General features: G+C 62.3%; 55 protein-coding genes and 5 pseudogenes (1 of these 60 cut by a window edge). 38 read left to right on the forward strand and 22 right to left on the reverse strand.

What is annotated here, in order from left to right:
• The first annotated feature begins 88 nt into the window (after window positions 1-88).
• The 6 genes from JX613_RS10570 to JX613_RS10595 all read left to right on the forward strand — a co-directional run bounded on the left by JX613_RS10570 (window position 89) and on the right by JX613_RS10595 (window position 5,711).
• Window positions 89-1,969 carry a hypothetical protein gene (locus tag JX613_RS10570; protein WP_207101429.1) on the forward strand — a complete coding sequence of 627 codons (1,881 nt, stop codon included), beginning with the start codon at window positions 89-91 and terminating at the stop codon, window positions 1,967-1,969.
• A gap of 110 nt (window positions 1,970-2,079) precedes the next feature.
• Complete coding sequence (gene tnpA / locus JX613_RS10575; protein ID WP_207101430.1) at window positions 2,080-2,484, forward strand: IS66-like element accessory protein TnpA; 405 nt, start codon at window positions 2,080-2,082, stop codon at window positions 2,482-2,484.
• Window positions 2,481-2,831, forward strand: a complete 351-nt coding sequence (gene tnpB / locus JX613_RS10580) for an IS66 family insertion sequence element accessory protein TnpB (RefSeq protein ID WP_207101431.1) — start codon at window positions 2,481-2,483, stop codon at window positions 2,829-2,831. The genes tnpA and tnpB (JX613_RS10580) overlap by 4 nt, the downstream gene beginning before the upstream one ends.
• Before the next feature lie 60 nt (window positions 2,832-2,891).
• A complete protein-coding gene (tnpC, locus tag JX613_RS10585; protein WP_207101432.1) occupies window positions 2,892-4,523 on the forward strand; it encodes an IS66 family transposase in 1,632 nt (543 codons plus the stop codon).
• The gene (locus tag JX613_RS10590) at window positions 4,523-4,822 is read left to right on the forward strand and encodes a hypothetical protein (RefSeq protein ID WP_207101433.1); all 300 of its coding nucleotides are present in this window, start codon (window positions 4,523-4,525) and stop codon (window positions 4,820-4,822) included. The genes tnpC (JX613_RS10585) and JX613_RS10590 overlap by 1 nt, the downstream gene beginning before the upstream one ends.
• A 358-nt stretch (window positions 4,823-5,180) precedes the next feature.
• Complete coding sequence (locus tag JX613_RS10595) at window positions 5,181-5,711, forward strand: thermonuclease family protein (RefSeq protein WP_207101434.1); 531 nt, start codon at window positions 5,181-5,183, stop codon at window positions 5,709-5,711.
• Between the two features lie 85 nt (window positions 5,712-5,796).
• On the opposite strand, the gene JX613_RS10600 is transcribed toward JX613_RS10595, so the two are convergent.
• Window positions 5,797-6,471 (reverse strand): SOS response-associated peptidase, encoded by a 675-nt coding sequence (locus tag JX613_RS10600; protein WP_237168501.1) that lies wholly within the window; start codon window positions 6,469-6,471, stop codon window positions 5,797-5,799.
• A 125-nt stretch (window positions 6,472-6,596) separates the two neighbouring features.
• Between JX613_RS10600 and JX613_RS10605 the strand changes: the two genes are divergently transcribed.
• The 4 genes from JX613_RS10605 to JX613_RS10620 all read left to right on the forward strand — a co-directional run bounded on the left by JX613_RS10605 (window position 6,597) and on the right by JX613_RS10620 (window position 12,402).
• Complete coding sequence (locus tag JX613_RS10605) at window positions 6,597-7,358, forward strand: ImuA family protein (protein WP_207101435.1); 762 nt, start codon at window positions 6,597-6,599, stop codon at window positions 7,356-7,358.
• A complete protein-coding gene (locus JX613_RS10610; RefSeq protein ID WP_207101436.1) occupies window positions 7,273-8,796 on the forward strand; it encodes a Y-family DNA polymerase in 1,524 nt (507 codons plus the stop codon). Before JX613_RS10605 ends, JX613_RS10610 begins: the two co-directional genes overlap by 86 nt.
• A complete protein-coding gene (locus JX613_RS10615) occupies window positions 8,793-12,095 on the forward strand; it encodes an error-prone DNA polymerase (protein WP_207101437.1) in 3,303 nt (1,100 codons plus the stop codon). Before JX613_RS10610 ends, JX613_RS10615 begins: the two co-directional genes overlap by 4 nt.
• Before the next feature lie 91 nt (window positions 12,096-12,186).
• A complete protein-coding gene (locus JX613_RS10620) occupies window positions 12,187-12,402 on the forward strand; it encodes a DUF4113 domain-containing protein (RefSeq protein ID WP_207101438.1) in 216 nt (71 codons plus the stop codon).
• Here JX613_RS10620 and JX613_RS10625 read toward each other — a convergent pair.
• A complete protein-coding gene (locus JX613_RS10625; protein ID WP_207101439.1) occupies window positions 12,389-13,030 on the reverse strand; it encodes a hypothetical protein in 642 nt (213 codons plus the stop codon). The genes JX613_RS10620 and JX613_RS10625 overlap by 14 nt on opposite strands.
• A 994-nt stretch (window positions 13,031-14,024) precedes the next feature.
• Between JX613_RS10625 and JX613_RS19895 the strand changes: the two genes are divergently transcribed.
• From JX613_RS19895 to JX613_RS10640, 3 genes are all read left to right on the forward strand, one after another.
• The gene (locus tag JX613_RS19895) at window positions 14,025-14,489 is read left to right on the forward strand and encodes a DUF3768 domain-containing protein (protein ID WP_237168502.1); all 465 of its coding nucleotides are present in this window, start codon (window positions 14,025-14,027) and stop codon (window positions 14,487-14,489) included.
• 260 nt (window positions 14,490-14,749) lie between these two features.
• Entirely contained in the window at window positions 14,750-16,627 is a 1,878-nt protein-coding gene (locus JX613_RS10635; RefSeq protein WP_207101440.1) for a ParB/RepB/Spo0J family partition protein, read from the forward strand.
• Window positions 16,628-16,687: 60 nt separating this feature from the next.
• Window positions 16,688-16,894 carry a hypothetical protein gene (locus tag JX613_RS10640; protein WP_207101441.1) on the forward strand — a complete coding sequence of 69 codons (207 nt, stop codon included), beginning with the start codon at window positions 16,688-16,690 and terminating at the stop codon, window positions 16,892-16,894.
• Window positions 16,895-17,055: 161 nt separating this feature from the next.
• Here the strand turns inward: JX613_RS10640 and JX613_RS10645 are convergent, their stop codons facing one another.
• Genes JX613_RS10645 through JX613_RS10655 form a run of 3 tightly spaced genes read right to left on the reverse strand, consistent with a single transcriptional unit; the run spans window position 17,056 to window position 17,880 of the window.
• Entirely contained in the window at window positions 17,056-17,199 is a 144-nt protein-coding gene (locus JX613_RS10645) for a hypothetical protein (RefSeq protein WP_207101442.1), read from the reverse strand.
• 10 nt (window positions 17,200-17,209) lie between these two features.
• Window positions 17,210-17,635 (reverse strand): type II toxin-antitoxin system VapC family toxin, encoded by a 426-nt coding sequence (locus JX613_RS10650; RefSeq protein WP_207101443.1) that lies wholly within the window; start codon window positions 17,633-17,635, stop codon window positions 17,210-17,212.
• Window positions 17,635-17,880, reverse strand: a complete 246-nt coding sequence (locus JX613_RS10655; protein WP_207101444.1) for a type II toxin-antitoxin system VapB family antitoxin — start codon at window positions 17,878-17,880, stop codon at window positions 17,635-17,637. The genes JX613_RS10650 and JX613_RS10655 overlap by 1 nt, the downstream gene beginning before the upstream one ends.
• A gap of 109 nt (window positions 17,881-17,989) precedes the next feature.
• Here JX613_RS10655 and JX613_RS10660 point away from each other — a divergent pair, with 109 nt between their 5' ends.
• Both JX613_RS10660 and JX613_RS10665 read left to right on the forward strand, forming a co-directional pair.
• Window positions 17,990-18,151, forward strand: coding sequence for a hypothetical protein (locus JX613_RS10660; RefSeq protein ID WP_207101445.1), 162 nt, complete (start codon window positions 17,990-17,992; stop codon window positions 18,149-18,151).
• A 39-nt stretch (window positions 18,152-18,190) separates the two neighbouring features.
• Window positions 18,191-18,385, forward strand: a complete 195-nt coding sequence (locus JX613_RS10665; RefSeq protein WP_207101446.1) for a hypothetical protein — start codon at window positions 18,191-18,193, stop codon at window positions 18,383-18,385.
• Window positions 18,386-18,496: 111 nt separating this feature from the next.
• Here JX613_RS10665 and JX613_RS10670 read toward each other — a convergent pair whose 3' ends face one another.
• The 3 genes from JX613_RS10670 to JX613_RS10680 form a co-directional block, all read right to left on the reverse strand.
• Window positions 18,497-19,063 (reverse strand): recombinase family protein, encoded by a 567-nt coding sequence (locus tag JX613_RS10670; RefSeq protein ID WP_207101447.1) that lies wholly within the window; start codon window positions 19,061-19,063, stop codon window positions 18,497-18,499.
• Between the two features lie 502 nt (window positions 19,064-19,565).
• Window positions 19,566-21,668, reverse strand: coding sequence for a calcium-binding protein (locus tag JX613_RS10675; RefSeq protein WP_207101448.1), 2,103 nt, complete (start codon window positions 21,666-21,668; stop codon window positions 19,566-19,568).
• A 362-nt stretch (window positions 21,669-22,030) separates the two neighbouring features.
• A complete protein-coding gene (locus JX613_RS10680) occupies window positions 22,031-23,245 on the reverse strand; it encodes an exonuclease domain-containing protein (protein WP_336512293.1) in 1,215 nt (404 codons plus the stop codon).
• A gap of 18 nt (window positions 23,246-23,263) precedes the next feature.
• Between JX613_RS10680 and JX613_RS10685 the strand changes: the two are divergent.
• Window positions 23,264-23,665, forward strand: a pseudogene (locus tag JX613_RS10685) (IS5 family transposase); the annotation flags it as partial.
• A gap of 66 nt (window positions 23,666-23,731) precedes the next feature.
• On the opposite strand, the gene JX613_RS10690 reads toward JX613_RS10685, so the two are convergent.
• Both JX613_RS10690 and JX613_RS19900 read right to left on the reverse strand, forming a co-directional pair.
• On the reverse strand, window positions 23,732-25,000 hold the full coding sequence (locus JX613_RS10690; RefSeq protein ID WP_207101449.1) for an IS256 family transposase: 1,269 nt from the start codon (window positions 24,998-25,000) through the stop codon (window positions 23,732-23,734).
• 136 nt (window positions 25,001-25,136) lie between these two features.
• Window positions 25,137-25,335: pseudogene (locus tag JX613_RS19900) on the reverse strand (transposase); the annotation flags it as partial.
• Window positions 25,336-25,690: 355 nt separating this feature from the next.
• Between JX613_RS19900 and JX613_RS10700 the strand changes: the two are divergent.
• Entirely contained in the window at window positions 25,691-26,572 is an 882-nt protein-coding gene (locus tag JX613_RS10700) for a recombinase family protein (protein WP_207101450.1), read from the forward strand.
• A gap of 134 nt (window positions 26,573-26,706) precedes the next feature.
• Complete coding sequence (locus JX613_RS10705) at window positions 26,707-28,287, forward strand: FAD/NAD(P)-binding protein (RefSeq protein WP_207101451.1); 1,581 nt, start codon at window positions 26,707-26,709, stop codon at window positions 28,285-28,287.
• Window positions 28,288-28,365: 78 nt separating this feature from the next.
• Here the strand turns inward: JX613_RS10705 and JX613_RS10710 are convergent, their stop codons facing one another.
• Window positions 28,366-28,761, reverse strand: coding sequence for a BLUF domain-containing protein (locus JX613_RS10710; protein ID WP_207101452.1), 396 nt, complete (start codon window positions 28,759-28,761; stop codon window positions 28,366-28,368).
• A 117-nt stretch (window positions 28,762-28,878) separates the two neighbouring features.
• Here JX613_RS10710 and JX613_RS10715 point away from each other — a divergent pair, with 117 nt between their 5' ends.
• On the forward strand, window positions 28,879-29,289 hold the full coding sequence (locus JX613_RS10715) for a response regulator (RefSeq protein ID WP_207101453.1): 411 nt from the start codon (window positions 28,879-28,881) through the stop codon (window positions 29,287-29,289).
• A gap of 11 nt (window positions 29,290-29,300) precedes the next feature.
• A complete protein-coding gene (locus JX613_RS10720; protein WP_207101454.1) occupies window positions 29,301-30,146 on the forward strand; it encodes a VOC family protein in 846 nt (281 codons plus the stop codon).
• A 541-nt stretch (window positions 30,147-30,687) separates the two neighbouring features.
• Here the strand turns inward: JX613_RS10720 and JX613_RS10725 are convergent.
• The gene (locus JX613_RS10725; protein WP_207101455.1) at window positions 30,688-31,749 is read right to left on the reverse strand and encodes a hypothetical protein; all 1,062 of its coding nucleotides are present in this window, start codon (window positions 31,747-31,749) and stop codon (window positions 30,688-30,690) included.
• 405 nt (window positions 31,750-32,154) lie between these two features.
• On the opposite strand from JX613_RS10725, the gene JX613_RS10730 reads away from it, so the two are divergent.
• Entirely contained in the window at window positions 32,155-32,847 is a 693-nt protein-coding gene (locus tag JX613_RS10730) for a type 1 glutamine amidotransferase domain-containing protein (protein WP_207101456.1), read from the forward strand.
• 121 nt (window positions 32,848-32,968) lie between these two features.
• Here JX613_RS10730 and JX613_RS10735 read toward each other — a convergent pair whose 3' ends face one another.
• Window positions 32,969-33,634 (reverse strand): ArsR/SmtB family transcription factor, encoded by a 666-nt coding sequence (locus tag JX613_RS10735; protein WP_207101457.1) that lies wholly within the window; start codon window positions 33,632-33,634, stop codon window positions 32,969-32,971.
• Window positions 33,635-33,704: 70 nt separating this feature from the next.
• Between JX613_RS10735 and JX613_RS10740 the strand changes: the two genes are divergently transcribed.
• From JX613_RS10740 to JX613_RS10765, 6 genes are all read left to right on the forward strand, one after another.
• Window positions 33,705-34,028, forward strand: a complete 324-nt coding sequence (locus JX613_RS10740) for an NIPSNAP family protein (protein ID WP_207101458.1) — start codon at window positions 33,705-33,707, stop codon at window positions 34,026-34,028.
• Entirely contained in the window at window positions 34,025-34,423 is a 399-nt protein-coding gene (locus tag JX613_RS10745; RefSeq protein ID WP_207101459.1) for an antibiotic biosynthesis monooxygenase family protein, read from the forward strand. The genes JX613_RS10740 and JX613_RS10745 overlap by 4 nt, the downstream gene beginning before the upstream one ends.
• Window positions 34,424-34,854: 431 nt before the next feature.
• Window positions 34,855-35,064, forward strand: a complete 210-nt coding sequence (locus JX613_RS10750; protein ID WP_207101460.1) for a cold-shock protein — start codon at window positions 34,855-34,857, stop codon at window positions 35,062-35,064.
• A 116-nt stretch (window positions 35,065-35,180) separates the two neighbouring features.
• The gene (locus tag JX613_RS10755) at window positions 35,181-35,369 is read left to right on the forward strand and encodes a hypothetical protein (RefSeq protein WP_207101461.1); all 189 of its coding nucleotides are present in this window, start codon (window positions 35,181-35,183) and stop codon (window positions 35,367-35,369) included.
• Between the two features lie 69 nt (window positions 35,370-35,438).
• On the forward strand, window positions 35,439-35,816 hold the full coding sequence (locus JX613_RS10760) for a DUF6481 family protein (RefSeq protein ID WP_237168503.1): 378 nt from the start codon (window positions 35,439-35,441) through the stop codon (window positions 35,814-35,816).
• A gap of 633 nt (window positions 35,817-36,449) precedes the next feature.
• Window positions 36,450-36,614, forward strand: coding sequence for a hypothetical protein (locus tag JX613_RS10765; protein WP_207101462.1), 165 nt, complete (start codon window positions 36,450-36,452; stop codon window positions 36,612-36,614).
• A 307-nt stretch (window positions 36,615-36,921) separates the two neighbouring features.
• Here JX613_RS10765 and JX613_RS10770 read toward each other — a convergent pair whose 3' ends face one another.
• Both JX613_RS10770 and JX613_RS10775 read right to left on the reverse strand, forming a co-directional pair.
• Entirely contained in the window at window positions 36,922-37,308 is a 387-nt protein-coding gene (locus JX613_RS10770) for a response regulator (protein WP_207101463.1), read from the reverse strand.
• A 17-nt stretch (window positions 37,309-37,325) separates the two neighbouring features.
• Window positions 37,326-38,315, reverse strand: a complete 990-nt coding sequence (locus JX613_RS10775) for an HWE histidine kinase domain-containing protein (RefSeq protein WP_207101464.1) — start codon at window positions 38,313-38,315, stop codon at window positions 37,326-37,328.
• 155 nt (window positions 38,316-38,470) lie between these two features.
• Between JX613_RS10775 and JX613_RS10780 the strand changes: the two genes are divergently transcribed.
• Window positions 38,471-39,487 (forward strand): sensor histidine kinase, encoded by a 1,017-nt coding sequence (locus tag JX613_RS10780; RefSeq protein ID WP_207101465.1) that lies wholly within the window; start codon window positions 38,471-38,473, stop codon window positions 39,485-39,487.
• A gap of 1,172 nt (window positions 39,488-40,659) precedes the next feature.
• Here JX613_RS10780 and JX613_RS10785 read toward each other — a convergent pair.
• From JX613_RS10785 to JX613_RS19905, 5 genes and pseudogenes are all read right to left on the reverse strand, one after another.
• A complete protein-coding gene (locus JX613_RS10785; RefSeq protein WP_207101466.1) occupies window positions 40,660-40,926 on the reverse strand; it encodes a hypothetical protein in 267 nt (88 codons plus the stop codon).
• The gene (locus tag JX613_RS10790) at window positions 40,923-41,534 is read right to left on the reverse strand and encodes a ParA family protein (RefSeq protein ID WP_207101467.1); all 612 of its coding nucleotides are present in this window, start codon (window positions 41,532-41,534) and stop codon (window positions 40,923-40,925) included. The genes JX613_RS10785 and JX613_RS10790 overlap by 4 nt, the downstream gene beginning before the upstream one ends.
• Before the next feature lie 103 nt (window positions 41,535-41,637).
• Window positions 41,638-42,405 carry a replication initiation protein gene (locus JX613_RS10795; RefSeq protein WP_207101468.1) on the reverse strand — a complete coding sequence of 256 codons (768 nt, stop codon included), beginning with the start codon at window positions 42,403-42,405 and terminating at the stop codon, window positions 41,638-41,640.
• A gap of 586 nt (window positions 42,406-42,991) precedes the next feature.
• Entirely contained in the window at window positions 42,992-43,963 is a 972-nt protein-coding gene (locus tag JX613_RS10800) for an IS481 family transposase (RefSeq protein ID WP_207101469.1), read from the reverse strand.
• A gap of 93 nt (window positions 43,964-44,056) precedes the next feature.
• Window positions 44,057-44,356: pseudogene (locus JX613_RS19905) on the reverse strand (transposase); the annotation flags it as partial.
• 246 nt (window positions 44,357-44,602) lie between these two features.
• Between JX613_RS19905 and JX613_RS10810 the strand changes: the two are divergent.
• From JX613_RS10810 to JX613_RS10825, 4 genes are all read left to right on the forward strand, one after another.
• A complete protein-coding gene (locus tag JX613_RS10810) occupies window positions 44,603-44,812 on the forward strand; it encodes a hypothetical protein (RefSeq protein WP_207101470.1) in 210 nt (69 codons plus the stop codon).
• A 529-nt stretch (window positions 44,813-45,341) separates the two neighbouring features.
• Entirely contained in the window at window positions 45,342-45,659 is a 318-nt protein-coding gene (locus JX613_RS10815) for a hypothetical protein (protein ID WP_207101471.1), read from the forward strand.
• A 7-nt stretch (window positions 45,660-45,666) separates the two neighbouring features.
• Window positions 45,667-46,071, forward strand: coding sequence for an SET domain-containing protein-lysine N-methyltransferase (locus tag JX613_RS10820; protein WP_207101472.1), 405 nt, complete (start codon window positions 45,667-45,669; stop codon window positions 46,069-46,071).
• Entirely contained in the window at window positions 46,068-48,341 is a 2,274-nt protein-coding gene (locus JX613_RS10825; RefSeq protein WP_207101473.1) for a putative bifunctional diguanylate cyclase/phosphodiesterase, read from the forward strand. The genes JX613_RS10820 and JX613_RS10825 overlap by 4 nt, the downstream gene beginning before the upstream one ends.
• 130 nt (window positions 48,342-48,471) lie before the next feature.
• Here the strand turns inward: JX613_RS10825 and JX613_RS20290 are convergent, their stop codons facing one another.
• Window positions 48,472-48,771 (reverse strand): hypothetical protein, encoded by a 300-nt coding sequence (locus JX613_RS20290; protein ID WP_336512295.1) that lies wholly within the window; start codon window positions 48,769-48,771, stop codon window positions 48,472-48,474.
• On the opposite strand from JX613_RS20290, the gene JX613_RS10830 reads away from it, so the two are divergent.
• Together JX613_RS10830 and tnpB (JX613_RS10835) are read left to right on the forward strand one after the other, a co-directional pair.
• A complete protein-coding gene (locus JX613_RS10830; RefSeq protein WP_336512294.1) occupies window positions 48,667-49,020 on the forward strand; it encodes a transposase in 354 nt (117 codons plus the stop codon). The two genes, JX613_RS20290 and JX613_RS10830, sit on opposite strands and share 105 nt — an antisense overlap.
• Window positions 49,017-49,370 carry an IS66 family insertion sequence element accessory protein TnpB gene (gene tnpB, locus JX613_RS10835; protein WP_207101475.1) on the forward strand — a complete coding sequence of 118 codons (354 nt, stop codon included), beginning with the start codon at window positions 49,017-49,019 and terminating at the stop codon, window positions 49,368-49,370. The genes JX613_RS10830 and tnpB (JX613_RS10835) overlap by 4 nt, the downstream gene beginning before the upstream one ends.
• A 124-nt stretch (window positions 49,371-49,494) precedes the next feature.
• Here tnpB (JX613_RS10835) and JX613_RS10840 read toward each other — a convergent pair.
• Window positions 49,495-50,846, reverse strand: a protein-coding gene (locus tag JX613_RS10840; protein WP_207101476.1) for an IS3 family transposase whose coding sequence is annotated in 2 segments (ribosomal slippage) — window positions 49,495-50,510 and window positions 50,510-50,846 — 1,353 coding nt in all. Because the reading frame shifts where the segments join, the coding sequence is not laid out codon by codon here.
• Window positions 50,847-50,952: 106 nt separating this feature from the next.
• Between JX613_RS10840 and tnpC (JX613_RS10845) the strand changes: the two are divergent.
• The 4 genes and pseudogenes from tnpC (JX613_RS10845) to JX613_RS10860 all read left to right on the forward strand — a co-directional run.
• Window positions 50,953-52,374: pseudogene (tnpC, locus tag JX613_RS10845) on the forward strand (IS66 family transposase); the annotation flags it as partial.
• A 62-nt stretch (window positions 52,375-52,436) separates the two neighbouring features.
• Window positions 52,437-53,261, forward strand: a pseudogene (locus JX613_RS10850) (IS256 family transposase); the annotation flags it as partial.
• A gap of 94 nt (window positions 53,262-53,355) precedes the next feature.
• A complete protein-coding gene (locus JX613_RS10855) occupies window positions 53,356-54,582 on the forward strand; it encodes an IS256 family transposase (RefSeq protein WP_207101477.1) in 1,227 nt (408 codons plus the stop codon).
• A gap of 543 nt (window positions 54,583-55,125) precedes the next feature.
• On the forward strand, window positions 55,126-55,327 hold the 5' end (the start) of the coding sequence (locus JX613_RS10860) for a strawberry notch-like NTP hydrolase domain-containing protein (protein WP_207101478.1). It continues 4,163 nt past the right edge of the window; the window shows 202 of its 4,365 coding nt (coding positions 1-202); it begins with the start codon at window positions 55,126-55,128; its stop codon lies off the right edge, out of view.

Consider the following 55,327-nt stretch of genomic DNA (forward strand, 5'->3'; position numbering starts at 1 on the left):
CATCTTCGCTCCATAAGGGCTACGATGAGCCAAGAACCCTCCGTCACGCAATCGGCCTAATCTGTTCCATGGGCGCTGACGTCAGACAATGACAAAGCAGTTTGGCCACGTTGATCCTGATGGTGCCAAGGTCGAGATTCGCTACTGGGAGTGCCAAAACGGTCGCATATTCGCACGTCTGCAACTCTGGGGTGCGTCATCAGATCTGACTACGGGGGCAGAGGCAGCACGTATCCTCATGAAACTTCCAGATGATATTTTCTGGTATCCGCAGGATCGCCCTGATGTCCTCCATGCCATTGTCTCCAGTTGGCCAAAGCTAGACAAACTGCAGCGTCATGAGATCGAGCAGCGTCTGTTGACAACCAGCTTCCCGTGGTCGGACGATATGACTGATACACAGGGTCATTCTGCCTACCGTCGCCTTGAATATCTGCACGCTCTGTCAGCGGCAGGCATTAAGTTTTCCTTCGATCTTGCAGCCACAACAAAGGAGCTGTGTAAACTGGCTCCGGATTGGCAGCATGACGCAACAGAAGATGCGATGGCATCGAATGCTCCCAAGGTTCAGAGGGTGATTGAGGACACCGACTATGGGCCCCTTCTTAATATACCGGTCAGTTGCATTCTCGATGTAGCAACCGAGATTGCGGGAGGGCGCCCGCTAAGCAGGTGGGAGTCTGCCTCTTTTAAAGGGCTTTCAGAGGAAAAACCTGTCCGCGCACTTTCTGCTTTGCGGTATTCTGCTGGACAAGGTCAGCTTCTTGACTGGGCGTGGCAGAGCTTTCTTGGGTGTCCGCAACGAGAAAATGATTCACGAAGGCTCGCTTGCGCTATTAGTCATGTACTTTGTCACCTTGAGGCCACAAAGCTCGCCCGCATCGCCTACTCCGTTGCTCATTGGATGGAGGTGCTAAAAGTGCGCCTATATGGCGATGTCGCTGAAATTTTCGACCCACTGTGGAATGCTATACTAATCGCACTGTCGAGAAAATTGTCCGATGAAGCCACCCACCGCAACGAGGGGTGGGCAATGATTGCATTGAATTCCCCGACCGGACGACTAGTAGAGCTTCTGCTGGCTGATCCTTCGTTGCCCAATCTTGCCGACGGCAAAGGTCTTCCCAGTGAGTGGAAGCAACGCGCAGAGCGGTTACTCGTACTACCAGGAGCCTTTCGCTGTCACGCTTTGGTGATGCTAGGCCATCATTTCGTTTACTTATACGCTGCTGATCCGCCATGGATCGAAAAGCTGCTTGTCCCCGCAGTCAACAGCCAGACCGAGGAAGCAGACGCAATCCTGGAAGGATTTCTTTGGGGAGCAAGAGTTCCAAGTCCTGATCTGTTCAGGCAGATCAAGCCAGGTCTGTTAGATCTGGCGAGAGGTCATACGCGCGAGGGACAGCGAGCGGAAAACTTAGCGGGCATTCTGTTTTACGGTTGGGCATTCAATGCTGGTGGCGACTCTGCCGCAGCGCTGATTTCTGATGAAGAGTTTCGCGATGCTCTCATCAATGCAGATGATGATTTCAGAAGGGGTATTCTTCATTATCTTCTGCAATGGAAGGAACAGCATCCCGAGCAGTGGAATGATGTAGTATTGGCATTTTTCCAAAAGGTTTGGCCTCGCCAACGAGCGCTAAAAACGGCGCCTTTATCTCAAGCACTTGTTCTCTTTATTCTTAGAAGCGACGACTTGTTTCCTGAGCTTGTTAGGCTCTTGAAATCGCGTTTGGCGCCCCTGCGTAATGGAGGTGGGTGGCTTTTTGCATTTCAGGTTGAAGAGACTGACGGGCTCGTGAAGAAATATCCGCAAGAAGCCCTTGAACTGCTTTGGGTTTTGCTCCCAGATGATGCCTCGCAATGGTGGTTCGAAATCGACAAAATCCTTTCGTTGCTGGAAGTCAGCTCGGATACAAGAGGCGATCCTAGGCTTTCCGAGATACGTCGTCGTCTTGCGCGATACTGAGTAGTCTTGGGACCGCACAAAGGATACCAGAGTCGAAAATCCCGTTTTTTCGTATTCCTCCGGTGAAGGCCGCCTGACGGGTTTAGCGCTTGAGTGATAGCTCCGACCTTATGCGCGACCTTAAATTCGAACCCCCGATTGAAGTTTTGTCCGCGGCGGACGGTGTCCGCCGGCGACATTGGAGCGATGCGGACAAGGTCCGGATCGTCGAGGAGAGTTTGACCGGAAAGCGGCAGGTGAGTGCCACGGCAAGACGGCATGACATTTCGCGGTCTCTGCTCACGGTCTGGCGCCGACAATACCGCACCGGGGAGCTTGGTGGCGACCGTTTGCCCTCCTTTATGCCACTGACGGTTTCTGCCGAGTTGCCAGGCACGATGTCCCCAAGGCCTGTGCCCCCGAACCCGGAAGCCCGGGTAGAGATTGCCCTGAGGAATGGACGCCAGCTTGTTGTGCCGGCCAACGTGGACCCGGAGGCGCTGGCCCGGCTCCTTTCCGTGGTAGATGGCCGATGATCGCGTTTCCGGCGGGAGTGACTGTCTGGATCGCGGGCGGCGTCACCGACATGCGGCGAGGCATGAACACGCTGGCGCTGCAGGTTCAGCAAGGGCTCGGGCGGGATCCGCATGCGGGCGAGATATTCTGCTTCCGAGGGCGCCGTGGCGATCTGGTAAAATTGATATGGCATGACGGCGTCGGAATGTCGCTCTATATGAAGCGGCTAGAGGCAGGGAAGTTTATCTGGCCATCGAGCGGATCGAGCGAAGCGGTTCAGGTATCAGCGGCGCAGCTCGCCTATCTTCTCGAAGGCATTGACTGGCGAAATCCACGTTGGACACAAAGACCCGCAAAGGCAGGATAATACAGCTTTATTTGCAGTTTTTGCGTAGGCCTGCCCCCGTCGGCGTGGTAAGGTCCTGCCATGTCTGGGACCGCCTCCGAGCTCGAACAACTGCGCGCCGCGCTCGCCGCTGCCGAGGGGCGCGCTGCAGCTGCCGAGGCTGATCTCGCACAGGTCCGTGCGGTGGTCTCGACCTCGGAAGCGATGATCGCGGGGCTCAAGCTCGAGATCGCGCTGCTCCGCCGCGACAAGTACGGCCGGAGCGCGGAACGCACTGCCCGGCTCATCGACCAGCTGGAATTGCAGCTCGAGGAACTGGTGGCCAACGCCGCAGAGGACAACGCCCGGGCCGAACAGGCAGTGGGGCAGACACAGGTCGCGGGCTTTGAGCGACGCAAGCCGGTGAAGAAACCCTTCCCCGACCACCTGCCGCGCGAACGGGTGGTGATCGAGGCGCCGGCCGCCTGCAGCTGCTGTGGTTCCGGTCGCATCGTGAAGATGGGCGAGGACATCACCGAGACGCTGGAGGTCATCCCTCGGCAATGGAAGGTGATCCAGACGGTCCGCGAGAAGTTCACATGTCGGGCTTGTGAGAAGATCAGCCAGCCCCCGGCGCCGTTCCACCCCATTCCGCGGGGATGGGCCGGACCCAGCCTTCTGGCAATGATCATCTTCGAAAAGTACGGCCAGCATCAGCCCCTGAACCGTCAGGCAGAGCGGTATGCCCGGGAAGGCGTGGAGCTAAGCCTCTCGACGCTGGCCGACCAGGTCGGCGCCGTGACCGCATTGCTGGAACCTTTGCAGGCACTGATCGAGGCGCATGTCCTGGCCGCCGAACGCCTTCATGGAGATGATACAACGGTACCGCTTCTTGCCCGCGGCGGAACAAAGACCGCGCGGCTCTGGACCTATGTTCGCGATGACCGCCCCTTCTCCGGGACCGCCCCGCCGGCGGTTGTCTTCAAGTTCTCCCGCGATCGGGCGGGCGAACATCCACTTGGGCATTTGAAGGGCTGGCAAGGCATCCTGCAGGCCGACGCCTATGCCGGATACAACCAGCTCTACCAGGGTAATCGCAAGCCGGGCCCTGTTCTGCCCGCGCTATGCTGGTCGCATGCGCGCCGCAAGTTCTTCGAGCTTGCCGATGTCGAGGGCAACATCCGCAAAGGCAAGTCGCCTGAAGACATCTCGCCGATCGCCTTTGAAGCGGTGAAACGGATCGACAGGCTGTTCGAAATCGAGCGCGAGATCAGCGGCCTTGATGCCGCTGCCCGTCTGGAGGCGCGCCAGCGTCTGTCGGCGCCACTGGTGGGCGAACTGGAAGCATGGCTGCGGTCCGAACGGGCGCGGCTCTCGAAACATGCCAAAGTCGCCAAAGCGATCGATTACCTTCTGTCGACTGCGCACTGGCCCGGGTTCACCCGATTCCTTAAGGACGGCCGGGTTTGCCTCAGCAACAATTGCGCGGAGCGTTCGCTGCGTGGCGTGGCTCTCGGCAGGAAATCATGGCTCTTCGCTGGCTCCGAGCGCGGTGGCCACCGCGCCGCCGCCATGTACGCGCTGATCGGCTCGGCGAAGCTGAACGGCATCGATCCGCAGGCCTGGCTGGCCGATGTCATCGCTCGCATCGCCGACCTGCCGGTCTCGCGGCTGCCTGAATTGCTTCCATGGAACTGGAACCAGCCCGAAGGCCGGTCAGCCGAGGCCGCCTGATGGCCCGCGTCACGCATCTCCTTGCTCTCGATGAAGTCGCCAGGAGGATCGGCGAGAACCGCGAGCTCATCGAGATTGTCAGCGCCAATTCCGACAACATCGACTACGGCGAGATGATCTGGGTCGACAACGGTACCGAGGAAGGGATCAAGGCCTTCACAGACCGCGGCATCGAATGCCTGCAGGAGCTTATCGCAGGCATCCGCACCTGGGAGGGAGGGGTCCGCGAGTTCCTGCGTGACGAGCAATGCGAGCCCGACGTCATCGAACGCATCATGGCCGACGAGAGCAGGTGCTGAGGCAAGACGGTCCTCGGCGTAGCCTTACGTTTTTTCTGCCTTGCATCTTCAATAACCGGGATCTCGGCACGTCGTCCTTCCATATTTAGCGCGATTGTCCAGCAAACGGTGGTTCCCTGATCGGCCGAAAGCACGCCGAGCGGAAAACGCGTGCGCCTCTGCGTCCTTAACCCTTCTTTTACCCCTGTCAGGCATCCTTTTGCACGTTATGAACCTCCAGGCGTAGCCTGGAGCCGACGACAGGACAGGCGGATGGCACACCAGGGACGCAAGGCGGAAGCAAGGATCCCGACCCTGCTGCACCTTTCGCTGGGCCAGCCTTCGCGCCCCGAGAGGTCCTTTCTTCAATGGTGACGACATGATCGGCTTTCTCTTGCGGCTTTTCCGGTCGACCTCACGGCGCTCGCGCCCGCGCCGCCCGTTCCCTGCGCCGGCCCGGCCTCGAACCGAACCCGGCCGGCCTCGGCCGGCCGCGCCGCAGCTCCGGGCCGGCCAGGTCCTGGAGGGCCGCTGCCATGTCATCGACGGCGACACGATCGTCATCGCCGGCACTCACATCCGGCTGGCCGGCATCGACGCGCCGGAGCTCGATCAGCCCTATGGCCAGAAGGCGAAGTTCGCGATGATCGCCTTGTGCAAGGGCCAGACCGTCCGGGCGATCCTGACCGAAGGCATGACCTACGAGCGCGTCGTCGCGAAATGTCTTCTGCCGGATGGGACGGACCTGTCGGCCGCCCTGGTCGCGCAGGGACTGGCCCTCGATTGGGCCAGGTTTTCAGGAGGAAGCTATCGGCATCTCGAGCCGGATGGAGTCCGCAAAAAATTGTGGCGCGTCGATGCCAAGCACAAGGGTCGGCTCAAGATGGAGGCGTCCCAAACCCGCGGTTGAAAGCGTTCGACAGCCGCAGGTCCGGCGGGCCGGGGTGTTTCACCCACCGCCATCGCGACGCAAAGACAGTTGGCCTGCAACGGCGCTACGCCACGACCACAAGGTTCTCCTCCGCCAGCGGCCTTTGCAGGACCTGCGCCTTTTCCCAATCCGCCGTCATCCACATCTCGATCTCGTCCTTGCTGGTCAGGATCACCGGCATGGCCTTGGGGTGGATCGGCTTGACCACCGCGTTCGGCTCGCAGGTCAGGAAGGCGAAAAGGTGATGCTCGCCGGGACGCGGCGTCTTCATCGAGCCGCGGACCCCTCGCCACGGCGTCCAGAGGCCCGCGAAAAAGAACAGGGGCCGGCTCTCGTCCAGGGCGAACCAGTGCAGCGGCTTGCGTCTGGTCACCGGATCAGGCTTTTGGCCATATTCCGAGAAGGCGGTTGCCGGCACCAGGCAGCGGTGTTCCACGGTCAGCCAGCGGCGCCAATGCGGACTGGCGGTGTTGCGGATGTTGGTCACGCCGGTATCGGGCGCATCCTTCGTCTTCAGGAACTGCGTCGGCGTGGGCATGCCCCAGGTCAGCCGGGCCAGCTCGCGCCCTTGGGCCGTGTTGCGCACCACCGGCGCGGGCCGGTCGGGATAGACGTCGAGGTCCGGCTCCAGGTTGCCCAGGCTGTCCTGCATCACCCGCGCCATGTCGCGGATCGCCTGCTGGTTGGTGGTCAGGTTGTAGAGGTTGCACATCGCGGACTCCGTAGTTTTCAGCAGCATAACGCAGCCCGGCAGATCAGATATCCCCAGTTCAATACCTTGCTGGGATTGACAGCCTCTGCCTCTTTGGAACAAAACAGGAACATACCTGTTCGTTTTCAACCTCGCGGGAGCTTCTTTCTGTCATGTCTGCCCGGTCCTCCACTCCTGCCATCGCCGCCCTGCGTCAGCAGATCGCGGCCATGGAAGGTGACGGTGGACGGTCGCGTGGTGCCCTGCCCTTTGGCCTGCCCGATCTGGACCGCCGCCTGCCGGGGGGCGGCTTGGCGCTCGGCTGCCTGCACGAGGTGGCGGGCGGCGGCAATGGCGCGGTGGACGGAGCGGCTGCCGCCTGCTTTGCGGCCGGGATTGCTGCGCGTCTGCCGGGACAAGTGCTCTGGTGCGTCACGCAGGCGGATCTCTTCGCCCCCGGCCTCGAGCAGGCGGGCCTGGGCCCGGACCGGGTGATCTATGTGGAGGCCGGCGACGATGTCTCGGTGCTGGCCTGCATGGAGGAAGGGCTGCGCCATGGCGGGTTGGGCGCGGTGGTCGCCGATGTGGCGCGGCTGTCGATGACCGCCTCGCGCCGGCTGCATCTCGCGGCCAAGGGGTCCGGCACCACCGGCATTGCCTTGCGCCGCTGGCGCAGGCAGCAGGATGCGTCCGACTTCGGCCAGCCGACTGCGGCCATGACCCGCTGGCGGGTGTCCGTTTTGCCCTCGGCCGCCCTGCCCGTCCCCGGCGTGGGCCGCCCCCGCTGGCTGATCGAGCTGATCCGGGCACGGGCGGGCGAATCCTTCGATCTGGAACTGGAGGCGTGCGATGGCACGGGTCATCTCGGTCTTCCTGCCGCTGTGGCCGACCGATCGGTTGCGGCGGCAGGCGGACGACACGGCGCCTTCGCGTGACGCGCCACTGATCCTGGCGGGCCGGGTCGGCAGCCGCCGCGTGGTCACCGCCGCCGACAGGATTGCGCAGCAGCAAGGCCTGCACACCGGCATGCCGGTCAGCAAGGCCCAGGCCCTGGTCCCGGGCTTGCAGGTCCTGCCTGCTTCTCCTGACGATGATGCGGCCAGCCTTGAACGGCTGGCACTGTGGGTGCTGCAACGGTTTTCGCCGATTGTTGCCGTCGATCCGCCGGACGGCATCGTCATCGACTCGACCGGCGCCGATCATCTGCATGGCGGCGAGGCAGCCATGCTGGAGGCGCTGATCGGTCGGCTGATGATGTCGGGCCTCACCGCGCGGGCTGCCATCGCCGAGACCTGGGGGGCCGCTCATGCCCTGGCCCGGCATGGGCCTGAGCCGCTGCATGTGGCTGAGGTGGGTACGGCCGAGACCTTGCTCGCTCGTCTTCCTCTCGAGGCCCTGCGGCTGCCACTTGCGACGCTGGCCAGCCTGCGCACCCTGGGCTTTGCCTGTATCGCCGATCTGCTCCATCAACCCCGTGCGCCGCTGACCCGGCGGTTCGGCCCGGACCTCTGCCGCAGATTGGATCAGGCGCTTGGCTATGTTGCTGAGCCCATCGAGCCGCTTCGTCCGACCGAACTCGTCGAGGTGCGCCGCAGCTTTGCCGAACCGATTGCCGCCGCGGAGACCATCGCCCGCTACATCGGCAAGCTGGTGGTCCAGCTCTGCGCTGCGCTTGAGGAGCGCGGCCTGGGCGCCCGCAGGCTGGATCTCCTCTGCTGGCGGGTCGATGCCCATGTGCAGACCGTGCGCGTGGGTTTGGCCAAGCCGCAGCGTGACCCGCAACGGCTGACGCGGCTCCTCTGCGAGAAGATCGAGACCATCGCGCCGGGCTTTGGTATCGAGGTCCTGTCGCTGACCGCCGTGATGGTGGAGTCGCTGGAGGCCCGGCAAGTGGCCAGCTCGCTTCTGGAAACCACCGCACCTGATCTGTCCGGTCTGGTCGACGTGCTGGCGAACCGCGTGGGCGCACGGGGCGTCTACCGCATGGCCCCTGTTGCCAGCGACGTTCCGGAGCGCTCCGTCACCCGCGTCGCGCCCTTGTCCGATCCTGTGGGCGTCGGCTGGCCCGATCACTGGCCGCGGCCCGCGCGCCTGCTGCCCTGGCCCGAGCCGATCGAGACGGTGGCGCTGCTGCCCGACCATCCGCCAGTTTGGGTCACTTGGCGCGGCATCCGCCGCAAGGTGGCCCGCGCCGATGGGCCCGAGCGGGTCTTCGGCGAATGGTGGAAGCGCGACGCCGAATTGATTGCCGTGCGGGACTACTTCTGCATCGAGGATGAGGCCGGCGAGCGCTACTGGGTGTTCCGGGCCGGCGACGGTGAGAACGCAGGGACCGGCTCGCACCACTGGTTCCTGCACGGGGTGTTCGGATGACCGGACCGCGCTATGCCGAATTGCAGGTGACGTCGCAGTTCAGCTTTCTCAGGGGAGCATCTTCGGCCGAGGAACTGTTCGCCACCGCGGCGGCTCAGGGCTTCGAGGCGCTTGCCATCACCGATCGCAATTCCCTGGCCGGCATCGTCCGCGCCTGGGAGGCGGCAAAGACCACGAATGTCCGGCTGATCGTCGGCTGCCGCCTGGATCTGGCTTGCGGCACGTCGCTGCTGGTTTATCCGACCGACAGGGCCGCTTATGCCCGGCTCTGCCGGCTGCTGACCTTGGGCAAAAGCCGCGCCGGCAAGGGCAAGTGCCATCTGGAATGGTCCGACCTTAATGACTATGCCGAGGGCTTAATCGCCGTGCTGATGCCGGACATGGCGGACGACACCTGCGCGCTCCGCCTGCGCCGGCTGCACGATGTCTTTGGCGACCGCGCCCATCTGGCCTTGACCCTGCGCCGCCGTCCCAATGACCAGCTGCGGCTGCATGAGCTTTCCACCATGGCCGCGCGCCTGCGGGTGCCCACTGTCGTCACCAACGACGTGCTCTATCACGAGCCCGGACGGCGCATCCTGCAGGATGTGGTCACCGCCATCCGCCACAACACGACCGTCGAAGCCTTGGGCTTTCGCCGCGAGCGCCATGCCGACCGGTATCTGAAGCCGCCCGCCGAGATGCACCGGCTCTTCTCGCGCTACCCTGAGGCCCTGGCACGGACCGGGGAGATCGTGTCCCGCTGCCGCTTCTTGCTGGACGAGTTGCGCTACCAATATCCCGAGGAGCGAGACGATCCCTCCCTCACCCCGCAGGAGACGCTGGCGCGGCTGACCTGGGAGGGCGCGGCGTGTCGCTATCCCGAGGGGGTGCCCGACGAGGTGAAGGCATCTCTGGTCCATGAGCTGCGCCTGATCGCCAAGCTGGACTATGCGCCCTACTTCCTCACCGTCCACGCCATCGTCCGATTTGCCCGCTCCCGCGGCATCCTCTGCCAGGGCCGCGGCTCGGCCGCGAACTCCGCGGTCTGCTATGTCCTGGGCATCACCGCCATCGATCCGGGCCGAAACGATCTTCTCTTCGAGCGGTTTGTGTCCGAGGAACGCCACGAGCCGCCCGACATCGACGTGGACTTCGAGCACGAGCGCCGCGAGGAGGTGATCCAGTGGGTTTATAAGACCTATGGGCGGGAACGCGCCGCGCTGTGTGCCACGGTGATCCGCTACCGCGCCAAGGGCGCGCTGCGTGACGTGGGCAAGGCCATGGGCCTGCCTGAGGACCTGATCCAGACGATCTCCGGCCAGATCTGGGCCTGGTCCGAGGAGGGCGTCAGCGACGAAGAGATCCGCGAGCTGAACCTGGACCCCACTGACAGGCGTCTGCGGCTGACGCTGGAGCTGGCCCGGCAGCTCATGGGCTTTCCCCGGCATCTTTCGCAGCACCCGGGCGGGTTTGTGCTGACCCAGGATCGTCTGGATGATCTGGTGCCAATCGAGCCCGCCGCCATGGAAGACCGGCAGATCATCGAATGGGACAAGGACGACATCGACGCGCTCCGCTTCATGAAGGTCGATGTGCTGGCGCTCGGCATGCTCACCTGCATGGCCAAGGGACTGGCGCTCATCGAAGCGCACAAGGGCGTCTCCCACGACCTGGCCTCCATCCCGGCCGAGGACCCGCGCACCTATGCGATGATCAGGAAGGCCGACACGCTCGGCACCTTCCAGATCGAGAGCCGGGCGCAGATGGCCATGCTGCCGCGGCTGAAGCCCAGGACCTACTATGACCTCGTGGTGCAGGTGGCCATCGTCCGTCCTGGCCCCATCCAGGGCGACATGGTCCACCCCTACCTGCGCAGGCGCGAGGGCAAGGAGCCGGTCGACTATCCCACCTCTGAGCTGGAAAAGGTTCTGGGCAAGACCCTGGGCGTGCCCCTCTTCCAGGAGCAGGCCATGCGGGTCGCGATCGAGTGCGCGGGCTTCACCCCCGGCGAGGCGGACATGCTGCGCAAGTCCATGGCCACCTTCAAGTTCACCGGCGGCGTCTCGGCCTTCAAGGACAAGCTTGTCACCGGCATGGTCACCCGCGGCTACGAGCCCGCCTTCGCCGAGCGCACCTTCCGCCAGCTCGAGGGCTTCGGCTCCTACGGCTTTCCCGAGAGCCATGCCGCCTCCTTCGCGCTCGTGGCCTATGCGAGCGCGTGGCTGAAGTGCTGGCACCCGGATGCGTTCTGTGCGGCGCTGCTGAACAGCCAGCCCATGGGCTTCTATGCCCCGGCGCAGATCGTCCGGGATGCTCAGGAGCACGACGTCGAGATCCGGCCGGTCTGCGTCAATGCCTCCCGCTGGGATTGCACACTGGAGCCGACCGGCAGGCCCGAAGACGAGGGCAGCCGCTTTGCCGTGCGCCTCGGGCTCCGGATGATCAAGGGTCTGGCCAACGCTCATGCCGCAACCATCATCGCGGACCGGGCGGATCAGCCCTTCGCCTCGGTGGAGGACCTCTGGCGCCGGGTCCGCGTGCCGATCGCCAGCTTGACCCGCATTGCCGAGGCGGACGGGTTCAGGCCTTCGCTCGGCCTTTCCCGCCGCGCGGCTCTCTGGACGCTGAAGGGGCTCGCGCCCGAGGAACTGCCGCTCTTTGCCGCAGCACGGAAAGCGGCAGAGGGGCAGGATGACGACGCAGGAGCGGAAGCAGAGGGGAGAGAACCGGGCGTTGCCCTCCGGGCGATGACCCTGGGCCGCGAGGTGGTGGAGGACTATGGCCATACCGGCCTCAGCCTGCGCCGGCATCCGGTGTCGTTCCTGCGCGAGCGCCTGACACAGCGACGCATGGTCACCTGCGCCGAGGCCATGGCCAGCCGGGATCGCCGCTGGTGCGTGACCGCCGGCCTGGTCCTGGTCCGGCAGCGGCCCGGGTCGGCCAAGGGGGTGATGTTCATCACGCTGGAGGACGAGACGGGCATCGCCAACCTCGTGGTCTGGACCAAGGTCTTCGAGGCGCATCGCCGGATCGTCCTTGGCGCGGGCATGATCGGTGTGCAGGGGCGCATCCAGCGCGAAGGCGAGGTGGTCCACTTCGTGGTGCATCGGATCGAGGATATGTCGAAGGAACTTTCGAGTGTCGGAGCACGGGGCACCGTGTTTCCCCTGCCCCATGGCCGGGGCGACGAGTTCCACCGTGGTAGTCCGGCTCCGGATCCGCGCAGTCCGGCACCCGACGGACCCCGGCCGCGCGACATGTTCGTCCGTGACCTGCATCTCGACACGATCCAGGTGAAGGGGCGGGATTTTCGGTGAAATCCTTGGTCGACGTATCCTGTAGACGGGTAGAAGAAAGCATGCAGCAGGGTGCTGACGCAGGCCGTCACCGCCCATCCAAGCCGCGCGGTTGCCCGAGGTCGCCCGGCCGGCCCCACTGTTTCCACCGGAACGGCCGCGCGACGCCCACCTAACCGACGCGCGCGATGCGATCAACGACCGCTTCGGCACGAAGACGATGGTGCCGGCGCGCGAGGGCTTCTCCGGTGAAGGGCGCTTGCGCGCCGATCACCGCGTGCCCCTCCATACCACCTGGATCAGCGAGTTGTCGGTCAGACCGATCTGAGGCGGGGAGGAGACCCGGCACGTTCGGGCTTGAAGAGTTTTCGGCTGAAGGCTCGCAAAGCCGTTCGCGCGGCCTCATGATCACTTGAACCGGGCGTCCAGCGGGTCAGAACCCCAAGCATTATCTTGGTGATGACGCCAAAGAGATAAGTATGGCTCATGGCCCGCAGCATGATCAAGTCTTCGTCCGGATCGAGATAGCCTTCCTCTCGCGCAAGTTGCATGAGCTTCAGGATGAGATAATGGACCGATCGCTCATACTGCAGAAGGCGAGGATGCGCTTCAAACACGGCGCGGGGCATTTCCTCAATGAGCCGGAACTCCTGGGGGTACAGATGAGCCCAGTCAATGTACGCAAAGGCAATCTTCTCCAGCTGATCGACCGGCGATGAGCATCCCGCCATTTGTTGGGTGATCGTATGCAGCAACCGTTGCAAGGCTACATCCGCCATAACCACAAGAAGATGGTCGCGGTCGAAAATAACCGTCTTCAGCTGCTCTTTCTCAACTCCGAGCGCCTTGGCAATCACTTTCAACCGCGGCAACTTGCCCGTCTCGGAAACGATCTGGCTGGCTGTAGCAATGGCGGCCGACAGCAGATGTTGTCCAGGCTGAGGAGTGACACTCATGACGTTTAATGGCGGATTGAGAGGTATGGCTATTATTTTCGCATAAAGCCTTTCAGGTAAAATCAAAATTGATGAAAACAGTTATCACGACTTTTGGACTAAAGAGTCCAGGCCAGTTGTCCCCAGATCAAAGGGATGCTCCTGTCGTCTCGGCCGCCCGTCCTAAAGGACCGTGATCACGGCTGCGGCCGGCTGCAGCAACCTTGTCCCGAGCCTGGATCCCTGCACCTCCCTTGCAGTCTTTCCCGCGCCGTCCGTCCCGTCCCGAGCCAGCCTGCAAGGGACGCAACAGGCAGTCAGGCGGTCCAGTTTCAGCCCTTTGGTGACAATCGCTTGCGGGGGTAGCCCGGTTGTCCAGCCTCGTGCCGCAACGACCTTGGGAGTGGAGGCGGGAGGCCGCAGCAGGCTGTAAGCGAGACCATAGGGATCGAGCGTCAGCCTGTGGTCAACCGGGCGGGCAGCCGGGCCAGACCTATCCACAAGGCGGCTCGCGTCCCTTCGCTTTTTGGACAGCGCGTTCCGCTCGCCGCCCTGCAAGGCCCGCCGCCCGTAAAGGGCGGCAGGCTGGATAGCTCTGGCCCAAGGCAGGATTATCGGAGACCCCCGCTGTCGCAGGGATCGTATCAAAGGCGCGTGGCCGCGCCTGCCGGGGGGATTCGGACAAGCCGAACGCCCCCGGCCTTCCTTGGGCCACGCGCGAAGGGCGCGTGTCCGCCTGGGAACCGCCGGTTCCCCCGCGCAAGGCCGCGCGCTTGACGGGAGCGAGGGGTTTCCCCGGCCTTCCTGCGCCTTTGGCTTCGTGCAGACCGGGCGATCCCCCTCCCCTCGCCCCCTACGCGCAACCTTGCGCGGGCCCCCCTCCTGCACTCGCCGTGAGGCAAGGCTTCAGGAGAGGCGCCGCTTCGCGGTCCTCGCCTGAACCCCCGCCCGATCATCGGGCAGCCCGACCAAGGCACAGACCACGGCGGGACCGTTGCAGAAAAAGGAGAACGTGATGAACACCGAAACCCTGAACACCTATGTCTGCGGCTACTGCGCGGCCGAACAGTCGGCCGAAGACGGTCCCTGCACCTGCCCCCATTGCGGCCATTTCGGCCCGATGCGGGACTTTCCGACCCGCCAGGTCCTGACCACCGCCCGCCAGAACGACGCCTTCCGTGCGGGCATGGTCGTGGGCGGATGCCCCTTCCCCGGCAGCGTGGTCGTGACCTCGGGCGTCAGCGACCGGGGCCGGGACTTCGTGACGGGCGCGATCCTTGCCGCTGCCTTCGACCGGGACTTTTGCGAGGACAACGACCCCTATGGCGACCGCAGCTTCGGCATCGTCACCGTGCAGGGCGAACGGCTCTACTGGAAGATCGACTACTACGACGCCGACCAAGAGCAGGGGTCCGACGATCCGAGCGATCCGGGCCGCACCCACCGCGTCCTGACCATCCTCTTTCCGTCCGAATACTGACGGGCCCGAGATCGGCCCGCTCCGCTCCGGGCGGGCCGATACCCCAGAACCCCCAACGAAAGGTCAGGTGAAAACAGCATGATAGAATGGCAAGCCGCCCGTGTCGCGGAAGCGTGGGCGCTTGTCAGGAAGGGCGACTCCTTTGGCATCGGACGCCGCTTCCTGATCCAGCACAAGGCCATCTGATGGCCCGTCCTGCCCCCCAAAAGGGGCAGGACACCCATAACCCGGAACCACCGTTGCACACAAGGAAATCAGCTATGTCCAAGACCAATGTGACCCCGTTCGCCCGCGAGGCCCGCCCCATCGAGGCCCCCGCCGTCGAGGGTATCCCGCTTCAAGACCTCTACCTGTCCGACATGAACCCGCGTCAGGAAGCCGACCCCGAAGGCATCGCCCTTCTGGCCGACAGCATCGCCATGATCGGCCTGATCCAGCCTATCGCGGGCTTGCGCGACGAGGCCGGAACGGTGGGCGTCGTGGCCGGTGGCCGCCGCTGGCGCGCGATCAAGCTGGCGCTTGAGCGCGACCCCGACCTGATCGCCCATCGCCCGGAACTGGCCTTCGTTCCGGTCCGGCTGGCCCCGGATGCCGCCACCGCCCGCGCCTGGGCGGCGGTCGAGAACACCGCCCGCGAGGATCTGCACCCCGCCGATGAAATCCGCGCCTTCGGACGGATGCGCGAGGGCGGCGCGGACGTGCCGACCATCGCCCGGACCTTTGGGCTGACCGAGGCGCATGTCTATCGCCGCCTTGCGCTTGCCGCCCTGCCCGCGCCGGTTCTGGATGCGCTCAAGGCAGGCGAGATTACCCTTGGCGCGGCCAAGGCGCTCACCGTGGCCGAGGACGAGGCCCTTGCCCTTACCGTTCTGGACCAGATCAGGGGCCGCGAGATCAGCGAACATCGCATCAAGCAGATGGTGCAGCCCGACGCCATCAACGCCGGAAGCGACCGCCGCGCCCGCTTTGTCGGCATCGACGCTTACCGCGCCGCTGGCGGCAGGATCAGCGCCGACCTCTTTGCCGACGCGACCCTGTTGCACGACACCGACCTTCTGGACCGGCTGTTTGCCGAGGCGCTGGATGCGGCGGCAGAGGCCATGGAGGCCGAATGGGCTTGGACCGAGACGCTGACGGAGGCGTGGGTGCCCTATGGCATGGCGGAGAAGCTGGCCCGGCTCTACCGCATCGAGGGCGAGCTGACCGACGATCAGACGGAACGCTACGACGAACTGGCGGAACTGGCCGAGGCCGACGCTCTGGACGAGGACGGGCAGTCCGAACTGGACGCTTTGCAGGCGATCCTCGACGGCGATTTTTCCGACGAACAGCGCCGGTTCGGTGGCTGGTTCCTCTGCGTCGGACAGGACGGCACGATCAAGACGGAAGGCCCCTATGTCCGGCCCGAGGACCGCGCCCGCGCCATCGAGGCTGGGGTGCTGACCGGCCACGCCGCCCGACCGATCGAGGGGACTAAGGCCGATGCGCCCAGATCGCCATACTCCGGGGCGCTTGTGGCGGACTTGAAGGCCATGCGCACCGCCGCCGTTCAAGGCGCGATGCTCGACAAGCCGGAACTGGCGCTTGACCTTCTGGCCTACACCTTCGCCCAGAAATGGGGCGGGCCGCTGGCCGTCCGCACGGACGAAAGTCTGATCACGCCCGCGACGGAAACCGGCTTTGTGCCCGATCCGCGTCTGCTTGGCCGCGAGGACGAAGGCGAGAACGAGAACGCCGCGCCCGATGCTGACCCGTTCGATGCCTTCCGAGCCAAGGGCAAGAAGCACCGCAACGCCGTTCTGTCGTTGGCCCTCGCCCGCAGCCTCAAATACAGCGACCGCAATCCGATCTTCGCGGCGGTCGAGGCCGAGGCGAAGACTAACATTCGGCAGGTCTGGACACCCACCGCCGAGAACTTCTTTGCCCGCGTAAACGCCAATTATCTCGACGCGCTGCATCTGGACCTCACCGGCTGCAACCCGCAGGGCAACGGCTTCAAGGCGTTCAAGAGCCAGAAGAAGGGCGAGAAGGCGGCGGACATGGAACGGCTGTTCCTTGATGCCGACTATCAGGCCGCATGGCGGATCGACGCCGAGAAGAAGGCCCGCATCGCCGCCTGGGTGCCGGATTGCTTCTGATCCGATAGCAAACCGGGGCGGGTCGGCCCGCCCCGGTCCACCAACAGGGAGAGTTGCATCATGACCCCACATCCCATGGGCGATCAAGACCCGACGCCCGAGCAGATCGCGGCGCTGCGGGCCTACCGCGACCGGCACGGCAGACGCTGGAAAAGCCGCCTTCTGGCCGAATGGCTTTCCGCAACCGGTGAGGAAGGGCCGGACCTGCGCCAGGTGCGCAACATCTTCGGTCCGTCCTGGCTGCTGGATTACCGTCTGCCCGATTGAAAACCCTTTCCTTCCTGCAACGGAGGATCACTCGGCCCCGCTTCGGTGGGGCCATTCTTCTTGCGTGGTCCAGTAGTCCCGCCCGGCCAGGAGCTGCGCCCCTGCCCGGCCAGGACGTTGCGCTTCTCGCGGAGCCGCTGCGCGGCAGCAGCGTTGAGCCATCATGCCGGGCGCAGCCTGGTGGTTCCTTTCCCGGCCAGTAGCGCGGAACATGCCGCGTCCGAGGCCGCACCGAAGGGCCGAGGATCATCATGCAGATCGGCCCAGGCATGACCGGTCCAGAATGTCGCGACGTACAGCGTCATGACTGTTTCCTCACGCCAGATCGGTTTGCGGAAAGTCCGCGCCCTTGTAAAGAAGCGGCACATGGTAGGCTTTCGCGCAGGCATAGGACAGCGCGTCGCCCAGGTTTAGTTGCGCCGGATGGCCGACCACCTTGCCGTAGATCGACAGGGCTTCGATCGCCGCCTTGCCCATCCCCGTGGTGATGTGCATGTCCTGCGCGTCGACCGCTGCGAAAAAGCCGTCGACCAGTTCGCCCGCTTGGGCGAAGTCCTCGGCTGTCGCCGGTCCCTTGCCGCGCGCCTGCACGCGGGTCCGAACCAGGGCAAGCGTGGCCTCGATCCGCACGACCGGCGAGAAACGCAGCGGTCCCCGCGCGACCTCCATCGCCTTCATCAGACCGATTGCTTCCGGTTCGTTCAACAGCACCGCCACCACGGCACTCGCGTCCAGAAACATCAGCTCTCGCCCCACTGCTCGTCGAAGAACGGCTTCAGATCCCCGCCGGTGCTGACGAAGCCCGCCTCGGTCGCGCGGTGCTGAAGCTTCGCTAACCGATCCGGGAGCTTTTCCTGGTTGGCCAGCATCTTCAACTGGTCGGACAGCGCCCGGCGCACCGCCTCGGTTTTGCTGGTCAGCCCTGTGACCGCAAGATACTGTTCAACCAGCGTATCGACCGCAGGATCCTTGATGTAAAGGGTCATGGTATATCCTTTCAGTATTGATAGTATATACCAATAACTATATAATGTAAGTGTCGAAGCAACTGTCAATTGCCTGCCATTATGACTAAAGTCAGCGAGGAGGCTGAAGATGAATACGGTGATGGTTCCCCTTGCCATTTTCTGGATAGGCTGGCTCGTCCTCTCTGTCATAGGCAGCGTGTTCAATCGCGTGAAATGGTCTACAACCGTCATGGTCGCTGCCGGCGGCGTCCTGTTCATTGCAGAGGTGATCTGGCTGACCGGCAGATGAGGTCGGCCAGACGTTCCTCGAAACCGGAGGTGGAATGAAATGGCCGTCTTCACGATAGCGGCTTATGTCATCAATGCGGCCCTTGTGTTGCTCAGCCTCATCGGCCTGATCTTCAACCGTGTTTCAAAGCCTACAGGCATTGCAGGACTTTGCTGCGGCATTCTCATGATCATCATTCTGATGCAGGCTCCATCCCTGCTTCTTAACTGGATCGGGCCGTCGCCCGTCCGCTGACCGTGCCTGCGGCCGCACCCTTGTTCGGGCTGGCGGCTGGTGCCTGCCTGACTCGTCCCGAGCCAGCCATGCCCTTGCCGGTCCTGGTCGCCCTGCACCGCCCGTCCGCCGTCAGTCCGGCGCCAGATCCGACACCGGCAACGTCCGGTAGAGCGTGGCCGGATGGCAGCGCACAAGCGCCGCCGCCTGGCGCACCGACTTGCCCTTGCCGATCAGGTCCGCCGCCAGTTCTTTCTGATCTGCGGTGAGCTTGGGCTTGCGTCCAAACCGCACGCCCCGCGCCTTGGCCGCGGCGCGCCCGGCGCTCGTGCGCTGATAGATCAACGCGCGCTCGAACTCGGCCATCCCCGCAAAGACCGTCAACACCATCCGGCCGGCCGGCGTCGTCGTGTCCGCCCACGGCTCGGCCAAGGACCGCAGGCCCGCGCCTTTCTCGTTCAGCGTCTCGGCGATGTCGAGAAGATCGCGCGTGGACCGGGCCAGCCGGTCAAGCCGCGTCACCACTACCACGTCATCCTCGCGCAACTGGTCCAGCATCCGCGCCAGCTCGGGCCGGTCGCGTTTCGCGCCCGACACCTTTTCCTCGAAGATCCTGCGGCAGCCCGCTGCCTCCAGGGCGGCGCGTTGCAGCCGCAAGTCCTGGTCCTCGGTCGAGACGCGCGCATATCCCATCAGCATGTCGCAGATATGTCTCGAAATGAAACAGATATGCAACAGATATTTGCGACAGCGAAACGTCAGCAAACAGGCGCTGTTGCCAGCCGTCGCGGAACTTAGGACTTCCGCGACAAAATTGTTGGCATCCCCCTATCCCCAGTCGGTCGACGCCGCCGACTCAGCCTGGTTGTCCAGCCCCAGACTCAGCCTGCCCAATGCGGGCCGGGTCGGGGCCGAAGCAGGCTCGCGCGAGACCCCACGAGTCGAGCAAGTGTTTGTGGGCAACCGGACAGGGAGTGGCAGGAACACGGCCATCACACCGCGCTTCATCATGGTGGAGAGGACATGGTCCAAATCGACCCTGCCGGGCGGACGCAAGACTGCTCGAAGATCGAGGCCAGTCCAGAGAGCGCTGTCGGGTTCGGCCGTTGTCCGCGCTATCCGGTCGGGAGATGTCAGCCCAGAGCCCCCGGCATCCAGCCGTTCCGTTTCCCGGTCGCCGCGCCGCGGGTGGCCTTTCCGATCACAGCAGCAGGTCGCCTGCGCCAAGCCCCGTCGTGCCTTGAAGGACGATCTGCATGTCGGGCCGGGCGTCGCCGTTGATGTCGACCGCGACCACGCGGCCCGTCGCGCCAGCCGTGACCCAGACGCCATGGGCCAAGGGACGCGCTCCGCCCCAGGCAAAGACCTGGTTTCCGGCAAGGCCGGGATCGGCGTCGATGGCCGACAGCGCGATCTTGTCGATGCCGCGCTCGAAACCCACGATGCGGTCTGCGCCCGCGGCCCCGGTCCGGGCATCGGCGGCTGTTGCGAACACGAAGGTGTCGCGGTAGGCGTCGCCGGTGGCGGACAGGCTGCCCCACAACACGTCGGTCCCGGTACCGCCCGTGATCCAGTCGGCCCCGTCGCCGCCCAGGATGCGGTCGTTCCCCCCGCCCCCGTTCAATCGGTTCGCCCCGGCGTTTCCGGCAAGAACATCCTTGCCCGCGCCGCTTGTGATGTTCTCGACGCCAATCAGCCGGTCGGTGCCCTGGCCGGTGTTCTGCAGCCCTGTTGCCGCCAGCCGCACCGTCACCGCCGCCGCGCCGGAAAAGACGGCCGTATCGACACCCTGGCCGCCGTTCAGGACATCGTTTCCCGCCCCGCCCTGCAGCAGGTCGTTGCCGCTGCCGCCCGCCAGCCCGTCGTTCCCGCTGTCGCCCGTCAGCGTGTCGTTGCCAAGCCCGCCATCCAGAACATCATCGCCAACATCGCCGCGCAGGCGGTCATGGCCGCCGACGCCCCAGAGCCGGTCGTCGCCCCCGCCGCCATCGATGACATTGGCCCGCCCGTCGCCCGTCAGTCGGTCGTTCCCGCCAAGCCCTGCAAGCGTGCCGGTTGCGTCCACGGTCCTGATGTCATCGCCCGCCGTGCCGCGCCCAAAGATGCGCATGGCGACGCCTTCGTGGTCGGTGTCGATGCTCTCGCTCATGTAGGTGACGACGAAGCCGCCGCCGTGCAGCGCCGCCACCTCGGGCGATTCCTGGTCGTCGTAACTGAAGCCGTTCGAGCTGATCTCGAATGCGGCGGTCAGGGGCGTGCCCGCAACCGTAAACAGCCGGCCGAAAACGTCGAGGCCGTCGCCGGTATCGGGACCATAGGTGGACCAGGTCACCAGGATCTCGCCCGTGGCAAGCTGGGTCAGGCTGGCGTCTTCGAAGCTGTGCGACGGGATATGGACGGCCGGCCTCAGCAGGATGCGGTTGCCCGCCGCCGTATAGGTCGCCAGCATCAGGAACCGGCCATCCAGCGTATCGTTGTAGCGGAAGGCATAATCCTCGGCCACGACGGCAAAGCCGCCGTTTGTCAGTGCAGCGACATCATAACCCGAGTTCTGTTCCGACCCTGCGCTGCCGGTGGTCTGCAGCAGATGGAAATCGCTGCGAAGGGGGCGCCCGTCCGCCCCGAACAGGCTGGCGCGGACGTCGTTTATGCCCGCGCCGCCGTTGTCGATGGTCGCCTCGGACCCCCAGATGACGATGCTGCGTCCGTCGGCCAGGGTCGCGGTGCGGGTCACGAGCTGGTCGAACTCTTTGACTTGCGTGTTCAACAGCAGATCGCCGCTGATCGCCTGTCCGTTGGCGTTGTAATGCCGAATGCGCACGTTGTCGAAGGTCGGGCTGCCCGACGCGTCGATCCCCCAGCTTAGGGAAAAGCCGCCGTCGCCGCGGGCCACGACTTCGGGGGAAACCACGCGAAAAGACGGCATCACATCGGCCGCGATGACGACTGAACGGGCCGAACCGTCCGCGTTGAACACTTGCGCCCGTGTGCGCAAACCGTTGCTGAAGATGTCGTCCTCGTCGGTAAAGCTCCAGGTGACGACGTAGCCGCCGTCTTTCAGAACCGCGATGCTGGCATCGGCCGACCGGGTGTCGTCGTATGCGCTGATAACCGTTTCCGGCCCGCGAAGCCGTCCATCGGCATAGTACCGCTGGGCCGCGACATAGGTGAAGTTCAGGTCGGTATCATCATAGTTGTTGTAGTACCCCTCGTAGACGATGATCCAGCCGCCGTCCGGCAGGGCCGCGACATGCGGGTTTCTTTGCCAGTTTTCCTGATAATCGTTGACCCGATACTCGACCATCCTGCACGACCCCCGCCCCGATCCCGTCAAAGGTTAACACAGCCGACGGGGCAAGGCTATCGGTAAGGTCCATCTCGTACCGGACTGTTCAGGCAGCGGATACCGCCCGAGCCCGTCAGCCCGGTTGTCCAGCCCCCGCCCTGGCGGGGGCCGGAGCAGGCCCGCGCGAGACGCCCAGGGGTCGAGCAAGGGCCTGTGGTCAACCGGGCGGGCAGGTGCGGGACGCGGCAAGACCTTTCCACAAGGCGGGTCGTTTCCCTTCGCTTCGTGAGGGACGCGTCCAGCTCGCCGCTGGCAAAGTCTGCCACCTGCAGCGGACAGAGGAGAATGTCCTTGCAGGGGAGTGTGCGGACATCCCGGCCTTAAGCGGGGCGGGGCTGCAGGATGACCCGATAGCGGTAGGGGCCAATCTCCTCGACCAAAACCAGGTCCCCCGCGCGCGCACCGTTCCGCTCGAAAAAGGAACGGACCCATCCGCGTTTCCGAAAGAACCGCTTCTTGCCGTCGAGATCCGTCATCACGGCTGCCCCACCACCCCAGTTGATGGCGATCTCGCGCCGGGCAACGGACGCGCGATTGGAACCGCCGATGGCATCTTCGGGGAACCTCTCGAAGAAGTTTCTCAGGTAGATGTGGCTGTGCTCGATATTTGCTGACGTGATCTCGGTCACCCCGATGGTCCGGGACGGGCTGGGGCACACAAGGGGCATAGGCAAATTTTTCTGTGCGACAGGTGCCAGGATGACCGGCAAAGGGTCATCGTCATCGATCAGGTCGAGATCCTCTCCATGATCGATTGATGGATGGCGTGACCGTGGAGCTTCCTGTTCCACCGGGGACCGCCAGCCTTCGGCCCGCAGGACGACCTCGGCAGCGGCGCGGGCGTCCTCGCCAGCATCGTGGTGCTGGAAAACGAGACCGAGATGCCGCTTGAGGCTGGCAAGGCCATGACCGCCCTTGCCGCGCAACTCGGGCCAGGCCCGACGCGCGACATAGACGCTGTCGCGCCACTCCCATTCGGGCACCGGCAGATCGGCATTGCCGCATGCGGCCGCGACGGCGCTGCGATCAAAGCCGGAATGCTGGTAAACAGTCTGTCCGCGAAGCGCGTCACGCAACAGGGGCAGAACCTCTGCAAAAGTCGGCGCGCCTCGCACCGTCCTGGCGCTGATCCCGTGGAGGGAGGTGAACACCCACCGGTCGACCTGCGGGTCGACATAGGTCATCCAGGTCTCGACCGAATTGTCCGGGCGCACGCAGGCCACGCCAATCTGGCAGATGCTGCCGCGATCATGGGTCGCCGTCTCGACATCAAGGGCGACGAAGCGAAACGGACCCTTCGGAAAGGGCTTCAGATGACACTGCCGTGCGGGCGCAGCCTCCTGCTGCATCGGCACGCCAACCAAGACGCTCGATCCTCCATGGAACCGGGTACGCTGCCGCTCGATGGCCGCCAGCTCGTGCGTCCCCCACCTCAGACGGCGCAGCGTGGCATCGACCAGATCGGTCGGCTCCTCATAGACATCCATCCTGCGCCGGTTCCAGGCGGTGGCATGATCCGGCGCGAGCGCGATCACCTCGGCTTCCAGTTCAGGGACCTTCTCGACCAAATCCCGGAAGACCAGGAGATCGGCAGCGTTACGGCTGATGGCGCCTACGACACCCGCAAATGCCACGATGCAATCGCAGACCGCGGCGCCCACGCTGTCATCCCGCCCCGCAAGAACGCCAAACCGTGGAAGACCGTCACCGCCGGCGCGGTCGCACGAAACGAAGCCCTGCGCGCCTCCAAATACCTCGGCCGTGCCCTCTGGCGACGATGGAGTGGATACCATCGCCGGAGCCGCGTCGAGACAAAGATGCATTGTGTGAAACTGCTGGGGCAGCGCCTCATGGCACGGGACTTCGACCGACAGGTCGCGGAACTCCAGGTCCGTATCGCCGTTCTGAACGGCTACACCGCGCTCGGAATCCCTGTCACAGAGGCCGTGGGATAGGTCTGTCCGGGGAAAGGGAAACCCCGGCCATCAGCAGATTTGTGCAACAGAGCCGACGCGGCCTAATCAAGCGGCGCGATTTTCGGCGACGCTCGCGGCGACACCGTCGGTGAATGTGACGCCTTCGATGACCAAAGGCAACTGGTTCGCCCCCTTCAGGCGGCGCCACGTTTTGGCGGCAGCCTGAACGAGCTTGAACACCATCAGCTTCGCCGTCTTCTGCGAGAGCGCACCCTTGGTTCGCACGGTCCGGTGCCGAACGGTAGCGAAGACACTTTCAATCGGGTTTCCCGTGCGCAGGTGATCCCAGTGATCGGCCGGGAAGTCGTAAAAGGCGAGCAACGCTTCGCGGTCCTTGGTCAGGCAGGTCACTGCCTTCTCGTACTTGGCGCCGTATTTCTCGGCAAAGGTGTTCAACGCAGTTGCCGCTGCGGCGCGGGTTTCGGCCTGCCAGATCTCGCGCAGGTCGGCCTTCACCGCCGGCTGCATGGATTTCGGGAACTTGTTGAGCACGTTGGCGGTCTTGTGAACCCAGCATCTTTGATGGCGCGTGCTCGGAAAGACCTCGTCAAGCGCCTTCCAGAACCCCATGGCCCCATCGCCGACGGCAATCTCGGGCGGAACCCCGAGGCCGCGTGCCTTGATGTCGACCAGGAGCTCGCGCCAGCTTTGTGCGCTCTCGCGCACGCCGACCTGGAAGCCGACGAGCTCCTTTTTCCCTTCGGGCGTTGCCCCCAGAATAACCAGCATGCATTCGGCCTGCGGCTCCATCCGAGCCTGCAGGTAGACACCGTCTGCCCAGATGTAGACATACCGCCGGGCCGAGAGATTGCGGCGCTGCCAGCGGTCGTAATCCTGCTGCCACTCCCCGGTCAGGCGCGAGATCACATCCGGCGACAGGTTGGGCGCGTCTTTCCCCAAGATCGCGGCCAGCACCTCCTGGAAATCTCCCATCGAGATGCCACGCAGGTAGAGGACCGGCAGGAGAGCATCGAGGCTGCGCGAACGCCGCGCCCATTTCGGCAGGATCGCAGAGGTGAAGCGGATCTTCTTCTCGGCCGGCTGATCGGTGGCGCGGTCGCGCACCTTCGGGCGCTGTACGTCGAGCGCACCGATTCCGGTCAGGATGCTGCGCTCCGGCCCGTAACCGTGCCGGACAACCCGCTGGCGGCCGTCTGGCAGGATCTCTTCGGCATGTTGCGCGACGAAGGCGTCGGCCTCGGCCCGTAGCGCGGCAGCCAGCATCCGGCGTGCCCCATCGCGAGCGATCTCGGTCAGCGGGTCCTCAACAGATTCCGGCTGACGAAGGGGGATGATGTCTGTAGTCTTCTCCATGGCTTATCGTTCCTTTTGGAAGTTCTGGCAGGCTTCAGCACCCGCCACGATACGCCGCCCTCTCAAACCCCGTCACCCATTTCCCCGCATAGCTCAGATCGCGGGATGGCTGGCTGAACGTCAGTAAGGGCGTGTTTCAAAACCATTTGCTTAGGGCTCGAAAGCAGATGATGGCGCATGCCAGAGTAGTAAGGCGATGTGGATGTCGGCCGCCGGTCGTATCTCACGGTGAGGCGGCGGAAGCGGGATAGCCAAGCGAACGTGCGCTCGACAACCCAGCAGTGCTTTGCAAGATGGCTGCTGCTTTTGATGCCCTTTCGAGCGATCCTTGTGCTTGATGCTGCCCCCGGAAATCTAACCCGGTTACCCCTTACCCCCTGCCCTCCTCGAATCAACGATGCACGTTCGTGTGTCTTCATGACCGCCATTGATGGTTTTAGTGCGGTTTACCGCGACAGCTTCTGAAGCAGCACTGCTAGGTGGGAAAGAGGTCCCGATTTGGAGCAGGCAAGGTGCGGAAGAGCCAAAAGCTAGGGGGTTGGTAGACAGCAGCAGCGCAAGGATACGCTACATCTTTTACCTAACCCGACGAGGAAAAGACCTCTATTAAGCGCTCATCAAACGGCCGTTTCCCCGCATCCCACGAATGTGTATGACAGAGCGCGCCCATGGCAAAAGGAGAGCCCGTCCATGCCTCTGATCGGCTATGCCCGCGTCTCGACCGGCGAACAGACGCTTGATCCGCAGCGGCTGGAGTTGCGTGCAGCCGGCTGTGCCGTCATCCACGAGGAGCACGCCTCGGGCGCCGACCGCACCCGCCCTGCCCTGGCGCGGCTGCTGGCGACGATCCGGCCCGGAGAGACGCTGGTGGTGGTCCGCCTTGACCGGCTGGCGCGTTCGCTGAGCCATCTATTGCAGGTGATCGAGACGCTGGAGGCCAAGGGCGCGCATTTCCGGTCCTTGGGCGATCCGATCGACACCACCACGGCACAAGGCAAGTTCAGCCTGCAGGTGATGGGGGCGGTTGCGGAACTGGAACGCGCGCTGATCCGAGAGCGGACCAAGGCCGGGCTGCGCGCCGCGCGCGCCCAGGGGCGGGTCGGCGGCAATCCGGCGCTGAAGGCAGGCGATCGCGAGGCAATCCGCAAGCTGAGCGCCGCCCGGGACGAGACCTACTTCCAGAAGCTCGAAGCCTCGGCCGACACCTGGCTGCCTCTGGTGCGCCGGCACCGGTCCGGAATTGCCTGGGACGATCTGACCCGGCTTCTGGGCAGCCGCACCAGGCAGCCCTTGACGCTCGAGCGGCTGAAGCGCGCCGCCCGTCGCTATGTCCGCGACGGGCTTTTGCCTGCGACGGTGCTGGACCGCGCCCCGCGCCGCACGGCGGATGACCGGCTGCTGGCCATCATGGCCGGGATGCGCCATGCCGATCCCGACCTGACGCTGGCGGCCATTGCCAAGCGGCTGGAGGACATGCGCGAACGCACTCCGCGAGGCAGTTCGAAGTGGTATCCGTCGTCCGTGCGGTCGCTGCTGTTGCGAGCCGAGCGGCTAGGCCTGATCACGGCCTAGACCGCTGCTGGATGAGCTGAACACGTAAGTGGTTCTTTCCTAAAGCTGGTTAAGGCAAAGCCTGCTCGATGAGCTTGCATCCCAGGAACCGGATCATTCGAGTGGCGTTCGGGCGAGCGCTCTGGAGGATGAAGATGATGAAGGTTGCCATTGTCGGCACGGGTCCCACCGGCATCTATAGCCTTCAGCAGCTTCTGGCCACCGGGCGACAATTGGCGGTCACGCTGTTCGAGAAGGGCGAAAGAGCCGGCATCGGCATGCCCTACTCCCCTGAACATGCGGGCAAGTTCATGTTGGCCAATATCGCCAGCATTGAAATCCCGCCGGTGGTGGAACCTTACCTGGACTGGCTGCAGGCCCAGCCCGAAGCGCGCCTGGTTTCCTTTGGACTGGAGCCCGAGGATCTCGACGATCGCCAGTTCACTCCCCGGCTTCTTCTGGGCGAGTATTATCGCGCTCAGCTCCTGGCGCTTGTCGAAAGGGCTCGGGAAGGCGGGCATCAGATCGACATCCAGGAGAGCACCGAGGTGCTGGACATCCTGCCGCACCAGGAGGTGCTTCAGGTGAAGACCGTCAAGGGGTGGCACGGTCCTTATGATCGGGTGATCCTGGCCACGGGACATGATTTCCCGGACGAAGACGAGGCCACCCGCAGCTATTACCCCAGCCCTTGGTCGGGTCTGATCGAAGCCTCCATCCCTGCGGTGCCGGTCGGCATCATGGGCACCTCGCTGAGTTCAATCGACGCCGCCATGGCGGTGGCAAACCAGCATGGACGGTTCCGCCGGAGGGGTGACGACCTTTGCTTCGACATCGCACCTGACACAGGGCTACACATCACCCTCATGTCACGCTCGGGCATTCTGCCCGAAGCTGACTTCTATTGTCCCATCCCCTACCAGCCGCTGTCGGTCCTGACCGACGAGGCGGTGGCACGCTGCGCATCAGGGTCCTGCCCGCTCGACGCGGTCTTCGATCTTGTGCGGGCCGAGATCCTCCATGTTGATCCGGCTTTCGCGCTGCGGATCGGCCTGGCAGGCCTGGATGCCGACAGCTTCGCATCCGCCTATTTCGCGGCAAGGGAGGCCGCCGATCCTTTCCGTTGGGCGCGCAAGAACCTCGAGGAGGTAGAGCGGAACAAGGCGGACAAGGTCACTGTTCCCTGGCGCTACGCCCTGCTGCGGATGCATGAGAAGGTCGAGGCCATCGTCTCGGAACTGCCCGAGGCTGATCGCGAGCGGTTCGATGCGGGCCTCAAGAAGGTGTTTGTCGACAACTATGCCGCTGTGCCATCCGAATCCATCCGCCGGCTGCTGGCCCTTCGCGATGCCGGGGTCCTGTCGGTTCTCGCGCTTGGCGAGGATTACGACCTGAAGCGCGAACCCTCGCGGACCCGCATCAAGACGCAAACGGACGAGCATGTGTTCGAAGTCTTCATCGATGCACGTGGCCAGAAGGCGCTGACCAGCAACGACATGCCTTTCCCGTCTCTCCGCGAGGCATTGCTGCAGGCAGGCCAAGAGGTGCCCGAGGTGGCCGAGGATTACAGCCTGATCGACGTGCCGGGCTATGCCGGGCGGCTGACCTTGGCCTCGATCCCCTATCTCATGCACGACCGGCCCTTCGTGCAGGGGATAACGGCCTGCCACGACATTGCCGCAGCGATCGCGGTGGGTGCGGCAAAAGGCAGGCGACGGCGGCTGGCGGCAGCGTGAAAGGCACTTGCCGGTCCCCAAGGCTTGGCAGTGTTCTCAACCGCAGACCTTTAGTAGGCCCAAACGGCCTTTGAGGTCCTATTTCTGCCGTTCAGCACAGGCCTTCATGAACGCCAGAATATCGGTCGCCCGCGGCGGGTGAAGAGGTGCATCGTGATCGGCCGCCCAGTCGAAAAGCGATGTCGTCTTCGAGTTGCCATAGCCCATCGACCAAGTCGGAAAGCTGCGGGTTTCCGTCTGCTGCCGGTCCAGGACCTCGACACCACCATGCCGATCGTCTGACTGGATCCTGTCGAAGGCCTTCAGGACTTCAGCTTCCGGACCCTCGAGCCACTGGTAATAGATGTCGCTTTCCCGGTGCAGGAAGCCGGTCAAACCCGCTGCCGTATTCTTGAGTCGCGATGTGACCAGAATATCTCGCTCGGCAGCCCCTCCCTTCGGCGTAAGCGCCTCACTGCGATAAAGGATTGCCATGTATCTCATCCGCATGACGTCACCGGCATTTTTGCGCGTGTCAAGTAACATGTGAATTGCCGGAACTCCTGCCAGTCCGCAGTCCTTTTGCCCGTGAACAAGCAAGGATCAGGCGGAATGGACCGGCACAGCCCTTATGCCCTCGTGGCAGACGATGACACGCTCATCCGCATGGATGCCTGCGAGATCCTGAAGGAGGCGGGCTTTCGCTGTCACGACGCCGCAACGGCAGAGCAGGCCGTCGAGCTTCTCGGCAGTTTCGGTCAGAACATCCAACTGCTCTTCACGGACGTGAGCATGCCGCCGGGCAAGATGACCGGGTTTGAGCTGGCGCGGCACTGTGCGCAGAACTGGCCGCATATCGGCATCCTTGTGGCCTCGGGTGGACCTCCGCCCGGTCCTGGGGACATGCCAGACGGTGCCCTCTTCATCAGCAAGCCCTTTACACCCGATGTCGTTCGGGAGCACCTCCTGAAGATCTTGCCCGAAGGACAGCGGCCGGAACCGCTTGAAAAGGGTGCGGACTGAAGGAGCCCGCGATGCGCCATATCGATCATGTCGTGGTTGCGGTCCGGGATCTGGACGGGGCCGCCGATCTTTACGCCCGGTTGGGCTTTCAGGTCGGACCACACAACCGCCATCCCTGGGGAACCGAGAACCGGATCATCCAGTTCCGGCAGTCGTTCATCGAACTGATCACGGCTCCCGCGGATGCGGACATTCCGCCGCATGCTCCGGGCCATTTCAGCTTCGGCGCGTTTGTGCGCGATTACCTGCAGCGGCGCGAAGGACTGGCGATGCTGGTGCTGAGCAGCACCGATGCCGCGGCCGATGCCGCGCGCTTCGCGCAAGAAGGCATCGGGGACTTCGCCCCTTTCCGGTTCGAGCGGACCGGCAGGCGCCCCGATGGCAGCGCCACCCATGTCGCCTTCAGCCTGGCCTTTGCCGTCGACAGCCAGGCACCCGACCTTGGCTTCTTCACCTGCCAGCAGCATTTCCCCGAGGCTTTCTGGAACGAGGCCTGGCAACGCCATCCGAACGGCGCAACCGCCATCACGGGCGTCACCATTGCCGCGCCGCATCCGCAAGATCACGCTGGCTTTCTGTTGGCCTTCACTGGATCGCCGACGACGGATCCGATGCAGGTTTCCTTGGTCGGGGGCGCAATCACCGTGCGCCCGGGCACAGCGCCGACCTTTGTCGGCTTCGACGTCCAGGTGCCGGACCTGGAAGCCGTGGCGCGAAATCTCAGCGCCTCAGGGATTGCGTTTACCCAGCAGGCAGAAGAAGTGGCTGTTGAAGCCGAGGTTCTTCATGGTGTCAGACTGTCTTTTGCCTGCCAGTCAACCTTCCCAAACGTGACCTCGACAAAGGATGCAGTCTGATCCTTTCGCGTAGCGTCGATGTCTCAGCCATCGGATGGTAAATCCGCACCGAAGCCCCCGTCCCCCCACACGCGATCACACCCGATGGCCGAGGCTGAAATGGAAAGCCCGGCGCAGGAACGCCGGGCATCAGAGGAGGGAGAGAAGAAGAAATTGTGACCGCACCCGCCGGCCAGTGGGCTTCGGGGTGATGAACGCGTGGCCGTGGTCGCGGTTCCGCTGGAAAACGGGGCGGCTCTGTCGGCGCGCAGGATTGCCGCTGTTCAGCCAGCCTTCAGGTGCATGAAGTCGATCACCAGGATCTGGGCCTCCTGTTCGCCTTGAGCCCGCGCAAGGAGCATTCATGCAAATCCGCCCTGCGGCTCGAACGATAGATAACGTCTCTCCCTCTCTCGAAATACGGAAGCACTCTCCGGGAATGGCATACCGATAGCACGTTCCGGCTGTAGAAATCTGTTGTCTTGCCTCTCCAGGGTTGTTAGCCATCACATCGACGAAGGCAAGAACCGAAGGCCCGCCCTGCCAGGCGGGTCTTTTTTGTTCACAGAATGGCGCGCGCCACGCGGATCATCTGAAGCAGCTCATAATTCCTGTCGTTCAGCCGAACGACCTGTCCGTTCACAACGGCATAGTTCTCATCGTCGCCCAGCTGCGGCAGACGGTAGACGCTGGCCAGTTCATCCGGGGTCAGGGCTGCTGTCGGGGCAATCGGCACTCCTGCCGCAAGCTCGGGCACCTGTGCCATCTGGTTCACCAAGAGCAGCGCGTCGTAATCCTCTCGGTCAAGCAGAACCGGCATTCCGTCTATCAAGGCGTAACGGTGACCATCTGGTGCGGGATCAAGGTCAAAGAGCGTCGCAATCTGGTCCGATTGCAAAAGCAGAAGCTCAGGGTCGGGATCGAGCTGGGCTTCAGACCTGAGCCATTCATCGCGGCGCTCGACCCAGATCCTGTCGTGGTCATCCCCATCATACGACGCCCACTCCTCGTAGGTCACACCTTCCCTGGCCAAGCCGGGCGGGACGCAAGGTGGATCCTTCCTGGCAAGGCCCGGCGGACAGTTGCGGTAGGCAATCAGCTCATCGTCAGGGATATCGGCGACGAGCAGTTGAGGTGTGACCACTGCAAGCGCTGTCGCGGCCAGGAGGCGTTTCATGTCCCGCCCGTCAGGAGCCGGGGTCGACAGGATGCGACCCAGCACCTCTTCGCGCTCTGCCGCGGCAAACACGCGGCGGCCGTTTCCCTGTCCGTGCGATGCATGCTCGGCAGCCTTGCCGTTCGTCTTGAGCTTCGGCCCACCAGCATGATCGGACTTTCCGGCGCGACCGGCGGGATGATCCCTCCCCTTCCCTGCCCCGGGCTGTTCGTTGCGGCCATGGGCCCTGTCGGAACCGCGGTTGCCGTGGCCGGCATTGCCATGGCTCTTCCCCATCGCCTTGCCGTTACCCTGCCCCTTGCCGTTGTTGTCCCTGGCCAGCCAGAGACGTTCCATGGACGTGGCTTCCAGGGGTGCAAGAGGGCCCCAGGTCTGGATCGGGTCGGCAGCCAGATGTGTCGATGTCAGAGCGAGCGCCACGGCGCTGCTGATCAGGAACGTATTCATGTCGGACGCCTTTCTTTCGACAAGATCAACATGGCACTCCGGCAACGCGTTCCCTGCGCCCTGGAGCCAAGGAAAGGGAGCGTGCCAAACCTGTCCTGGTCGGCCGTGGGACGACCCTGACCGACAAGCGGCAGAGCTTATCGGAAAGGTCCTGACGGATTTCGGCCATAACCAACATCGCGCCGAGAGGACCCTGGAGCGTCCCGCTGAAACGCCCGGCACTGCCAAGGCCAGCATTGTCGCGACCACCAGGAACAGGAACAGGAACTGCACGGCGCACGAAGCGTTCCTGACACCGATCAGCGAAAGACCTTGGAATGAAGCGGGGCCGACACATGCACTCACCGCAACGCCCTGTCATCGAGAGGATGGTCTTCGAGCAGGCAAAGAAGGGAACAGCGTATAATGAAGATCCTCATGGTTCTCACTTCTCATGATCAACTGGGAAACACCGGCAAGAAGACCGGCTTCTGGCTGGAGGAGCTTGCTGCACCCTACTACGTCTTCAAGGATGCAGGTGCCGAGATCGTGCTGGCATCTCCAAAGGGCGGCCAGCCGCCGCTCGACCCCAAGAGCAACGAGCCTGACTCCAGGACAGACGCAACCAACCGCTTCGAGGCCGACGCCGAGGCCCAGGCAAAGCTGGCTTCGACGGAAAAGCTGTCGGCCATCAACCCGCATGACTTCGATGGCATCTTCTATCCAGGCGGCCATGGTCCGCTCTGGGACCTTGCCGAGGATCCTGCCTCGATCTCGCTGATCGAGACGTTCATTGGTGCTGACAAACCCGTTGCCCTGGTCTGCCACGCCCCGGGCGTTTTGCGGCATGTGAAGGGTCAAGACGGCAAGCCGCTTGTCCAAGGCAAGGAGGTCACGGGCTTTACGAACACCGAAGAGGAAGCCGTGGGTCTCACCCGGATCGTTCCCTTCCTCGTGGAGGACGAACTGGCCGCAAAAGGCGGACGCTTCACTCGGGCAGACGACTGGGCTTCTTATGTGGTGCAGGACGGCCTTCTGATCACCGGTCAGAACCCGGGGTCGTCCCAAGAAACGGCGCAGCGGCTTCTGAGCGCCCTGAAGAACTCGCAGAACAGCTGATCAGCAGAGGGCGAAAAGGAAAGTGACCCAGCCTGCACACGGATGCCTTCGTGGTGCGGTCACATCCTCAACGCCGGTCGCAAACTGCCTGACGCGGACAGAGCTACCGGCGGCGTCTGCTTCACCTCAGCCATTCACCAAACCGTCTTTCCCCTTCCGGATGGAAGACGATCACCCGCGATGCAGGCAGGCGGCGCGCCCATGACACGGCAAGAATACGATCGAGCACGGCCTTCCCGAGCCGTCCGGCCAGGTGATGCCGCCGCTGGCTCCAGTCAAGGCAGGCGCGGCAAAGCGGACGGTTGCTGGAAGGCAAGTCACCTTGCTGCAGCCCCAGGACAGCCAGCTTCGTCCATCCCTTGTCCGTCACGTCCAGATCGCGGCCGAGCCAGCCCTCCTCCAGCATCCGGTCATAGAGCATGACGCCCTTCTCTCCGGCCAGGTGATCGTAGCAGATCCGTGCCTTGCGGAGGGTGAGGTCCTTGGGACCTGTGCGGAGTGGGGGAACGGCATCGCTGGAGAAGACCATCAGCGCTTCCAGAAGCGCAGCCACATGGGAACCCGCCAGCCGGAAGTAGCGGTGCCGCCCCTGCGCATCGGCGACCAGGACCTCGCTCTCGACCAGCTTGGCCAGATGGCTGCTGGCGGTCTGCTTGGTGATCCCGCCAACACTTGCCAGCTCGGTTGCGGTCAGGGCGCGCCCGTCCATCAGGGCCAGCAGCATGGCGCTGCGGACAGGATCGGCAACCAGGGCGGCGATGCGGGCAATCTCGGGACCTTCCCTCATGGTTCGACGCTAATCGAACCATCCCGCGACGGCAATCGGTTAGCAGGAAGGACAGCATGAAGGGGGAGCCATGATCACCTGCATCATCACCTATGATATCGACCCGAACCGGCGCGAGCTGTTTGACCAATACGCCCAGACCTGGGGCCAGTGCATTCCCCGCTGCGGCGCTGATCTGGTCGGATACTTCGCCCCGCACGAAGGCTCGGCAAGCACCGCCTATGGCATCTACTCGCTGCCGTCCCTGGCCGAATACGAGACCTATCGCGCAAAGCTTGCTGCTGATCCCCTGGGTCGGCAGAATTATGACTTCGCCCGGCGCGAGGGCTTCATCCGCCGCGAGGACCGGCTGTTTGTCAGACTGGCCTCGGCACCCCATGGTGACCGTGCATGATCGCCGTCATCTTCGAGGCCTGGGTGCCCGGCGAAGCCCAGGAGGAATATCTGGAGCTTGCCGCCAAGTTGCGGCCCCTGCTGGCCGATGTCGACGGGTTCATCTCCATCGAGCGGTTTCAGAGCCTGACCACACCGGGCAAGGTGCTGTCCCTGTCCTTCTGGCGCGACGAGGCAGCCATTGCGCAATGGCGTAATCTGCCCGAGCACCGCCGGGTGCAGGCTGCCGGGCGGGATCACGTGTTTGCCGACTATCGCCTGCGCATCGCCGCTGTCGTTCGCAATTACGACATGACCTCCAGAGATGAGGCACCAGCCGACAGCCGCCTGATCCATGCCGAGGGGAGGCAATCCCCCAATGCTGCGCAAACAGGAGCATTCCAGAACGGCATATAGCTCCGGTGTTTGGACAGCCTATCAGCGGTGTTGAAATCTTCTCGCTGAACCAAGCTGCAGGGTCGCCCTCCTTCTTGGATATGCGTCAGGGCTTCAGAGCGTCCTTTCCAGCGGAGTTCTTGTCGCAGAATGTCCGGATGCGGGCGAGACGGATGGCAGATGCCTGGCCTGGCACATGGTCCACCAGACCAGTCCGGACGCCGTGATGGCAGCGATAGAGGCTACCTCTGGTTGAGTGGAGCTGACAGGGTCATTGACAAACGAGCTGTCCGATCCTATCTGTTGCTTACCGATATTTGTCTGCCGAGCTATGATTGTTGCGCGTTTGGCACCGCGCTCTGAGCTGATCTCCCTTTCAAATTCGCTATGCCTTACCGTCGCGCATGATTGATTGCGCTGCGGTCAACACATCTGCCTTGAAAGGGTTCATCATGACCACCGGCATCGTCAAATGGTTCAATTCCGCCAAAGGCTTCGGCTTCATTCAGCCTGACAACGGCGGCCCGGACGCATTCGTCCACATCTCGGCCGTCGAACGTTCGGGCCTGGGCGAACTCGTCGAAGGCCAGAAGCTGTCCTACGACATGGAGCGCGACCGCAAGTCGGGCAAGATGTCGGCCAGCAACCTGCAGGCTGCATAAGCAGGAGACGTGCCCTTGTCGGATGCGGAACAGATTTCTGCGGGGGGGGCATCTCGAAATCTGGGTCAGGCAACTTGCCTGGCCCTTTTTGTTGCCGCCCTTTTTGTCAGGACAGCATGATGTCGCACCACAAGACGCCGCGCGAGCAGGCTGAACGTCATTTCAGCAAGATCAGCTCACCCGCCACGGCGCGCGAGCGGGCGTTTGAAGAGCGAGACGCGATCAAGGCTGTCCAGGACGAGAAGACCAAAAGACTGCGCGAAGCCCGGCTTGCACGGGACGGGCAGAAGCCCAAGCGGCCATGACCTCCCTGCCCTGCCGGGACATGCCAAGGCTGAACCGGCAATGACACACCCAACACCTGGAACAGAGATTTGAGAACCATCAAGAAGACCGAACTTGCTGAACGTCGTGGCACGGCCACGGAAGCAAGAGCCGCCCTTCTTCAGGCCTACAGGGCTGCCCAGAAAGCCTCGCCTGAGCGCGAAGCCCGGCAGCAGGATCGCATCCGGATTGCCGAGGCGCGGGAAGCCCGCCAAACGGCGCGCGAACAGGCCAAGCGTGAGGAACAGGCTCGTCTGGACGCGGAAGCCCGCGAGCGTGAGGCTGCACTGGCCAAAGCAGCCACAGCTGAGGCCGACGCCCGCGAGCGCGCCGAGAACCAGAGAATCACCCGCGTTCTTGACGATGAAGCCATGCGCAAGGCCATGCGCGACCAGCGTTACGCGGCCCGCAAGGCACGGCGAGGCTGATACGGGAAGCCGCGCCGATCAGGATGTCTGGTCAACTGCCCTGGCCCCGTCGTTCTGGACGGTCCTTCGTGGCCCGAGGGCAATCAGGAAGCCCGCGGCACTTCAGTGACGAGGCCTCTCGCTCATCCGGGCGTAATCCCCTGGGGTCATGATCCGGCAGTTGAAGAGCCTGCCCTCGTCATCCAGATCGCAGATCCACCAGTGTCTTCGGGGAACAAGCGACACCTGGACCAGATGGCGACCCCGCTCGGAATATCGGATCCCGGTCCGAAAGCCACTCGCCTCCTCCGCGCTCTTGACAGCCCGGACCAGGCGTTCGTCCCTCAGTCGGACAGCCTCGCCGTGAGTGATCATGTGTTCCGCTCCGTCAGGTTCCGCCGGCACGGGGGATTCAACTTCCGCGGGTCATTCCTGTTCCCTGGGCTGTGTTTTCTCTCCCGCCACAGGCAGATGGCGAAGATCATGAATTGGGACCGTGAGATCTCAGGAGGCCGTGCCTGCTGCTCCTTGGAAGGCGTGTGACCGACCTGGTCGCGGACCAGCCAACCCAGACCCCGGGTCATCTTCCTGTGGTGATTTGCATTGATGGGGCTGCCATGATCAGGTGAGCGCTCAGCCATGAAAGGGCGTATCATGACGGAAACCGCAGAAGACCGGCAATCGGATGAGATTGTCGCCGCCCGCATCAGGTTCGCATGCAACTCGATGGGCATGTCCGATGTGGAAGGCCAGGACATGGCGCGACGTGCAGTGGCGCTGCGGGCGAAGGCCCACCCCAGGAGGGATCCCGATGACTAGGAACACGGACCGGCACGTCCGCGAAGGGTATGGCACCCTGTTCGAGGCATCTTGCAGGTCTGCGCGGAGGCCGGGCTGACGGAGGAGGCCGCCATGGAGATTGCCGTGAGAACCGTGGAGATCGTGCAGGCGGGAAACATGACGCCCTGGCAAGACGATCACCCCTACTGATGGCTCAGCGATACGATACGATACGAACGTGCGGCACATGGCAGGAGAAGCCTGGTAAGGGCCTGATGGTCATAGGCCGCAGCTGCCAGACAGAACACACCTCGGCCTGGAAGTGCGACGCTCCCGGCACCCTTTCCTACGAAAGCGCCTTTTTCAGCGCGGCCATCAAGCGGGCCTCGGTGACCGGCTTGCGGACATTCTCGACCCCTGCCAGGGCTTCATGATCGGCAAAGGTGGCGTTGTCATAGGCCGAGGAAAGCACGAAAGGGACCCCCAGGCCCCGCAGCCGCCGGGCGACCGGCTCCACCGGCTGGCCGCGCAGGTTGCCGTCAAGCACCGCGGCATCGGGGCGGGTGTCGTCCAGCAGGCGCAAGGCGCCTTCCACGGAGCCGACCGGACCCAGGACGGCATAGCCATTGTCCTCGAGCATCATCTGCACATCCAGGGCGATCATCATCTCGTCCTCGACGACCAGCACGGATACGCAGTCGCCTGGGCGGCATGAAGCGGGCTTGTCAGACATCGGCCAACCGGGAAGCACTACTGGGGAAAGGTCAGATCAGCCACCAAACCGTCTGGACGATAGCTCAGTTCCGCCCGGCCCCTGAGGTCGACCTCGGTGGCAAACCGGATCAGGCGCGTGCCAAAGCCCGTGGTCTCGGGCGGCGAGGCTTCCGGTCCGCCGCTTTCCCGCCAGCGAAGATGCACATGGCGGTGGCCGTCCCTGTCCTCGGCAAGGCTCCAGGCGATGTCCAGCTGCCCGCCGGGAACCGACAAGGCGCCGTGCTTGATCGCATTGGTGGCCAGTTCGTGCAGGATCATCCCCAGGGACATGGCCTGCCTGGGCAGCAGGGCGATGGCCCCCTGCCCGTCCAGGGTGATGGCGCGCGTGTCCCCGAGCCAAGGCTGCATCACCGCATGGACCAGCTGGGCCAGGTCGGCATCGGAGTGCTGGATCGAGACGGCCAGCGATCGGGCCAAGGCATCGAAGCGGCCCAGAAAGTCGTCGCGGTATTCCTCGGCATTGCGCCCCTCGACCTCGGTCCGCCGCGCGATCGCCCGGGTCACCGCCAGAAGGTTCTTGATCCGGTGGCCCAGTTCCCCGATCAGGATGTCCTTGTCTGCCTCGGCCTGCTGACGCTCGGTGGCGTCCACGATGGTCAGAAGCAGGATGCGTTGGCCGCTGTCGGGATGGTTCAGGCGTTGGGCACTGACCAGCATGGTGCGCGGGCCGATCTGGGGAAACGTGGCCCGCACCTCGTAGTCGATGACCGAGGTGCTTCTGGGGATCACCTGCTCCAGCAGAAGGCGCAACTCGGGGATGTTCCATTGACCGTCGCCAAGATCGGCCAAGGCCGTCCCGATCGTCTCGTCCCGGCTGGTCGAGAAGGTCCCGTAAAAGGCCGGGTTGGCGGTCAGGACCCTGAACGCGTCATCCAGCACCACCAGCGGGTCGCGCAGCGTGTTGACGATGCTGACGGCCTGGACATGCGAGCCGCGCAGCACGCGGTAAAGTTCATCAAGATCCATGGCTGCTCCAGCATCCACCTCAGGATGAGGCATAGTCGCTCAAAACCGTATTGAATAAAGATATCTCGGTGATGACGTGTGCGGCAACATGCTCTTGTCTTACGCTGTCGTTTTGGGCTTCGACTGCGGGTGCGCGCTTTCACTGGGATATCACCATGTCGCTTCTGGACGAGAACCTGCAGCAGCACTTCGCGGCAATCGTCGAAGGCTCCAACGATGCGATCGTGGCCAAGGATCTGGGCAGCATCATCCTGAGTTGGAACCCCGCCGCAGAGCGCATGTTCGGCTACTCGGCCAATGAGGTGCTGGGGCGGTCCATCACCCTCATTATCCCCGAGGACCGGCAGCATGAGGAAGTCGACTTCATCAGCCGGTTGCGCCGGGGCGAGCGCATCCAGCACTTCGAGACGATCCGGCGCAAGAAGAACGGCCAGTTGTTTCCGATCTCAGTCAGCATCTCGCCGATCCGCAACAGGCATGGTCAGGTCATCGGCGCCTCCAAGATCGCCCGGGACATCACCGCCCAGCATCGTGCGGCCGAGCAGCAGCGTCTGCTTCTGTCGGAGATGAAGCATCGGGTCGGAAACAGCTTCGCAATCGCCAGTGGCCTCCTGAACCTTTGCAGCCGGCAGACATCCACAGTCGAGGACCTGGTCACCCAGATGCGCGGACGCTTCCTGACCCTGGCTGCTGCCCATTCCCTGACGGCGCCGGGGGCACACGAGGAGAATGCCGCAATCTCCGAAAAGCGGTCCTTGCGCGGACTTCTCGAGGCGATCCTCGAGCCTTTCGCCGGCTCGCTGCCGGTCGACCTGGCCATCGAGGATATCCTGGTCGCCCGGGCTGCCGTCACGCCCCTGGCCCTGGTCTTCTACGAGCTTTGCACGAACGCAGTCAAATACGGGGCGCTGTCCCGCGACACCGGTCGGCTGGCCATCAACACGGAGCGGCAAGGCAATCGGCTGATCATCCACTGGGACGAGACCTTCGCCCCGGAGCATGCAGGGCCAGCCATGCCTGGGCAGGGCTTTGGCACCATCATGTGCGAACTGGCCCTGCAGGACCAGCTGGAGGGATCGTTTTCGCGGCAGTTCACGACCAGCGGCATGCATGCCATCCTGGACGTCAGCTCCGCGCGACTGTCCGCGGATCTTCCCGAGCCCCGCGTCTGACCGATCCAAGCGCCTGTGGTGAGGAGGATGGAAAGAGGAGACGCCGGCGAGCGGAATGGCCAGTTGAGATGTCTTCCCCAGCCGAGTGAAGAGAACTCAGAAACCATCCCCCGTGCTGCTCGGCTGATGGAGGGATTATGCTGCAGATCGCGGCACCCGGCGGCGCTTTCTGCGCAACGGCCAGTGAAAGCTTCAGCATGGGCCGTTGAGATTTAGTTTTCGCTCGCAAATTTATGTAACATACTGCACACGTGCATAATTAATTATCTGTGTTTGTGTGCGTTTGATTATTTGCGCGTTGCCACGGACGCATGCCTATTCAACGGAGCTTCTGGATATCTGCGAACGTCAGCGCGGTTGCGGTCCATGAACGTCTGACCCTCAACTGCAGTCGGTGCTCTGAACCTCGCGCATGCTCAAGAACGATCAGTTTCCTGCCACCGCTTCCGTCAGCCACTCGCACAATCATGAGTCTACTCCCCTACGCAGATGTTTATTTGTGTATCTGCACACTTCCTCAGTTACATGCGTGTTCATCCGAGCTTCTGGATATTTGCGAACATCAGCGCGGTTGTGGTCCAGGAACGTCTGACCCTCAACTGCGGTCGGCGCTCTTAACCGGCGCATGCTCAAGAACGATGAGCTTCCTGCCAACGCTTCCGTCAGCCACTTGCACAGCCGTGAGCATATTCCTCTGCTCAGACAATTGTTTGTGCGTCTGCACATTTCCTCAGTTGCACGAGTGTTCATCCGAGCTTCTGGATGTGTGCGAACAGCAGCGCGGCTGCGGCTTGGGAACGACTGACCTTCAACTGCAGTCGGCCCTCTGAACCGGCGCATGCTCAAGAACGATAAGCTTCCTGCCAACGCTTCGGTCAGCCACTCGCACAGCCGTGAGCATATTCCTCTGCTGAGACAATTGTTTGTGCGTCTGCACACTACCTCAGTTGCACACGTGTTCATCCGAGCTTCTGGATGTGTGCGAACAGCAGCGCGGTTGCGGCTTGGGAACGACTGACCTTCAACTGCAGTCGGCCCTCTGAACCGGCGCATACTCAAGAACGATAAGCTTCCTGCCAACGCTTCGGTCAGCCACTCGCACAGCCGTATTTATACTTCTCTGCACAAATAATTTATTGTGTGTCTGCACACTTCCTCGATTGCACGCGTGCTCATTCGAGCTTCTGAATATCTGCGAACATCAGCGCAATTGAGCGCTCCAAAAACGTCTGCCGATCAATGTCTAGCTCAGCGCAGGCAATTCGGATCTTACGGTAAAGCTCGCCGTCGACCGTCACTGCAATGCGCCGGGCATTTTCGCGTGGAGGAATCGGGGGACGGCCTGGGCCTTTCTTGGCGGCGGCGGAAGGCGGCGGGGCAGGGACCGGCACAGCATCAGCACCTATGTCCAGTGATAGATTGAGTGGCTGCTTTTTCATGCCAGTTCCTTCGTTACATAGTCTACCAAAGCACGAACTTCCTCAGAAGCTGCTGCGTTACCAGTCTCTGCAGCTGTAAGGCCACGCGTGGCTGCTTCTCCATGCGCGACCCTGGCACCTATTAAAGCCGGTGCTACGCGGCCATGTGCAGCCAAGAGGCGCCCTACCTCATCCACAATCCGGGCTCGGGTCGTCCGGGAAAGCACGAATATAAACTCGGCGCCAGCTTCTTTGATTTCGGCCACCGTTGGTCCGACGGCGTCCAAATCATCCTGCGAAGGATGAACCGGCACGAGCACTAGGTCAGCGGAGTGGAGGGCGATGCGGGTCGCCTCGTCCCGAGCGCCAGGAGTGTCAATGATCAGCCAGTCAAATCCCTGTTCCCGAAGCGTATCCACCGCTTTAGCGATTTGGTCGGCGCGCGTCAGACCTGTCACAAGCTGCAGGTCATCAGCCTCGCGCCGCTGCCACCATTTCGTTAGTGAACCTTGTGGATCTAAATCTAACATGGCGACTCGGCCCCGGCTGGTCATCTCCGCTGCAATCGAGCGTGCCAAAGTTGACTTGCCGGACCCCCCTTTTTGCGTTGCAAGCACGATCACGTGCATGGCTGTTCACCTGTTCTTGTGTGCATTCAAATTTCCCCTCGTTTGTTTTTCTGTGCTTTTAACCATATGTGCAGTCTAAAACATGTGCGGCCATTCTTGGTAGTTATACCCCGGGGCTTTCGATCAATGCTTCCGGCAGGGCAGGAGGGAACAACTCGGCTTGCTGTTCCTTCCGAGCCTCCCACTGCGTCTTCATTTCATCTACTGACTTCACCCACCAGCGAAGACGAACCTTTGTCACCTTTCGCCCCACGTGCTCGCAAGGTTCGATGGTGCAGGAGAAGGGGGCAAGCTTGACCACCTCGCTGATCGCGGGATCGATCGCCTTCTGTCGAAGATTGCCGAAACTAGGCAGCTTGCCCTCAGGCACGCCCAACAGATTTCGGAATGCGTCCACTTCGAAATCTTCGTGGAAGACATGGTGTAGCCGGACACGCCTCGACAGCGCTTCATAGAGCGCTAGCCCATACTTGGTTCCAAATGCCTGCAGAGCAGCCAATTCAAGCTTTGCGAACACGACGCTTTCGCGGAGAAGGGGAGCGAGACGCTTGTCAAAGCTATAGGTCAGCATCCCGTGCCGCCGTTCGCTGTCGACCATGTCGTTACCGCCCAGTAACTGCACGCGAGTCGTTCGACCATCGATCCCCCGGACGATGACCACCGTTTTCATCAACGCCTCGATACTGTCGCTGATCCGTTCATTGCCCGCATGAGTGCCGCGCAGCTCTGACAGCGGAATGCAGAAGTCTCGTCCTTCGAAGCCCATATCCGGCCCGAAGGCATTGGCAAGCAAGCGATTATAGAGGCGACGTGCGGCCAACGATAAGCCTGTAGCACCTTGGATATCGATCAGTTCCGCAGGCTTGATCATTTCACCGTCAAGGGGGCGGACTTCAAGGGTCCGGCGTCTATCGTAACTTTTAGGGTGATTTTCCGATTGATCCATGCCCGTCCGCCCCAATTTTTTGGGCGATGATAGCTATTTTTGCGGTTCGGAGAACCCCTAGATGAGAAATCACCCCATTGGTTACATTAGTCAAAGATCCGCCCGAACCCATATCACCCCGTTGGTTACAATATGCGGAACTCCCTCCGAACTAATATCACCCCATCGGTTACCGTGAATCACCCCGAAAGTTACCGCAAATCACCCCAGATGTTTTGATAGATCACCCTATTGGTTACCTTCGGGCTGATTTCCTTTTTGTTTTCAAAGTAATAGAGCTTCTGAAGAAGAAGAAAAAGAAGAAAGAAGATCCTGTCGCAAAGCAAGACGGCCTGTGGATAAATAGACATTAAAACCTGCCAATGCACTCCACCCAACGCACTGTAACGGTCAAGCTGCCGACCGCATAGCAGTAGCATGTGGTGCATCGGTGATCTTTGGGCAGCGGATTGGTTGTTGCCGGATCCCGAACCTCCACGACAGCACTTCGGAAGGCTTGCACGATAATTTCCTAACTGTCACATCCCGCGAGATTGTAGACGCGTTTCCTGAACAGCTCGGGTCTGTGACGTTGCCAGTCCTTGAGAGCGCCGATGGGTGTTCGGGCGTTCAGGGCTGATTGCGGGAGCTGCGTGTTGTAGAGGTGGACATATCGCAGGATGGTCTGCTCCAGGTCCTCGCCGCTGTGGAAGCGATGGCTCTGCAGGACATCCTCTATCCGGCCGTTGAAGCGCTCGACCATTCCGTTGGTCTGCGGGTGCATCGGGGGCGCGAGGCGGTGCTCGATGCCAAGTTCGGCGCAGAGCAGGTCGAACTCGTGCTGGCCGGTGGCAGCGCGCTTGCGCAGGCCGAACAGGCGGTCGGTGAAAGCCTTGCCGTTGTCCGTCAGCACGCGGGTGATCTTCATCGGTGCGGCACGCTCAAGGTCCCGGAGGAACCTCCGCGCGTTGGCCGCGGTCTGCGCCGGGTAGATGCGCACAAAGACCCATCGGGTCGCCCGGTCGATGGCCACGAAGAGATAGCGGCGGCGATCCTCGTCGGCCATCTGCGGCAGATACTTGATGTCGATGTGCAGGTAACCGGGCTCATAGGCCTTGAAGCTGCCGTGCGCGGGCTTCGGCTCCCGGGGCTTCAACGCCTGCAGGTTTCCCACCCCATGGCGACGCAGGCAGCGGTCGAGGCCCGAACGCGAGACGTGCGGATTGAGGAACTCGCGCACGACCGCGAGCAGGTCGTCGAGCGGTAAGAGAAGCGCCCTTCGCAGCGCCACCGCGACGGCCTCCTGGGCAGGCGTCAATGTCGTCTGAAGCCGGTGCGGCGTGTGGCTGCGGTCGTGGACGTCATCGCGGCTGCGCCACTTCCACACCGTCTGCTCGGAGATCCCGTAGCGCTCTGCCACCAGCCATGCCGGTTCGCTGCTCGCCTGGATCGCGGCCCGGATCTTTGGCGTCGTGGTCGCCTGCTTGTGCAGAGAAATCAGCATCCTCCTACCCCCTCCCGAACCTCGCGCAGGATCGACCTTGCCATGAAAAAGGAAGACCGGCGAGGGTCTATGTGATCATCCGGGATGGAACACATAGGCCTTGTCGGCGTGAAGCTTGTCGGGCCGCTTGCGCGGGCGGCCGCGGCCATGGCGTAGGCCTGGAACAGCGTCAAGGGTGGGTGCCAGCATCATGCTGTTGTGCCGGTTGGCCGGGCTCAGGCGCACCCCGAGCGGGGTGCCCCGGCGGTCGACCACAAGATGGCGTCTCAAACCCGGTTTGCCGCGTCCGTCGGGTTCGGGTCTGTCTCGGCACCCCCCTTTGCGCGGCAACGGCAGCACTGTCGAGGGACGCGCGGCTCTCCAGTCCAAATGCCTGGCGTCCGACAACGGTTCGCCCTCGTTCGAGGTCGAGCAGGTTGGCCAGAGCACGTGTCTGATTGCAGCAGCGCCATGCGAACCGCGTCCGGCCGAGGCATCCTGTGTGAAGCTGAGCGTTGAAGGGCTGCGGGAGCTTGTCTCGCTGACGGAGAGCCTTGATGCACATGCCAATCGATCCGGAAGACCTGTGGGCCATGCTTCCGCCGACCCTGCGCCGGCGCATTGTCGAGGAGGTCGCCGCAGTTCTGGTGAAGATGTCTCATGAAGTCCGAACTGGTCACGTCGGCACATCTGGCGCGCCGTGCCGTTGTCTACATCCGCCAGTCCACGCCAGCTCAGGTAGTGAACAACCAGGAAAGCCTGTGCCTGAAGGATGCGCACGGCCAGCGCGCCTATGAGCTTGGCTGGCGGCCCTGCGATATTGACATCATCGACGCCGACCTGGGGCTGAGCGGCGCCCGGCCGCCTTGAGCACAACCGCCGTGAGCAGGATCCCCTTCAGGGCTGCCTCATCATGCCGCTCACAGCTGCCAAGACGCATCTCAAAACTGCCGTGATGTCCTTGAGGCTGCAGGCCTGCGCGATTCGATGAGCAGCGTCGGCAATCCCTGCCACAGCGCACAAACCGAGAGTTTCACAAGTCGCTGAAGGTTGAAGAGGTCTGCCGAGCCGGATACGAAACTTTCACCGATGTACCCGTCTCGCTTGCTCGTGTGTCAAGCGAGCAGGTCTACAACGCGAAAAGGCTCCACTCAGCGCTCGACTACCGAACCCCCGAGGAATTCAAAACCTTGTTCGCCCAGAAGGCGGCTTAGTTCGGATGGCGCGATGTCCAGCCCGAGGGGTTCACTCCAAGTTTGCGGGTCGTGCGACACTATCAAAACGCTGCAGTGGTCACGCCATCGGAGACGTCTTTTTTAACCTAAAATTAACTTTGATCTGTAGAACTTGAGGTCAGAAGACATCCCGATTTTCGCATCAAGAATCAGGCAGCCATCATATGAATCAGCCCTTCATCATTGCAGCAGTCATTGCAGCAACAATCCTCGGTGACTACGCATTGAAGCTAGCATCAGACAAGGATAATTTATTAAATTCTCATCTTTTTGCCGGATTGATCCTTTATTCCCTGCCAGCATTTGGCTGGATGTACTTGATGAAGACACAGTCGCTTGCACAAATCGGCGTAATTTACAGCACGGGTACCATCCTTGCACTTTTCTTGATGAGTCTTTTTGTATTCCGCGAAACCCTTTCTGCCCGCGACTTTCTTGCAGGATTCCTCGCGCTATGCGCTATTCTTGCCTACAAGGAATAACCGGCTGATGCTTATCATACCATACTATATCGCTCAGAGCAACATCCATGGAATGGGGGTTTTCTCGGCTGTCGATCTCCGCCGCGGCGATCTCGTGTGGCGTTATAACTCGGAACGGGATCTCATTATAACTCTCGAAGACTTCAAGAGTCTGACGTCGCAAAGAAAAAACGATGTGATCAACCATGCTCAGTGGTACCCGGAGCAAAAACACTTCGTACTCGGATGTGACGGCGACTATTTTATGAATCATGCCAACGACGCAACCTTAAGCGACCATGGCGACATAATGACCGCTGCTCGCAACTTGAAAAAAGGGACTGAGCTCACCTGCGATTACCGTGTAATTCAGGTACTCGGGTTTCAGCCCTCTCGGGATGCTGAAACGGTTTCAAAGGAATATATTTCATGACTTCGCAGTCAAGATCTCACCATTTGCCGAGACAGATTCTGTTCTTTATGCTGATTGGCGTCATCATTTTTGCTGGAAGTGGTCTATATACCTTTCAGCAGATCGCCTCCCGCCTTGACGCAGGTGCTGCCTCTAACAGTCAGGCCCGGGTGACGGAAGGCTTAGCATCTCTCCAAACCCACGTGCGCCTGTTCTCTAAAGACTACAACAACTGGACTGATGTCTATGCTGCTGCATGGCGAGGCGATATCGCGTTTATCGCAAACAACTATGGCATTACTGCCAACCAAGGAGAAATTTTTGAGCTTGCCCTGATGTTTGGTGGACCATTTAAACGTCCTATATCTTGGATTGAGAATGGCAGCCGGAGCCCAGGTGGGCTGATTTTTTCCGCGGAAACCGTTGCCTCTGCAGTATTGGCGCTGGAGGCTCAAGATCAAACTCGTCCATCTGTCGATTTCTTTGCTGTAGAAGGTGGGCGAGCGGTAATCGTTACCGCCTCCTACTTGCTTCCGGATCCTGATCAGGTTGTCACCCGAGAAACCGTAAGGGCGTCTGCGGTAACAATGATTGGCCGCCATCTTTCAGGCCGGGACTTGGCTATAATAGAACAGGACGCCGGCATTAGTGACCTCCAGATCACCACTAGCCCGAAGCCGGGCTACCTTTCGATACCGTTGCCGGATGTCACTAGCAGTAATTCCCTGTATCTTTCATGGAAAGCCGCTCAGCCTGGTAGTGCCCTAGTGGGGCAGCTGGCTCCTGTCATAGCAATCGTTTCCACTGCCTTTGTGGCACTGGCTGCTTTGGCAACCTGGTTGGTTTGCAAGAACGCGAGACAACTCATCCTGCGTGAGGTGGAAGCGAGGGAACTCGCCCGCACAGATGCTCTTACCGGTTTGCCGAATCGGCTGTCGTTCAATGAAGCGGTCCAGCACGAACTGACAAACATAGCGAGTGAGTTTGCACTCGTGATGATAGACATTGACCGGCTCAAGCAGACCAACGATGTATTTGGCCATGCTGTCGGCGATTGCATCCTTCGCAATTTTTCAGAAAATCTCCAGTTGTGCGCAGACCCTGGCACCTTCATTGCACGCCTTGGCGGTGATGAGTTTTGTGCCATTGTTCGTGGCTCCGGAGCTGCAGAGCGCGCACAGGCATTCCTCGCAGTTCTTGAAGTACGCTGTTCCAAGCCGGTGAAAGTTCAGGGGGAAAACGTTCATCTCAGTTTCTCGGCAGGCATTGCCACGCATGCACTTGGTGAACATGTTGAGGAAACACTTCGAAAAGCTGATCTTGCGCTTCTTCGTGGTAAATCAGCCTTGGAAGAACGTGTTGGTGTCTATGACATCAACATGGATCTTGCGGACAAATCGACCCTCCTTCTCGAGCAGGCGCTACGTGGAGCCCTTCGCAACCCAGACGAGTTCCGTGTTGTTTATCAGTCGATCATGCCTGCGAATGGCGAGGAGGTGCTGCGAGTAGAGGCTCTTGCTCGCTGGACCAACCCAATCCTTGGTTCTGTAGGCCCTGACCAGTTCATTCGCGTCGCCGAACAGACAGGGCTGATCTCTGAACTGGGATGGATTATCATCGACAAGGTCCTCACAGATCTGGCAACCACTCAGGAAGTCTGCGCAAGTATAAACGTCTCGCCGCTTCAGCTTATGAAACCGGACTTTGTGTCAGACCTCCTGCTGCGTCTTGAGCAGGCAGGTATAGCAACTGCAAGAATTCAGATTGAACTTACAGAGAACGTCATGATCCGGAATCAGCAGGCGATCCTTGATCGTATCAGGGAAATCCGATCAGTCGGCATCAAGGTTGCTCTTGATGATTTTGGGACAGGATTTTCAGCAATCAGCTACCTGACTGCAACGGATTTTGACTCTATAAAAATTGACGGAAGCCTGCTTCGATCTGCTAGTGAAAGTCAGAGTAGAAAGGATTTCTTCAACTCAGTGGTCTCTCTGAGCCGCGCAGTTTGCGGGAATGTTGTAGTTGAGGGTATAGAGACATCGGAGCAGGCTCAAATGGCAGAAAGCTCCGGCGCAGACGCATTTCAGGGGTATCTTTATGGATTACCTGCGGCTTTCAATATTACATGCGGGCCGCAGTTGTTGCCCAATATGATTAATAAAGCAGCTACTAAAGAGGTGACTGAGGGGTTCAATGAGCGTTTGCAACGTGAGACGCGTTTTCAAGAGACCGCTACGGTATTTAACCTACATTCGCTCTCGTATCCAAGGGCTACTAGCTCTTGTTGATGAAGGAAGTCCTTATCGCGCAGCTCGTAATTTTAAACTTTTCTGCAATGAAGAGCAGCTTGGCAAGGGTGTTCCTAAATTTTTTTGGAAATGCATCCTCCTGAATTGAAACTTCTTTTTCGTTTCAGGTTCAGAAATAAACTGTAAGCGACGGCTCTGAGCCATCAATTCCAAGCATTTTCTGCGTGTGAGGGGCCTGCGAGAAGGTCTGCAATGCAGATAGAGGGCTCGGATGGCTGATGCTGGGGATGGATTTGTCGGACGGTGCGATGTGGTGGAGCCTCGGCGGGGCAACCGGCGCTGGCCCGATGCCGTAAAGGCGCAGATCGTAGCCGAGAGCTTTCAGCCCGGTGTGCGCGTTGTGGATGTCGCACGGCGACACGACCTCATTCCTCATCAGCTTTCGGACTGGCGCCGACAGGCCCGCCAAGGCCTTCTGGTCCTTCCGGGGGATCTGCTGGAGGGACTTTCTTCGCCCTGCATTGGAGCTGTCGAGCCGACCTTTGTGCCCCTGGCGATTGGAGCCGGTTCTGAGCCCCCGGAACCTGCGGAAGCACCCCAGATGGCGGGTGGCGTCATGACGGTGGAATTCGGCGCGGATGTCGTGCTGCGGGTTCCGGGCGATGTTCCGGTCGAGCGGGCCGCGGCCCTGATCCGAGCGCTTCGAGGCGCGCCATGATCGTCGCGGGCCAACGGCTGCCGATCCTGATTGCGACGAAGCCGGTGGACTTCCGCTGCGGGCCTCAGGCCTTGGCACTGATGGTGCAGACAGAACTGAAGCTTGACCCGCATTCGGGTGTGACGGTGGTGTTCCGCTCGAAGCGCGGTGACAGGCTGAAGATCCTGGTTTGGGACGGCACTGGCATGGTGATGATCTACAAGGTTCTGGAACAGGGCAGCTTCGCCTGGCCGAAGGTTCAGGACGGCGTGATGCGGGTGTCCCGGGCGCAGGCGGAAGCTTTGTTCGAAGGTTTGGACTGGAGGCGGACAGTTGCGCGCCGGGTGCAGGCGCCGACTGCGGCAGGATGAGTCAGGAAGTGATTTTGGCATTGTTTTGTTGGGCTTTCCGTCCCCGATCGGGTGTCCGTCGTCGAATGATTTGGAACAGGCGGCCTGAGTTTGGTCTGGAGGGCTCTGGCTCTGTGGGTTGAGGTTATGCTGCCTGGCGCTGATGGTTCAAGCGCCGGTTCTGGATGGTCAGTTTCTTGATCTTCTCCCTTTCTGCCAGGATGGCCGTGCCGCGTCCGAAGTAGACGTCAGCGGGCGTGAGGTTGCCGAGGCTCTCGTGATAGCGGTGGTTGTTGTAATGCTCGACAAAGGCCGCGATGGCCGCCTCAAGCTCGCCCTGCAGGTAATAGTTTTCCAGAAGGATGCGGTTCTTGAGGGTCTGGTGCCAGCGTTCGATCTTGCCCTGCGTATGGGGATGGTTGGGGGCACCGCGAACGTGATCCAAGCCATTTTCTTCGAGATACCTGGCAAGGTCACCGGCGATGTAGCAGGGGCCGTTGTCGCTGAGCAGCCGCGGCTTGTGCAGCACGGTGACGCTGTCACATCCTGATGCAGCGAGGGCGATGTCGAGCGTCGCGCTGACATCGTCCGCGTTCATGGTGGTGCACAGCTTCCAGCCCACGATATAGCGGGAAAAGTCATCCAACACGGTGGACAGGTAGAACCATCCCCAGCCTGTCACCTTGAGATAGGTGAAGTCGGTTTGCCACATCTCGTTTGGCCGAGTGGTCTTGTCCCTGAACGCGTCCCCGGCCTTGATCACCACATAGGCCGGGCTGGTGATGAGGTCATAGGACTTCAGCAGCCGATACACGGACGCTTCTGACACGAAATACTTTTCTGTATCCGTGAAGCGAACGGCCAACTCCCGTGGCGAAAGGTCCGGCTCGCTGAGTGCCAGTTCCACGATCCGATCACGCACAGCATCGGGGATGCGGTTCCAGACCCGGGACGGCCGTGAGGGGCGGTTTTCCAAGCCTTCCGGGCCGTGTTCGACATATCGATCATACCACCGGTAAAAGGTCGTGGGCGGCACCCCGATCTGTGCCAAAGTCCTGCGAACCGGCAGGTGGGATTGCTCGACGATGCGGATGATCTCGAGCTTCTCGGATGCTGGGTATCTCATTCGTGCTCGCCCCCAGCCCCGGTCGTGTTTTTTTTGAGCAGGCGGTTCTCGAGGGTGAGATCCGCCACAACCTCCTTGAGGGCCAGAGCCTCGGCGCGCAGATCCTTGACCTCGCCACTGGTCGCCTGGCGCGCCGTGTCCCCCGCCAAGCGCTTCTTGCCAGCCTCGAGGAACTCCTTCGACCAGCTGTAATACAGGCTCTGGGCGATCCCCTCGCGGCGGCACAGCTCTGCGATGCTGTCTTCACCACGAAGACCCGCCAGGACAATCCTGATCTTCTCTTCGGCGCTGTGGACCTTGCGCGTTGCCCGGCGGATATCTTTGACCGCCTTCTCCGCCTCGGCTTTCGTCGTCATGGGCTTCTTGCTCATCTTCGCTCCATAAGGGCTACGATGAGCCAAGAACCCTCCGTCACGCAATCGGCCTAATCTGTTCCATGGGCGCTGACGTCAGACACCCGATCGGGTAGGAAGGCGCATGTCGCAGCCCTTCGATCTCAGCCGGTTCCCGGACCTCCCACCCGAGGTGGTGAAGGCCTTTGGGGCAGTCCAGTTCGAGCTCTCCGTGGAGCGCGCGGCACGCCGGCACGAACAGGCGGTGGTGGCGGAAAAAGAGGCCTTCATCATCGAGTTGAAGGCGCTGATTGAGCGGCTGGAAGGCCAGGTTCAGGACTATCGGCGCACGAAGTTCGGGCCGAAGTCGGAAAAGCTGGACCCGGCGCAGCTGGAACTGGCGCTGGAAGATCTGGAAACGGCCATCGCCGAGACGCAGGCCCGGATCGCCGCTGTCGAGGACAGGATCGCAGCCAGCGAACCGGACCCCGAGAAGAGAACGCCCCGCGCGCCCCGCAAGGGGCGGGCCCTGCCCGAGAGCCTGCCGCGTATCGAGCGCGTGATCGAACCCGACAGCATTGTCTGTCCTTGCGGCTGCGGCGATATGGTCCGGATCGGCGCAGATCGGACCGAGCGGCTGGATTACATTCCGGCGCGCTATCAGGTGATCGTCACGGTGCGCCCCCGATACGCCTGCCCCAAGGGACGCACGGGCGTTGTCCAGGCCAAGGCCCCGGCGCATCTGCTGGAGGGCAGTTGGCCCACCGAGGCGCTTCTGGCGCAGATTGCCGTCTCCAAGTATTCCGAGCACATGCCGCTGAACCGGCAGGCCGTGGTGATGACCCGTCACGGCGTGCCGATCGACCGCTCGGTCCTTGCCGACTGGATGGGCCGGACCGGCGCGCTGATCGCCCCTGTAGTCGAGCATATGGCCAAGCGCCTGATGGCGGACAGCACCCGGCTTTATGTCGACGAGACCACCGCCCCGGTGCTCGACCCGGGGCGCGGCAAGACGAAAACCGGCTATCTCTGGGCGGTGCTGCGCGATGACCGTGGCTGGAACGGCCCGGCGGCGCCGGGGGTGGTGTTCCATTATCGGCCAGGGCGGAACGGCGAATATGCCGCCGAGATCCTGGAAGGCTTCAACGGCACGATCCAGGTCGATGCCTATGGCGGCTATACCCATTTGGCCACGCCGAAACGCACGGGCGGTGATCCACTCCGGCTCGCCTTCTGCTGGGCGCATGGGCGGCGCAAGCTGATCAAGGCCAAGCCCAGGAAGGGTTCGCCCATCGTCGATGAGGCGCTGCTCCGCATTGCAGCCCTCTACAAGGTCGAGGACAGCATCCGCGGCGCCGATCCCGATGAGCGCCGGGCGGTCCGCCAAGACCTGTCCCGTCCCCTGGTGGATGCGTTCTTCGCCTGGCTGTCAGCTCAGGCCGCACGGGTCTCGCGCAAGTCCGACCTCGGCGTGGCGATGAGCTACATGCTGAAGCGTCAGGACGGCTTCCGGCTGTTCCTTGACGATGGCTGCATCGACATCGACTCCAACCTGGTTGAAAACGCCGAGAGTGTCCGGTCTTCTGTGTAACGTAGATCCGGTCCATGCTTCATTGAAAGGAAGCATGCATGACGATCTCCAAGGAACTTCTGGATGAACTGCTGAAGGGCGTTGAGCGCCCCGAGGACCTGCTCGGCGACACCGGGCTGATGAAAGAGCTGAAGATCAAGCTCATGGAACGTATGCTGGGCGCGGAACTGACCGCGCACCTCGGCTACGAGGAGGGCAAGGAGGCCCCGCCGGGTCAGAGCAACCGCCGGAATGGCTCCTCGACCAAGGTGCTGAAGGGCCAGGACGGTGAGATGCCGGTGGCGGTGCCCCGCGACCGTGACAGCAGCTTTGAGCCGGAATTGGTGAAGAAGGGTCAGACCCGGATCGACGGGATCGACGACAAGATCATCGGGCTCTACGCCGCCGGGCTGACGGTGCGGGACATCCAGACCCATCTGCTCGATCTCTATGGCCTGAAGGTCTCGCCTGATCTGATCAGCCGCGTCACCGATGCGGTGCTGGACGAGGTTCGGGACTGGCAGAGCCGGGCGCTCGACCGGATGTATCCCATCGTGCTCTTCGACGCGCTGCGGGTGAAAATCCGCGATGCCGACAGCCGGACGGTGAAAAACAAGGCTGTCTACGTCGCCCTCGGCGTCACCCGCGACGGGCAACGCGAGGTTCTGGGGCTGTGGATCGCCGAGAACGAAGGGGCCAAGTTCTGGCTCTCGGTGATGAACGAGCTGAAAAACCGGGGCGTTCAGGACATCCTGATCGCGGTCGTCGACGGGCTGAAGGGCTTTCCCGAAGCCATCACCGCGGCCTTTCCCGAGGCCATGGTCCAGACCTGCATCGTGCATCTGGTGCGCCATTCCCTGAACTTCTGCTCGTGGAAGGGTCGTGTCTCGGAAGTGGTAGAAATTGTCTGGCAGCGTAATCTCCGGGTGAACCAACACCCACCCAACCGGCGGCTGCAACCGCCAGGGAGATCACGCCATGAAGCAGAATATCGACAACTCGTCCTTTTCGCTACTGCCCGACGCAGGCGGGTATGATCCGATCGAGGATCGCCTTCGGGCGAATGTCCGAGCCACCATTGAGGCCATGTTCGAAGAGGAACTGGCCGACTTTCTTGGACGGCTTCGTTACGGCCGCGGCAACGAGCGGGCCAAGGGCTACCGCCACGGGCATCGCGATCGGCAGCTGACCGGCACATTCGGCACTGAGACGGTGCGGGTTCCTCGTGCCCGGATCGAGAACGAGGCCGGCAAGATCACCGAATGGCGCTCGAAGGCACTGCCCCGCTACAGGCGGCTGACAAAGAAGGCCGAGGCCCTGATCGCGGCGGTCTACCTGGCCGGCACCAACACGCGCCGGGTCAAGCGGGCGCTGTTCGGACTGTTCGAGGGGGCGGTGAGCAAGGACGTGGTCAGCCGGGCCTGGCGCAAGGTGAAGGTCGATTGGGACGCCTGGTCCACCCGCGACCTGGCCGAGGAGGATATCGTGCGGCTCATCCTCGACGGCACCGTCATAAAGACCCGGCTGGACCGCAAGGCCACCAACATCTCGGTTCTGGCGGCGATCGGTGTTCGGCGCGACGGGCAAAAGGTGCTCCTCTCGATCAGGAACATGGGTGGCGAAAGCACGGCTGCTTGGAGCCAGTTTCTCAGCGATCTGGATGCGCGGGGCCTGCCGCGGCCCGAGTTCGTGATCGTTGATGGTGCCCCCGGCCTTGAGGCCGCGCTTGTGGCGCTCTGGGGCGAGGACCTGCCGATCCAGCGCTGCACGGTTCACAAGCACCGTAACCTGCTCGGCCACGCCCCCAAGCGCCTGCACGACGAGTTGAGCGAAGACTACCGCGACATGATCTACGCCAACACCGCCGCCGAGATCGAGACGCGTCGCAAGGCCTTCCTCCGCAAATGGAAGCTCAAGTGCCGGGCCGTGGCCGATAGCCTCGAGGAGGCCGGCGATCGCCTCTTCAGCTTCACCCGCCTCGATCCGTCGCAATGGAAATCCGCACGGACCACCAATGCCATCGAGCGCCTGAACGAGGAATTCCGGCGCCGCATCAAGACCCAGACCGTGCTGCCCTGCGCTGAAACCGTGCCGATGCTGCTCTGGGCGCTCTTGGCCTCGGGCCAGATCCAGATGCGAAAAGTCGATGGTTGGGAAACCCTCTCTCAGCCTCTCGTGCCGATGTCCCTTGACCTCGCGGCCTGACTGGAGCCATCGGTACATGCCCGGAGCCCGCTGCTCGGCAATTTCCACCACATTCGCGACACGACCTGCGGATTTCCTGTTGATCTCTTTCAACTGCTCAAGCGTCAGCGCATTGTAGTCGATGTCCATGGCAGGCCTTTCTGTCACATTGTGCCGCGTCAATACGCCACAACTCCTCCTTCTGGAAAGCCTACGTTTCGATTTTCCGCGAAATGCAGGGAATGGTCGATCGGCAGATTTTCTATAGATCAGCAACAATGCTGCAACCCGAACGATGCCGGCTTTTTGCTTTGTTCGGGCGAAAGACTCTCACGCGACATAAGCGTCTGCCCGATCGTTCTGCAGTTCCAGATCGAATAAATCCTGCCACCTGTCGGAGATAACCAGGGGGACGCACGACGCCTGGCGGAATTAGATCTCCTTTGGCGGGTTCTTTCGCTTTCCCCTGAAAGGCAAAGGCGAGCCGGTGTGGGATCAAGCCTGGCCGGTCAAGAGAGAGCGCCGCGGGCTTGGTCCTGTCCCGCTCTCCCCGAGGAAACCCCGATGACCCCCATCCCGACCTCTGCCGCGGCGCAGACCGCCCTGCTGCCGACCAGTGATCCCGATGCCCCGGCCGGGACGGCGACCTCCGTCCTTGCCGCTGCCGGTCTCCTGCTGCCCCATCTCGAGAGCGGCCGGCGGATCGATGCCGCCCTCCTGCGCAGCGCGATGGAGGCGGCCTTCGGCACCTCCGATGCCACCGGAG

The sequence above is a fragment of the Paracoccus shandongensis genome (genome assembly GCF_017315735.1).
Classification (GTDB): domain Bacteria; phylum Pseudomonadota; class Alphaproteobacteria; order Rhodobacterales; family Rhodobacteraceae; genus Paracoccus; species Paracoccus shandongensis.

Bases quoted from the DNA above. Each gene is read 5' to 3' on its own strand.
- JX613_RS10605 (WP_207101435.1), top strand. From the start codon at position 6,597: ATGTCTGCCCGGTCCTCCACTCCTGCCATCGCCGCCCTGCGTCAGCAG.
- JX613_RS10785 (WP_207101466.1), bottom strand. From the start codon at position 40,926: ATGAAAAAGCAGCCACTCAATCTATCACTGGACATAGGTGCTGATGCT.
- JX613_RS10570 (WP_207101429.1), top strand. From the start codon at position 89: ATGACAAAGCAGTTTGGCCACGTTGATCCTGATGGTGCCAAGGTCGAG.
- JX613_RS10670 (WP_207101447.1), bottom strand. From the start codon at position 19,063: ATGCTGATGGGATATGCGCGCGTCTCGACCGAGGACCAGGACTTGCGG.
- JX613_RS10710 (WP_207101452.1), bottom strand. From the start codon at position 28,761: ATGGCAATCCTTTATCGCAGTGAGGCGCTTACGCCGAAGGGAGGGGCT.
- JX613_RS10600 (WP_237168501.1), bottom strand. From the start codon at position 6,471: ATGCTGCTGAAAACTACGGAGTCCGCGATGTGCAACCTCTACAACCTG.
- JX613_RS10610 (WP_207101436.1), top strand. From the start codon at position 7,273: ATGGCACGGGTCATCTCGGTCTTCCTGCCGCTGTGGCCGACCGATCGG.
- tnpA (WP_207101430.1), top strand. From the start codon at position 2,080: ATGCGCGACCTTAAATTCGAACCCCCGATTGAAGTTTTGTCCGCGGCG.
- JX613_RS10705 (WP_207101451.1), top strand. From the start codon at position 26,707: ATGATGAAGGTTGCCATTGTCGGCACGGGTCCCACCGGCATCTATAGC.
- JX613_RS10640 (WP_207101441.1), top strand. From the start codon at position 16,688: ATGACCCCACATCCCATGGGCGATCAAGACCCGACGCCCGAGCAGATC.
- JX613_RS10645 (WP_207101442.1), bottom strand. From the start codon at position 17,199: ATGACGCTGTACGTCGCGACATTCTGGACCGGTCATGCCTGGGCCGAT.
- JX613_RS10700 (WP_207101450.1), top strand. From the start codon at position 25,691: ATGCCTCTGATCGGCTATGCCCGCGTCTCGACCGGCGAACAGACGCTT.
- JX613_RS10615 (WP_207101437.1), top strand. From the start codon at position 8,793: ATGACCGGACCGCGCTATGCCGAATTGCAGGTGACGTCGCAGTTCAGC.
- JX613_RS10650 (WP_207101443.1), bottom strand. From the start codon at position 17,635: ATGTTTCTGGACGCGAGTGCCGTGGTGGCGGTGCTGTTGAACGAACCG.
- JX613_RS10770 (WP_207101463.1), bottom strand. From the start codon at position 37,308: ATGTCTGACAAGCCCGCTTCATGCCGCCCAGGCGACTGCGTATCCGTG.
- JX613_RS10635 (WP_207101440.1), top strand. From the start codon at position 14,750: ATGTCCAAGACCAATGTGACCCCGTTCGCCCGCGAGGCCCGCCCCATC.
- JX613_RS10660 (WP_207101445.1), top strand. From the start codon at position 17,990: ATGAATACGGTGATGGTTCCCCTTGCCATTTTCTGGATAGGCTGGCTC.
- JX613_RS10720 (WP_207101454.1), top strand. From the start codon at position 29,301: ATGCGCCATATCGATCATGTCGTGGTTGCGGTCCGGGATCTGGACGGG.
- JX613_RS19895 (WP_237168502.1), top strand. From the start codon at position 14,025: ATGAACACCGAAACCCTGAACACCTATGTCTGCGGCTACTGCGCGGCC.
- JX613_RS10810 (WP_207101470.1), top strand. From the start codon at position 44,603: ATGAAGTCCGAACTGGTCACGTCGGCACATCTGGCGCGCCGTGCCGTT.
- JX613_RS10765 (WP_207101462.1), top strand. From the start codon at position 36,450: ATGACGGAAACCGCAGAAGACCGGCAATCGGATGAGATTGTCGCCGCC.
- JX613_RS10625 (WP_207101439.1), bottom strand. From the start codon at position 13,030: ATGAGTGTCACTCCTCAGCCTGGACAACATCTGCTGTCGGCCGCCATT.
- JX613_RS10740 (WP_207101458.1), top strand. From the start codon at position 33,705: ATGATCACCTGCATCATCACCTATGATATCGACCCGAACCGGCGCGAG.
- JX613_RS10590 (WP_207101433.1), top strand. From the start codon at position 4,523: ATGGCCCGCGTCACGCATCTCCTTGCTCTCGATGAAGTCGCCAGGAGG.
- JX613_RS10690 (WP_207101449.1), bottom strand. From the start codon at position 25,000: ATGGAGAAGACTACAGACATCATCCCCCTTCGTCAGCCGGAATCTGTT.
- JX613_RS10735 (WP_207101457.1), bottom strand. From the start codon at position 33,634: ATGAGGGAAGGTCCCGAGATTGCCCGCATCGCCGCCCTGGTTGCCGAT.
- tnpB (WP_207101475.1), top strand. From the start codon at position 49,017: ATGATCGTCGCGGGCCAACGGCTGCCGATCCTGATTGCGACGAAGCCG.
- JX613_RS10655 (WP_207101444.1), bottom strand. From the start codon at position 17,880: ATGACCCTTTACATCAAGGATCCTGCGGTCGATACGCTGGTTGAACAG.
- JX613_RS10675 (WP_207101448.1), bottom strand. From the start codon at position 21,668: ATGGTCGAGTATCGGGTCAACGATTATCAGGAAAACTGGCAAAGAAAC.
- JX613_RS10665 (WP_207101446.1), top strand. From the start codon at position 18,191: ATGGCCGTCTTCACGATAGCGGCTTATGTCATCAATGCGGCCCTTGTG.
- tnpC (WP_207101432.1), top strand. From the start codon at position 2,892: ATGTCTGGGACCGCCTCCGAGCTCGAACAACTGCGCGCCGCGCTCGCC.
- JX613_RS10825 (WP_207101473.1), top strand. From the start codon at position 46,068: ATGACTTCGCAGTCAAGATCTCACCATTTGCCGAGACAGATTCTGTTC.
- tnpB (WP_207101431.1), top strand. From the start codon at position 2,481: ATGATCGCGTTTCCGGCGGGAGTGACTGTCTGGATCGCGGGCGGCGTC.
- JX613_RS10755 (WP_207101461.1), top strand. From the start codon at position 35,181: ATGATGTCGCACCACAAGACGCCGCGCGAGCAGGCTGAACGTCATTTC.
- JX613_RS10780 (WP_207101465.1), top strand. From the start codon at position 38,471: ATGTCGCTTCTGGACGAGAACCTGCAGCAGCACTTCGCGGCAATCGTC.
- JX613_RS10745 (WP_207101459.1), top strand. From the start codon at position 34,025: ATGATCGCCGTCATCTTCGAGGCCTGGGTGCCCGGCGAAGCCCAGGAG.
- JX613_RS10855 (WP_207101477.1), top strand. From the start codon at position 53,356: ATGAAGCAGAATATCGACAACTCGTCCTTTTCGCTACTGCCCGACGCA.
- JX613_RS10775 (WP_207101464.1), bottom strand. From the start codon at position 38,315: ATGGATCTTGATGAACTTTACCGCGTGCTGCGCGGCTCGCATGTCCAG.
- JX613_RS10815 (WP_207101471.1), top strand. From the start codon at position 45,342: ATGAATCAGCCCTTCATCATTGCAGCAGTCATTGCAGCAACAATCCTC.
- JX613_RS10595 (WP_207101434.1), top strand. From the start codon at position 5,181: ATGATCGGCTTTCTCTTGCGGCTTTTCCGGTCGACCTCACGGCGCTCG.
- JX613_RS10795 (WP_207101468.1), bottom strand. From the start codon at position 42,405: ATGATCAAGCCTGCGGAACTGATCGATATCCAAGGTGCTACAGGCTTA.
- JX613_RS10730 (WP_207101456.1), top strand. From the start codon at position 32,155: ATGAAGATCCTCATGGTTCTCACTTCTCATGATCAACTGGGAAACACC.
- JX613_RS10800 (WP_207101469.1), bottom strand. From the start codon at position 43,963: ATGCTGATTTCTCTGCACAAGCAGGCGACCACGACGCCAAAGATCCGG.
- JX613_RS10790 (WP_207101467.1), bottom strand. From the start codon at position 41,534: ATGCACGTGATCGTGCTTGCAACGCAAAAAGGGGGGTCCGGCAAGTCA.
- JX613_RS10750 (WP_207101460.1), top strand. From the start codon at position 34,855: ATGACCACCGGCATCGTCAAATGGTTCAATTCCGCCAAAGGCTTCGGC.
- JX613_RS10715 (WP_207101453.1), top strand. From the start codon at position 28,879: ATGGACCGGCACAGCCCTTATGCCCTCGTGGCAGACGATGACACGCTC.
- JX613_RS10820 (WP_207101472.1), top strand. From the start codon at position 45,667: ATGCTTATCATACCATACTATATCGCTCAGAGCAACATCCATGGAATG.
- JX613_RS10725 (WP_207101455.1), bottom strand. From the start codon at position 31,749: ATGAATACGTTCCTGATCAGCAGCGCCGTGGCGCTCGCTCTGACATCG.